This window comes from Paenibacillus jamilae, assembly GCF_050482105.1.
GTDB classification, from domain to species: domain Bacteria; phylum Bacillota; class Bacilli; order Paenibacillales; family Paenibacillaceae; genus Paenibacillus; species Paenibacillus jamilae_B.
On the sequence record NZ_JBCNHI010000018.1, the window covers coordinates 345,007 to 402,677 of the forward strand.

The following is a 57,671-nucleotide window of genomic DNA, read 5'->3' on the forward strand; positions in this document are numbered from 1 at the left end:
CATCAAACCTGACCGTTACGGCGGTCAGGTTTTTTTGATACGCTTGGATATGATATAGTCTTTGTAAGATAGTACCTGTGCAAGGTAGCTGTCGTATGAACGGAGGAGGAAGGACGTGTCGTTATCTTATTTGTGGAGCCGGTCGTTCTTGACGAGCCGGCCCTTTTTGTGGCTACTGTTCTGGTGTAATTTGGTTGGAACGGTATATGGGTACATATGGTATGGAGGACAGCTGGAATATACACTGAATTATCACCCAATGTGGCAGATTGTATTTGTGCCTGATAGTCCGACAGCCAGCCTATTTTTTACGATTTCTATCGTGTTTTTGCTATATCCTCCGCAGTTCAAGAGCTTGAAGGTCTTTCGCCAGATTATGGAGGCGTTAGCTGTTGTCACAAGTGTAAAGTACGGCATCTGGGCTTCAGCTATTATTTTGTGGGGAGTAGCGCAGGGGGGACACATGGTATGGCAGGATTGGATGCTGATAGCATCTCACACAGCAATGGCGGTCGAAGCGTTACTGTTTGTACGTTTTTTTAGCTGTAAATGGATTGCTTTATGTCTGGCTGCACTGTGGACCTTGTTAAATGATACGATGGATTACACCTTTGGAATATACCCTTATCTTCCCAGAACATTAACAGATGATGTACCGCAAGTACGTGTTTTTACCTACATGCTGACCCTTGTTAGTATTGTAGCGGCATGGTTTGCCATGCTGGCACGCAATCGAAAGGGATCGTCTTATCGTGATGTAGCTTGAGTCTTTTGAATGGAGAATTAGGGATGAATACAGTAATAAATCAAAAGGAATATATATTCCAAAAAGGAATCCGTGATGATCACAAAATAAAAACAAGTTTTAATTTTTTGGCAAAACAGAGTTTTGGGCTTGATTTTGAAGCCTGGTTTCAATTGGGAGAGTGGGAGAATAAGTATATCCCTTATATCCTTTTGGATGGAGATTGCGTAGTAGCCAATGTATCTGTAAGTCTGATGGATTTTGATGTATTAGGCGAGAAGAGAAAGTATATTCAGATCGGAACTGTAATGACGGAGGCTAACTACGGGAATCAAGGTTTGAGTCGGTTTTTAGTAGAGCAAGTACTAAAAGATTGGCATGGCAATTGTGATGGGATCTATCTGTTTGGAAATGATAGTGTAAAGGATTTTTATCCTAAATTCGGCTTCGCTTCGGTTCCTGAGTATCAATGTAGTCGGTGGGCACCGGCCATCAGCTTGGACATAAGGGTTGAGAAATTGAACACAGAAGAAATATCGGATTTACAGTTGTTAAAACTAAAGAGCGCTGATTTCAATCCGTATTCACTTTTTTCTGCGGAAAGCAATGAATGGTTGGTTTTATTTTATAGTACCTTATTTTTTAAAGACAAGTTTTGGCACATACCTCAATACGATACGATTGTAGTTGCAGATTTCGAAGGAGATACGATGAACTGTTACGATATTTTTGGAGCGGGTGATATTCCTTTAGATGATATTTTAGCGGCAGTGATGAAAGAAGAAACGAAAAAGGTTGTTTTTGGTTTTACTCCAAGAGAGCAGGATGACTGCGGAATTTCCATACTGGTGCAGGAGGATACTACACTGTTTTTTATGTCTGAGCATTCCAATATATGTAATGAGGAATATCTTATGTTTCCTGTTTTGACGAGAGCCTAGTCGGTTTCAAACGAATCTCCTAAAGCGGGTTCTAGTCCTGATCACCTTACCATACAGTAAGGTGAGGAGGGATGTCCCATGATTAGTTGTTGGGGGGTTCGTATTGCGTTACGTGTGGTTTCGAGTATTGTGCTATTAATGGTCTTGCTGCTGTCCGTCTGCGTCCCTCCAGGTGTGGCAGAAGCGCATGATCAGTCAAAACCCGTAGGTAATACAAAGGAAATTGAAAAAATGGATCATGCAGCTGCGATACTGTACCGCGACGTAATGGACGGGAATATTGAAAAAGCGCGTGCGGATGTAGCCGAGGTGAGCCGATGGTTCGGCACTGGGCAGGTGCAGGCGGCGCTATCTGTAGAGGCCATTCATGCTTTATCTGGCAGCATTCTTGAGGTGCAGCAAGCTACACAGTCCGTTCAAGCATCACCGGATGAGTGGGTGAAGGCAGCAGCCAATTTAAGGCTTGCGACAGATGCGCTTGCACATCCGCGTCAGCCTTTATGGCAGCAGTATTATAAGATTTTAAGAGAAGATGTCAGCAGCCTGAATAACCAGTTTGCTAAAGGGAACATGAAGGGATTCAAAGATAGCACCGCAGTTCTCGAAGACCACTATGAAACGATCCGTACAGCAGCATTGATTCATGGCAGAACAACCGAGGTCGTGCGGACTGATTCCTGGATTTCCTACGTCAAAGGATTGGGAGATCAGCAAAATGCAGATGCCTCAGCGATTAGAGGGGCACTGGATCAGGGTAATCCGACGTTTAATGCCTTGTTTGGACGTGAAAAAGACGCTACTGCACTGGCATCATTTATCCCGTATGAAAGTGAGCGCCGGGCTGAAATAGCTATTGGTATGATTGTTCTGCTGGCACTGATCTATGCAGGTTACCGTAAATATCGGGCTGGTTTTACTGGGTAATGGTGGAAGATTGAATTTACCTTCGCATCGTTGGCTAGAGCCATCTATATATGTCACCCCATAGCCCGGCTTACCGGGCTATTCCTCTTTGAACCCTTCGCCATGTACGTCATGCACATCCTGAATGATGATAAATGCCCGTGGGTCAACCGATTTAACAATTTGGTGCAGCCGCCGTATTTCCTGACGAGACACGACACAATAGGCAACATGCTTGGCCTGTTTGGAAAATGCACCCACAGCTGGAATTATGGTAACTCCACGATCCATGTCCCTGGTAATAATATCTGCAATGTCCATCGTATGATCGCTGATAATCATAAAGGCTCTGGCAGAGTACGCCCCTTCTTGTATAAAATCAATAATCTTGGATGCGATGAACACAGCGACTAATGTATATAGAATTTTTTCTTTTGGTATGTAAAGTAGCGAAGCGCCGATAATGACAATATCAATGACCAGCAGAATCCTTCCCATACTCCAGCCAAACTTCCGGTTTAAAATGCGAGCGATAATATCTGAGCCGCCAGTAGTGCCGCCAAAGCGGAACACAATACCTAACCCGGCCCCAAGCGTAACCCCCGCATATAATGAAGAAAGTATAAAATCGTGTTCAGTTTGAAACGTCCCCATCCATCCGAGATGAATCATTTTTTCAAACAACCATAGAAAGAATGTGAGTGATCCGATACCGACCCCCGTATATATAATCTGCTTGCCCCCAAGCATTTTCCACCCAATCAAAAATAATGGAATGTTCAGAAACAAAGTGGACATAGAAGGTGAAATCGAAAAAGCATAATTAAGCAGCAATGTGATTCCTGTAATACCGCCTTCCATCAGTTTACTGGGTATAATAAAATAAAGTAGACCAAATGCATAAATAGCGGTGCCGAATACGATGGGCAAAATCAATTTAAGCTGTTCCATAGACTTGGATATTTTCATATGATCCCTCACAGTAGCAGTTTAAGGAGGGGCGACTACATGCAATCTTTTGCTAAATCGCAGATCCTTATGTTCAGTATACCTTTTTATGGCAGCTTTAAAAGACAGATGACTGCAAATGGGTGTCGTTAGTCCACAATTAAAAAAAATTTGTTTTAAAATGTGCTTTACGATAACATATGAATAAACCTGCACATGGGGGGATTGCGTGTTTCATGGAAAAATCGTTAGATGAAATTCAACGTGAAGTAGACCAGTACATCTCTCAATTTAAGGAGGGGTACTTTAGCCCTTTGGCTATGTTGGCCCGGATGTCCGAGGAGGTCGGTGAACTGGCGAGGGAAGTGAATCACTCCTTTGGTGAGAAACCGAAAAAAACGGATGAGGCGGACAATTCCATTGAGCTGGAGCTGGGGGACATTTTGTTCATCACGGTTTGCTTTGCGAACTCACTAGGTATAAATTTGACCGAGGCACATGATAAGGTTATGCATAAATTTAACACGCGTGACGCGAATCGCTGGACCAAAAAGGACACCGATTAGGCGTTTTGTACATATGCTGTACCAAACCGGTTACCCGGAGGTGCAGTGTCATGAAGGCGGAGGAATACGTTCAGAAAGCTTATCAGTGCATTTTGCAGAATGATTTTGAGCAGGCGGTGGAATGGTTTGAAAAAGCGATTGCTGCCCAGCCTGATCATGCGGATCATTATTTCCGATGCTCGGTTACCTATGCTCGTAGTGGACGTTTGGAGCAGGCCCTGGCATATGCAGAGCATGCGGTTCGTCTTGCTCCACAGCAGGATGAATATGTTCTCCATCTGCACGCACAGGAAGCCAGGCAGTATACAGAAAAGGCCAGAAAAATGCTGGATGTCGACAAAGCTACACCACAGTTGCGTCAGGATGCGATTTTGCTGCTAGAACGAGCAATTTCTCTTGATCCATTATGTGGCGACGCATTTTTACTGCTCGCCTTAATTTATGACGAATTGAATGAACATAAGCTGGCTGTGCAGGCTGCTCGTGAGGCGGCAGCGCTGTTTCCACACAATGTGCAGCTTGCCAACCTCATGAAGAAATTATGCCAGCAGATGAATGAACAAATCTAGCACAAATGGATGCATAAGGAGTTGTAGGGATATGTCAGAACCAATAAAAGTGGCTGTCGTTGGAGCAGCAGGGCGTATGGGCCGTGAGGTTGTCAAATTGGTTCTTCAGGATGAGGAACTACAGCTTGTAGCCGCAGTGAACAGAACACACGCCGGCAGTGATGCCGGCCTTCTCGTCGGACTACCGGAAGCTGGTATCGCTATTATGGAGGATGTAGAGCAGGCTTTACTGGAAAGTCGGGCCGATGTCATGGTTGACTTTACGGGGCCGCGTTTTGCGTACGCACATACAACGCTTGCTATTAAGCATGGAGTTCGTCCGGTGATCGGTACAACAGGGTTTACCCCTGAACAGATTGACGAACTGGACAAGCAGTGTCGTGAGCAACAAATTGGTGGTCTGATTGCGCCCAACTTTTCGATCGGGGTCATTCTGATGATGCGGTTTGCAGCTCAGGCTGCAAAGTACTTCCCTCATCTGGAAATCATCGAATATCATGGTGACCAAAAATTGGACGCGCCATCAGGCACAGCCATTAAGACGGCAGAGCTGATCGCTGAGCAGCGCCAGGAGCTACGACAAGGCAATCCGGAAGAGGAAGAGACGCTAGAAGGATCACGTGGTGGTTACTATCAAGGATTCCGTATCCACAGTGTCCGTCTTCCCGGTGTGTTCGCACAGCAAGAAGTCGTATTTGGAGGATTTGGACAATCTCTGAAAATTCGTCAGGATTCCTATGAACGAGCTGGATATATGCCTGGTGTGAAAATCGGTATCCAGAAGGTAATGGATCAGCCGGGGCTTGTATATGGTTTTGAGCATTATATCGATTAAAAATATACGAATGAATTGATGAATGGAATTATAGAATGAGGCAGGAGGAATTTTGAATGTTAAAGATTGCATTTATAGCGCATGATCGCAAAAAGGATGAAATGGTTAATTTTATAACGGCATATGAGCATGTTTTTACAGATCACCAATTATATTCCACAGGTACAACGGGTCAGCGCATTATGGAGCAAACCAAGCTTCAAATTCACCGCTTCATGTCCGGGCCGCTGGGTGGAGATCAGCAAATTGGGGCCATGGTTGCGCAAAATGATATGGACTTGATTATATTTTTGCGTGATCCGCTCATGGCGCAGCCGCATGAGCCGGACATTAGCGCCTTGCTGCGTCTGTGTGATGTACAGGGAATTCCTTTGGCCACCAACGTTGCAACTGCTGAAATACTGGTTAAAGCGCTGGATCGAGGCGATTTTGCTTGGCGTGAGCTGGTACATAAATATAAACCGGGCATTGACCAGCAGGGTGATGTAAAATGACGCTGGACATCCTGATTTTCGGAGCCCATGCCGACGATGCAGAAATAGGAATGGGAGGCACGATTGCCAAGCATACAGCCGCTGGGTTAAAGGTGGGGGTGTGCGATTTGACACGGGCTGAAATGTCATCTAATGGTGATGTGGATACTCGTATGGCAGAAGCTGAACACGCTTCGAAAGTACTTGGGCTGGCTGTGCGGACGAATTTGGGTCTGCCTGACCGTGGATTATATGTAACTCCTGAACATGTAGCTGCAGTTACAGCAGAAATCAGGCGCCATGCACCAAAAGTTGTATTTGCTCCTTATTGGGAGGACCGGCATCCAGACCATGTCATGTGCAGCAAGTTAGTAGAGGAAGCTGTGTTTAACGCGAAGTTGAGACGTTTTATGCCAGAAAGTCCTGCGGTACAGGTAGAGCAATTATATTTTTATTTTATTAATGATATCGGCAGAACGGACTTAATCGTGGACATTACCGATCATTATGAAGTCAAGGAACAGTCGTTGTTGAGTTATGTTTCGCAATTCCAGGCAGCTCCTGGAAAGGATACGGTATCCACACCACTAAATCAGGGCTACGTAGAACGTGTAAAAGCTCGGGACTCATTGTTAGGTCAACGTAAACTGATTTCGTATGCAGAAGGTTTTGCGTCCAAAACACCATATCTGGTTAAGCTATTCACATAAGGATTTTATACCTACGCATGTTGCAGAATGCTGAAATACATGAACATACATGATCATGAATGGACGGAAGGAGGCAGCTTAGCTTGAATGACAAATTGAAAATTGGGATTACCTGTTATCCGTCGCTGGGTGGCTCCGGCGTTGTGGCTACGGAGCTGGGCAAGTTGCTGGCAGAAAAAGGGCATGAGGTCCATTTTATTGCCAATAGCATTCCGTTCAGATTGGGCGGAGCGTTTCAAAAAAATATTTTTTATCATGAAGTTGAGGTTAACGACTATTACGTGTTTAGATATCCGCCATATGATTTGTCGCTAGCGACAAAAATGGCCCAGGTGGCTCAAATGAAGAATTTGGATGTACTTCATGTCCATTACGCTGTCCCGCATGCAGTATGCGCTTATTTGGCGAAGGAAATGGTGGGCGACCATTTGAAAGTGGTGACCACCCTGCACGGTACCGACATTACAGTGTTGGCACAGGATGAATCGTTAAAGGATCTGATTCGACTGGCTATTAACAAAAGCGACGCTGTGACAGCGGTGTCCAAAGATTTGATTCGGGAGACAATTGATGCGTTGGAAATAACACGACCTATTGATTTGACCTACAACTTTGTAGATAAACGAGTATATTATCCACGAGATGCTGCTGCGCTTAGGAGAGATTTTGCCCAACCGCATGAAAAAATTATGATGCATATTTCTAATTTCCGTCCTGTCAAAAGGGTAGGAGATGTGCTAGATATATTCGACAGAGTGCAACAAAAGATACCTGCGAAGCTGCTGCTGGTGGGAGAAGGACCGGATCTTCCAAAAATTCGATGTAAAATTGAAAGTTTAGGCTTGCAGGACAAAGTCTTCTTTTTAGGAAAGCAGGACCAAATCGCAGAAGTGATTTCTATGGCGGATGTGTTGCTGCTTCCCTCGGAGAAAGAGAGCTTTGGGCTAGTAGCATTGGAAGCAATGGCCTGCGGAGTGCCAACAATCGGTTCTCAGGCAGGAGGGGTACCTGAACTCGTTGTGCATGGAAGTACAGGGTATCTTGCCGAAATTGGTAATACCGAGGCAATGGCAGAATATGCAGTAGAACTGTTGTCTGATGAAGCGATGGCAGAACGTTTCCGTGAAGCATGTCTAACGCGCGCACGTACTGTATTCTGTGATAAGCTGATTACCCGTCAATATGAAGAAATTTATTACCGTGTGTTGGGACGCGAGGTGCCGGATCTTAAACCGATCAGCGTTTAAGTGGGCGGACTCGCGTCCGTTTTTTTAATGAATAACTTGCAAAGGGGGAAACCCTGTGAATACCAATACTTGGAAACATGCTGACCCAGAGATGGCTCTTCACGGCAGAGAGGTCATACATACGCTAACCACAGCAGGCCACGAAGCTTATTGGGTCGGTGGCTGTGTGCGGGATGAACTGTTAGGACGAGCTATTCATGATATGGATCTGACCACCTCGGCTGAGCCTGAAGAGGTCTTAGCGCTATTCCCTCATGTTATTCCGACAGGAATCCAGCATGGGACGGTTACGGTCATGCAGGACGGTCATGCGTTCGAGGTGACCACTTTTCGTACGGAAAGCGGTTATACCGATCACCGCCGTCCGACGGAAGTATCCTTTGTGAAGGACATCCGTGAGGATCTGATGCGGCGCGATTTTACAATGAACGCAATCGCGATGGCTGAACATGGGGAGCGAGTGGACCCGTTTGGAGGGGAAGCAGATTTGCGAGCCTCTCTCGTTCGTTGTGTGGGACGAGCTGAGGAACGTTTTGAGGAGGATGGGCTGCGAATGCTGCGCTGCATCCGTTTTGCCTCTGTATTTCGGTTCCGAGTGGCCTACAATACTTGGAAAGGTATGACTCGTCGCAGAGAGGGACTTAGATACATAGCCATGGAACGGGTGCGAGTCGAGTTAGAAAAGATGCTAGCGGGACCTGATCCATTACGTGGGCTGGAGATGCTGGGCCGTAGTGGATTGCTGGGCTGTACGAAGGTTCCGGTTCCCTGGGAACAATGTGACGCACAGGCGCTTCAGGAGATCAGTCAACTACCAGCAGAGCTGCGGTGGGGTTTGCTCCTTATGTCTTGTAGTCTTAGCTCCGAGGCAGCGGACGAGCTGTTAAGAGCTTGGACCTTCTCCAACGCTGTACGGATGCGTTTGGTTCATTTGTTGGAATGGGAAACCGGGCTCATCAGCCAGGCTACTGCTATAGCTGACAACTCTGTTTCAAGGGATTCTGACCATATCAACGTTGAGGCGCTGCGTCGTGACTGGATTCGTTTGTTAATTAAGCTTGGAAAGGACACAGCTTCAGACTGGCTTGAGCTACACAAAATACTGCCATCTTCGTTCCGTGGATTACCGCCATGGGTAGAAGAGCATGTTAAGAAAATAGCTGAAATGGCAACCTCATGGACACAGCAGGCAGTAGTCGTTCGTATCAAAGATTTGAATATTACTGGAAATGAACTGGTTCAGGCAATGAATCGACCAGGTGGACCATGGCTAGGACAGATGATGGAACAGCTTTTACAAGCGGTCGCTTGCGGAGATATTCCCAATGAAACAGAAACATTGCTTCAGGAAGTGAAACGGGTGATGAGTAGTGAATAATCATGAAAGACTGTTAGGCATACTGGAGGAGGGTTCATCCGATTACGTATCTGGTGAGGAGATTAGCCGGCGCCTCTCGGTTAGCCGCACAGCGATATGGAAGCAAATCAACAAACTGCGTGAGTTGGGTTATAATATCGATGCCTCGTCGCGTCGGGGCTATCGGTTAGTATCCCGGCCCGATCGGCTGGAAACTTCCAAATTGGCAGATATGTTAACTACTCAATCGTTTGGCCAGCGCATCTTGGTACTGGATTCAACGGTATCCACTCAGCAGGATGCTATGCGTTTGGCAGAAGAGGGTGCGTCAGAGGGAACGGTCGTGCTTGCGGAGGAACAAACGGCAGGTCGGGGACGTCTGGGGCGAAAATGGTATTCCCCTCGTGGCAAAGGTATCTGGATGAGCATTGTATTACGCCCCACCCAGCCTCTGGCCTTTACCCCCCAACTAACGCTGCTTACAGGTGTGGCGGTGTGCAGGGCTATACGCCGACTGACGGGTGTAGAAGCAGGCATCAAATGGCCGAACGATTTGCTGATTCATGGTCGAAAAGTATCCGGCATTCTACTGGAATCGGCAACAGAGGATCAACGGGTTCGCTACTGCATTGCAGGGATTGGCATTGACGTTAACTTGAATGCAGAGGATTACCCGCAAGAGTTATCCCATGTAGGGACGTCTTTGAAAATAGAAGCAGGGCATGAAATTGACCGGACTGCGCTGATTGCTGCAGTTCTGGAAGAAATGGAGCAGTTAAGCAAGCTATATGCCGAGCAAGGGTTCCAGCCTATAGCCATGCTGTGGGAGGCGTTATCTGTGACAATGAACCGCAGCGTTCGGGCACATACAGGACAAGGGATAGCGGTAGAAGGTACAGCGGTAGGCTTGGACCCTTCAGGGGCTCTTGTAATTGAAACGGATCTTGGAGAGCGAATTCAGGTCATATCAGGGGATATACAATTGTAGAAGCGACCCTAGCTGTGTATATGACTGCAATCGTTCTATTCCCTGTGTAAAACTTCACGTGAAAAAGCTGATGTTTTTTGTTATACTGTGCAGGAGGCGGCATCGGACGGTCCGAGCTGCACTCCAAGGGCACATGCTCTACTTTAGCAAGTTTGTAAGACCATCATAACTTCATTTGAAGGTTACGTTGGATTCTGCTCTGAGCCGAACAGGACCGAGACAGAAGGGACGATCTCAAAATGAGTGTCTTTTTTGGCTGTTCGGACCTTTTGATGACGCAGACGTACAAGCGTTCATGAAAGGTTATTTTTTGTGCCAAAAAAAGATGGAAGGGAGCCATTCGCAATGGCAGGAAAACAAGCACTGAACATTGTAAAAATGAAAAAAATGAAGCAGGAGGGCATTCCGCTCAGTATGCTGACCGCCTATGATTATCCATCGGCTAAGATAGCTGAGGAAGCGGGAATTGACATCATTCTCGTGGGTGATTCGCTGGGTAACGTAGTTCTTGGTTACGATTCAACGATCCCTGTGACCTTGGATGATATGGTGTACCATACCCGGACAGTTGCAAGAGGCGCTGAGCATACATTTATCGTAGCGGACATGCCTTTTATGACATATCACAGCAGCATATCAGAAAGTCTTCAAGGCATCCGCCGTCTGATGCAGGAAGGACATGCGCATGCTGTTAAGTTGGAGGGCGGGGCTGAAATTGCCGATGTCGTAAAAGCGACTGTTCAGGCAGGTGTGCCTGTGCTGGGACATATCGGGCTTACTCCGCAATCAGTTAATCAGATTGGCGGCTATCGCATTCAAGGGAAGGACGAGGCAGACGCACGCCGGTTGATGGCAGATGCCAAGGCGTTAGAGCAGGCGGGTGCCTTTGGTATTGTTTTGGAATTGGTGACTGAGGAAGTGGCAACGGCGATTTCTAAGGAACTTTCCATTCCAACCATTGGAATCGGTGCAGGACGTGGATGTGATGGTCAGGTACTCGTATATCACGATCTAATTCAATATGCATCGCCTTATTACAGCAAACGCTTTGTTAAAACCTATGCCGATGTAGGCGGCTTGATCCGTAGCAGCATTGAGCAGTATGTGAGCGATGTGAAAGGGCGGGCGTTCCCGGCTCAAGAGCATGTATTCAGCGCGGATGATCGCGTTGTGGAATCCCTGGAGTCCTTGTACGGTCAGGCAAAAGGACAAGCACAGGAACAAGCCAAGGAAAAGGTGGAATCTCAGTCATGATCATCGTAAGAGAAGTGGCTCAACTGCGTAAGGTTATAGCCGAACGTCGACAGCTTGGGGCCAATGGAGCAAAAGCGGTACACGATTCTGCCTCTTTGCAGCAACATAAAGTCGGTTTTGTACCGACAATGGGATATCTGCACGAAGGGCACGCGAGCTTGATGCAAAAGGCGCGTGAAATGGCAGATACGGTGGTGCTTAGCATTTTCGTAAATCCGATTCAATTTGGACCTAACGAAGATTTGGACAGCTATCCTCGCGATGAGGCTCGTGATCTGGAGGTAGCGCGACGCGAAGGCGTGGACATAGTATTTTTGCCGACTGTGGCAGAAATGTATCCACAGCCAACCCAAACCAAAATTCGTGTATCCGCGTTAACAGATCGCTTGTGCGGTGCTTCTCGTCCTGGCCATTTTGATGGTGTAACTACAGTAGTAGCCAAGCTGTTTAACATGGTAGGTCCTGATTTGGCCTTTTTTGGAATGAAGGATGCGCAGCAGGTTGCTGTGCTTCAACAGATGGTGACCGATCTTAATATGAATGTGACCCTCATACCTTGTCCTATCGTCAGAGAGACCGATGGTTTGGCCCTTAGCTCCCGCAATGTGTATTTGAGTGCGGAACAGCGTGAGCAGGCGTTGGTGCTGTCCCAGTCGCTGCGCAAGGTGCAAGAAGTGAGCGAAGATGTTGTACAGAACACCGTTACGATTGAGCAGTTACATCAAATGGTGGAGTCGACCATCGCCTCATCTCCTTTGGCAGATATTGATTACATTGAAATATTAACATTTCCTGGTCTGGAGGCCCTTCGCCCTGAGCAGCGCCTGTGTGATGTGCAGGAAGACGTTATTGTTGCACTGGCTGTGAAATTTGGGAATACCCGACTGATTGACAATACAAGAATACAGAAAGTGGGGGTGCTTTCCCATGTTTAGAACCATGATGAAATCTAAAATTCACCGTGCGACGGTTACCGAAGCCAACCTGAATTATGTGGGGAGTATTACCATCGATGAAGATTTGATGGAGACATCAGATCTGCTGGAGAATGAAAAGGTTCAAATTGTAAACAATAACAATGGGGCTCGACTGGAAACCTATGTGATCCCCGGACCGCGTGGGAGCGGTGTGATTTGTCTTAACGGTGCGGCAGCCCGTTTGGTACAGCCTGGTGATACAGTCATAATTATCTCTTATGCTTCCATGTCCAATGAAGAGGCCAAAACATACAAGCCAACTGTGGTATTTGTTGACGAGCATAATAAACCAGCCCAAACGATGAACAAGGAAGTACACGCAACGATCATGTAATGAATGGGAAGGCGGATGAAACCCCTCTTTTAAGCGAAAAATGTGATTGTATTAATCCATCTTTCGTAAGGGCGGGATGCACATGTTCCAGCATGTATTCGCAGAAATGAACAGCATGTTAGATGATATCGTGAAGCATTACCCATCAGCCCAGGGCCCCCGCAGGCAGGAGCTGCTACAGCACTGGAGTCTGCTGCGGAGAATGAGTGACGGAATTATGGATGAGTGGCTGGCCTTTGAGGAAAAAATGGTTTGCCTGCGTGCGGCCGGCTTTTCCGTGGAAAGCGATATGTCTGATGCTGAGCTGCCTGAAAGGGAGCTGCCAGCTTTTAACCGGGGGCAGGGGTATTATCGATTACTTATGTACCCTGAGGCAATTCAGCAGTTTGAGCAGGTGCTACAGCAATTTCCGAACAGCTGGCAAAGTTGTATGTATATGGGGATGGCGTATTTTCAACTGGACGATCCAGCAAAGGCTATAGGTCATTTTCAGAAGGTGCTGCACCTGACTGAACAACCAGGGCTAAAGGCGGTCATTTATAATACGCTAGGCTGTTTGATGGCAATGCAGGCTGACGTAAAAGAGGCGCAAAAATATTTTGCTCTCGCGCACCAGTTTGACCCAACATTGCCCGAGCCACTGCACAATATGGAAGCCTGTCTGTCAGGTAACGAGAAGCTTCGATACGACAGCTCCATGTCGACCTGGATGTAGTTGTCAGACACCGCAGTAAGACGATGCATGCCCCTCCTTAGGCGGCGTGTGCATCGTCTTTTTTGGCTGTCTTAATTTCCAAACAGACAATCTTCTGCTATGCTATTATACAGAGTTATTATTTTTGTATGTGTCATAAGAAAGGATTAAGCTCGAATGAAATTTGCGGTATTGGATTTTGAAACGACAGGCACCCAGTCCGCGGATGACATCATTCAAATCGGACTTGCAATTATAGATCATGATAACAGCATTTCCCGTGTTTACGGCTCTTATGTAAACCCTGGCAGATCTATTCCACCTTTTATCACCGGATTGACCGGAATTACAGACGATGACGTTAAGGAAGCACCTGCACTCGAAGAAATGATGATGGAACTCGTGCCTATGCTGGACGATGTCGTGTTGGTCGGTCATAATGTGGCGTTTGATTTTAATTTTTTGCAAAATGCTTTGGATCGATGCGGTTACTTGCCCTTTAGCGGTAGAATTTTGGATACGATGGATTTTCTAAAAATTATGTTTCCATCGCTATCTTCTTATCAGTTGGGTTTTGTTTCCTCTGAGTTCGGGTTGGCGCATGACCGCCCTCATCAAGCAGACAGCGACGCGTTGGCTACGGCTGAGGTGTTTTTAAAGTGTCTGGGAGAGCTTCAAGCACTCCCTCTGATAACGATACAGCGGCTTAGCGATTTGTTCGCAGAGGAAGACAGTGACCTGGGTTGGTTTCTTGACGGCTTACGAGAAGAGAAAGAGCTAGATCCTATTCAGGATTTGGATAAACATCAGTTTTTCCGTCAGCTTGCGCTTAAAGTGGAAGATTGGACCGAGCTGGCTGCTCCGCGTAGAGAAGATGATCCGAATCCACTGTCAGGCGTTTCCTTTGAGGAATATATGGATGATGTGCGAGACAATTTGCGTTCATCCTTGAGCCAATATGAGGAGCGCGAGGCGCAAACACAAATGATTGAAGGTGTAAATCAAGCCCTGAGCCAAGATAAACATTTGTTGGTTGAGGCGGGTACAGGAACAGGGAAGTCCCTAGGCTACTTGCTTCCGTCACTATATCACAGTGTAAAATATGGGCAGAGGGTCACTGTAAGCACGCATACTATTAATCTGCAGGAGCAATTGCGAGAGCGTGATATTCCGATGTTGACAAAAGTGATTCCGTTCCCGTTCCGGGCTGCCATCTTTAAAGGTCGGGGGCATTATTTGTGTCTGCGTAAGTTTGAACATAAAATAAACAGAAGAGACTTCGCGACACCAAAGGAAGACTTAATTACAGCGGCTCAAATGATCGTCTGGCTGACGCTGACAGAAACCGGTGATGATGAGGAGTTGAATCTGAGCAACCGTGGAGGGGATTTTTGGGAAACGGTAGCTAGTGATTCCGAGTCCTGTCTTGGTCGTTCTTGCCCATGGTTCCGCAAGTGCTACTATCATCGTGCACGTCACGAAGCAGGAACTGCGGATGTGGTTATTACGAATCACTCCAAGCTGTTCACCGACGTCAAAGCAAGTCACCAGCTATTGCCCAGCTATGAACATCTGGTCATTGATGAGGCCCATCATCTAGAGGAAGTAGCCGGTAAGCACCTAGGCATGCATATGAAATATTTCACACTCGTGCACACGCTGACTCGGTTGTTCAAGGACAGTAAGAATGGACAATTGCCTTCGCTACGTCAGCAGTTGGCAAAGTCGGGGCATGAGAAGTCAACAGAATGGGCTTCGACCATTGACCAGCTGTATCCGCTCGTGTTAGAGGTTAAGGAAACTTGGGACCTGCTGAGCGATAAGCTGTTTGGCATGTTGCCGGAGCGAACGGATGCTACACCAGGTGAAACAGGGCAATTTTCTTCGCGTCTCAAGCCGTCAGCCAAGCCTGCCAAGTGGGATCAGGCGGCGGCATTGGAAAATCAGCTTTATATAACAATGAGCGAAATTTTGCGCAAGGGCGACAAGCTGATGCTGGATGTCAAGGAAGAGCATGACGATTATGCGGCGGATAGTCTCATTACAGATATCACGGGTCTCTTTAAGGATTTGGCGGGAATCAGGGAAAATTTACGTTTCTTTATACGACTCGATGATGAAACAACCGTATACTGGCTCGAAGCGAGTGGGCAATTCCGTAGTAAATCGTTGCAATTTTATGCGGTGCCCGTCGATGTGAGCCGCCAGTTAAAAGAAATGTTTTTTGACAAAAAAAGAAGTATTATTCTGACATCTGCTACTTTATCGGTAGATAAGTCGTTTCAGTACATGACCGAACAACTCGGCTTGCAGGAGGCTGCGGACCAAGGACGTTTAATGACTTCTCAGCTCCCGTCACCTTTTAATTACAGGGATCAGGTGTTGTTGGTCATTCCGCGGGATTTCCCGAGTGTGAAGGGCAGTGTCGGGGATGCACACTTTGTAGAGATGCTCGTTAGCTCTCTAGGAGCGACCGCTCAGGCGACACGGGGGAGAATGCTCGTTCTATTTACCTCCTATCGGATGCTCCGACAAGTATATGAGCCGCTCAAAGAGGCGCTGGCATCCAGTGATATTACCGTGTTAGGACAAGGTGTGGACAGTGGGAGTCGCAGCAAGCTAACTCGCCGTTTTCAGGAAGCCAAGGCTTCTGTATTGCTGGGAACCAGCAGCTTCTGGGAAGGTGTCGATATTCCAGGTAAGGCTTTGACTTGTCTGGCTATCGTCCGCTTGCCGTTTCAACCGCCCAATCACCCGTTACTGGAGGCAAAAAGTGAGCTGCTCCAGCAACAGAAGAAGAATCCATTTATGAAGCTGTCTGTACCGCAAGCAGTTATTCGCTTCAAACAGGGATTTGGGCGATTGGTACGTACAGCGAGCGACCACGGAGTTGTGATCGTCTACGATACGCGTGTGATCGAATCCTATTACGGAAAGCACTTTTTGTACTCGTTACCGGGACCCAAAATGGAGCATATGCCGTCGGAGCAAATGGTGCCCCGCATCGCTGAATGGCTCCAATCCGCCCCGTAGACGGAGGCACAACGGACGGACAATTAAAGTCCGTTACAATTAGGGGGAGCAAGTATGAAATCAGATAAAATTTCAGAGGCTGTCGTACGGAGGTTACCCGTATATTTACGTTATCTGAATGCACTGCACAAACGTGAAGTGGCTACGGTCTCTTCTCAAGAGTTGGGACAGAGATTAGATTTAAATCCGGCCCAAATTCGTAAGGATCTTGCCTATTTTGGAGATTTTGGTCGGAAGGGTATTGGTTATGATGTTTCTTATCTAATTGAGAAAATACGCCATATCCTGAAAATCGATCAGCAAATTAATGTAGTATTAGTCGGAGCGGGTAATCTGGGTCAAGCCCTATCGAACTATAACGCCTATTTAAAAGACAATATGAAGATTGTGGCGGTATTTGATGCATTTCCAGACAAGGTTGGGGCCAGAATCAACACCTTAGTCGTTCAGCCAATGGATGAACTGGAAGCGACTGTGAAAGAAAAAAATATTCGAATCGGGATTATTACTGTACCTGATTTTGAAGCACAGCATGTGGCTGACAGGCTCATTGAGAGTGGGATTGGAGCAATTCTGAATTTTGCACCTATCATTCTTAAGGCACCAGCTAATATTCGGATACATGCCACAGACTTTACAACTGATTTGCTTAGCCTCGCTTATTATCTGGAGGACGGAAAGGAAGAAGCGCAATATGACAGTGAACAAGTGGATAATTAAAAACGGTTCTTTTGCCGTGAATGGAGCCGAGGCAGGCGTAATCCATGGTTTTATGATTGTGGAGGATAGTCGTATTACTTACATTGGCGAGACTTTGCCTGCAGGTGAGGAAGAGACGGAAACGATCAACGGTACAGGGCTATTATTCTTACCTGGTCTGGTTAATACTCACGGTCATGCAGCGATGTCTCTGCTGAGAGGATATGGAGATGACCTGGCACTTCAAGTATGGCTTCAGGAAAAAATGTGGCCTATGGAAGCCAAATTTACATCCACGGATGTGTACTGGGGAACATCCTTGTCAGTGCTGGAAATGCTGAAAGGTGGAACCACAACTTTCCTGGACATGTACGATCATATGGATGAAGTGGCTCGTGTAGCTGAAGACTCGGGCATTCGTGCAAGTCTGATGCGTGGAGCCATTGGACTATGTTCGGAAGAGGAGCAGCGGATTAAGCTGGCTGAGGCCGTGACTTTTGCACGTAACTGGCATTGTAAAGCAGACGGACGTATCACAGCCATGATGTCTCCACATTCTCCATACACTTGTCCACCTGCGTTCATCGAGAAATTTGTCCAAGCTGCACATGATCTTGATTTACCTTTGCATACGCACATGTCCGAGACGATCGCCGAAGTTGAGCAAAACGTACGCGATTATGGTTTACGTCCAGTTGCACACTTAGATAAGCTTGGCTTTTTCTCCCGTCCTTCACTGGTTGCCCATGGCGTTCACCTAAACGACGAGGAAATTGCATTATTAGCAGAACGAGGTGTGGCGGTTTCACATAATCCGGGCAGCAACTTGAAGCTGGCAAGTGGTGTAGCGAGAGTACCTGAACTGCTGCGTGCAGGAGTTACCGTTTCTCTTGGAACAGATGGTCCTGCCAGCAATAATAACCTGGACATGTTCGAGGAAATGCGTCTGGCGGCCCTTATTCACAAGGGAGTATCTGGCGACCCTACGGCAGTACCTGCAAATGAAGCGTTGCGTCTGGCAACAGAGTATGGTGCAAAATCGATTGGTTTAAAAGAGGTAGGTGCGCTGGCAGCAGGCAACAAGGCTGACTTTATCGCGTTAGATCTGAATCAGGCCCATTTCTTGCCGCGTACAGATCTTATTTCCCATGCCGTTTACTCTGCAAGTGCCAAAGATGTGGTTCATGTATGGGTAGACGGTCGTCAGGTTGTGAAAAATGGCGAGTGCCTGACGATGGACGAGGAACGTATCAAACATGAGGCACAAGCTGCCTTTGAAGGGCTGCTGTCGCGCTAATTCAGGTGTCACATCCCCTTAGAGAGGAAGCACAGGTTTGAAAAATAAGAAAAAATGGATAGCGGTCGCCATTCTGGCCGTAATATTGATCCTGGTCAGCATTTTCTGGTATTATTCCTATGCTACTCAAGACCAGGTGGCTGAGGAAAATGCCGCTATCATTAAGGCCAAGCAATCAGGTGGTCTGGTTAGCACGACTCAGACATGGAAGTCTGTGTGGGATCAGATATATTGGGTGGTTCAAGGAAAAAACGCACAGAATGAAGATATAATGGTGTGGGTACCTTTTCAAAAAACGGAGGGACAGCCTAACGTACCTGCCGCAGATCCAAGCGGCGTTCATACCGAGCTGATGAAAAACGGAGTCGACGAGCAAAAAATGACAGCGATAATTCAGCAGCAACTTCCAAACACAAAAATTGTAAGACTCCAACCGAGTGTGTTTAATGGCGAATATGTCTGGCAGTTGTTTTACGATGATGGAAGCCATCATATCTATACCTTTTATCGTTTCTCTGATGGGGGATCGACGGGGATAAAGTATACTTTGCCTAATAACTGAGTTGGTATGAGGTTTGGTGAAAGTAGTGTGGGAGCGTTTTGTAGTCCATTTTCACAACATGTAATGCTGTAAAAGAATTTCTAGTTTTGAAGGATTGAAGACTAAAGGCGTAAATGCGAATTACATCGTATTTACGCCTTTTTGTTTGATTTGTATTTATAAAAAGACTTATGGAGTCTAACTTAAAAAACATATTACTTAAGCTGACGGTATTTTATATTTCCCTAAATATAGTTAAAGATGTAGTCTATTACATATATCATAATATTTTTTACCTTAAAATGGTTTAATTGTAGATGCAGACTAACGTAACCCATAATTTTGTGGCTATGTTATCATGACTACTTATATCAAAAAGGAGATTCATGAACATGGGAAAAATGGATGGGAAAGTTGCATTGGTAACGGGTGGAGGTCAAGGTATTGGACGAGCTATTTGTTTACGTCTAAGTCAAGATGGCTTTGCCGTTGCAGTTGTGGATTTAAATAAAGATACAGCTCAGAGTGTTGCTGGTGAGATTGCTGAGGCAGGAGGACGCTCATTGGCAATTAAAGTCGATGTCTCGAGCCGGGATCAGGTTTTTGCTGCTGTTCAGGAAACAGCTGAAAAACTTGGAGGCTTTGATGTCATAGTCAATAACGCGGGGATTGCTCCTGCCAAGCTATTGAAAGATGTTACACTGGCTGATTTTGACCAGCTGTTTCATATCAATGTAACCAGTGTTCTGTGGGGCATTCAGGCAGCAGCCACTAAATTTAAGGAACTGGGACACGGTGGCAAAATCATAAACGCCTCCTCACAGGCAGGTCATGTCGGGAATGCTAATCTGGGGATTTACTCCGCAACTAAATTTGCAGTGCGTGCACTAACGCAGACCGCTGCTCAGGAATATGCCCAATATGGTATTACAGCAAACGCCTATTGTCCCGGGATTGTACAAACCCCGATGTGGAGCGGAATTGATAAAGAAATCACAGCTGCCAAAGGGGAAGCAGCAGGTGATGCAACCAAGGAATTTGGTAGCAAAATTGCCCTCGGTCGTCTTTCCACACCTGAAGACGTTTCAGCCTTTGTATCCTTCCTAGCCGGCCCAGATTCCGACTATATGACTGGACAATCTCCTCTGATTGATGGCGGCATGATGTTCCTTTAAGAGCTTTAACACAGCATTAATAAATAAAGACGCAAATACGAATTAAATCGTATTTGCGTCTTTTTTATAACTGCGCCGTGATGCTTAGTTGTAAGCTAGCGAAGCACTTTTACCTAACTAATATTTCTCCTAAGACAAATTCATCTTTATGGCGGGCAATAGCGGGGTGAAAGGATTTGAACCTGGAGAAAAAGATTTTGCCTCATTACAACTCCTCCACACATTGCCTTCGATATTAGATTCACGTTATGATATACTATATTTCATAAGTGATAGACAAAAATGATAGAAAAATGAGTTGCTGATCGCTATAAGATCATGCAATTTGGTTGTTTGTTGACATTCGTCCCGTTTCTTCTGGGTTTTACATTTTGAGAGGAGGATGTTGTTTGAAATTGCGTGCAGTTCCTATTGTTGTGGCGACCGTTTTGGCAGCCTTGTTGTTATTTGGAGGATGGTTCATTTACCGTCAGGTTACAATGCAAAGTCCTCTGGAAAAACTGGTATCTCAATATCCAGGCGTGACGAGCGCTCAAATAGATATTAAACAGGATCAGGTCGTATTGAAACTAGATCTTAAACCGCAGGCAGATGTGGCTGGGTTAGTTGATGTGGTTAAGCAAAAAGGGCAATCCATTATTGGCAGTCGCACTATTAAGCTGGATATCGCTGATCATTCCAATTCCGCACTGGATCAATGGTGGTCTGATGCTATGTTTCCTGTAGCCGAAGCGATGGAAAATAAAAAGTATACTCAAATTTCATCTACAGTTGATCAGATGAAAAAGAAGAAGACAGGTATCAAGGCTGATACCGATATGGATTCGAACAATGTCTATATCCGACTCAGCGAAGGCAATGCGACGAAATTTATCGTTTTGCCACGTCAATCTCAGCAAATGGGGGTATGGCCTAATGCCTAGATGGATCAAGGAAATATTAATCGGTATTGTGCCGGTGACCATTATATTTCTCGTTTTTATTGGGGTGAATATTATACCTCTTCTGGTTGCGGGCGTGATGCTCAGCGGCTTGTTAATGCTTATGCACGCACGCGGAGGCTTGGCCGTAGGTGCAGGGCAAGAGCGCAAACGTAAAAAAAATGGACCGGACAAGCTGACTTTTGAGGAAATTGGTGGGCAAGAAAGCGCAAAACAGGAATTGCGTGAAGCCTTGGATTTTTTGAATCGACATGATGAAATTTCCAAGTTTGGCATCCGTCCATTAAAAGGCGTTTTGCTTACAGGCCCTCCGGGAACAGGTAAAACACTAATGGCAAAAGCAGCTGCACACTATACTAATTCTGTGTTTGTTGCAGCTTCAGGCAGTGAATTTGTTGAAATGTACGTGGGTGTTGGTGCAGGTCGTGTTCGCGAGTTGTTTCGGGAGGCTCGCACTCGTGCAGCCAAGGAAAAGAAAGAAAACGCAATTATCTTTATTGACGAGATTGATGTTATTGGTGGTAAGCGTGAGGGTGGACAGCAACGAGAATATGATCAAACTTTGAATCAGTTGCTGACAGAAATGGATGGCATTTATTCAGCAGATACTCCGCGGATATTGCTCATTGCAGCCACAAACCGTAAAGAAATGCTGGACAGCGCCTTAACACGTCCAGGGCGTTTTGACCGTCATATTCAAGTAGATTTGCCTGATAAGAAGGGCCGTCTTCATATCCTTAAAATTCATGCCAAAAACAAACCGATCCAGGAAGATGCAAATTTGGACAAAATCGCAGAGGAGTCTTACGGTTTTTCCGGTGCACAGTTGGAGAGCGTCATGAATGAAGCAGCCATCTATGCAATGAGACAGGATCAACAAATGATTGCGCAGAGTCATCTGTCCATGGCGATTGACAAGGTGATGATGGGTGAAAAAACAGACCGAGAATCAACATTGGAAGAGAAAAAGCGGGTAGCGATTCACGAACTGGGGCATGCTATTATGGCTGAAATCGTTCGTCCTGGTAGCGTAAGTCAAGTAGCGCTCAGCCCGCGCGGGAAAGCGCTCGGTTATGTACGTCACAATCCACAGCAAGAGCATTATTTGTATACCAAGCAGTATCTGGAAGAGCAGATTATGATCTCTCTCGCAGGGGCTACGGCAGAAGAAATGTACTACGGCGGTCGAAGTACTGGCTCTAGTAACGATTTTGAGCAGGCGCTAAACATCGTTCATACGATGATGACTTCCGGTTTGACTTCTCTTGGGATTATTAACATGGAAATGGTTACAAAAGAGGAACTCATGCGGGAAAATGGCGAGATAATGAATGACCTGCATAGTCGGACATTGGAGTTGTTGGAAAAGCATCGTCCTGTGTTCGACAATTCTCTTGACATCTTGATGAAGGAAGAAACCCTGTCCGGAGATCAATTTAGATGTCAATTTAGTGAAAATGCTTTATTACCAGCATAATTTTTTATGCTGGTTATTTTTTTTTACTTTTAGTCCGTGCTAAGATATTATTATCTATTGGGACATAAACATGTATTTTTCGACAAAGAAGGATACAATATATGAGAGTGACCAGGAAAGGGTGGAATTAAGAACCATGCAATTTAAAAAAATCGGCGTCATTGGCGGCGGCACCATGGGACAAGGTATTTCTGAAATGCTTGCGTCCAAAGGAATCGATGTGCTGCTAGTAGAGCAGACACCAGAGAAACTAGACTACGCTTATAATATGATTGAAACAAGTCTAGACAAACAACTGGAAAAGTGGGCAATTACCCAAGCAGAGAAAAAATTGATTTTATCTCGTATTGAAAAAGTATCTCATCTGGCAGAGCTTGCTAGCTGTGATATGGTCATTGAAACGATTACAGAGAATCTGGACGAGAAGAAAGTTGTTTTCCAAGAGCTGGATCATGTGTGTCCAAGCAACATCATTCTTGCAAGTAATACATCCACGCTGAGCCTGACCGAGCTTGCTAGCTCGACCAAGTATCCAGAGCGTGTTATTGGTATGCACTTTATTTATCCAGTATCCCGCATTGATCTTGTAGAAATTATCCGTGGTTTGAAAACTTCAGACGAAACATTTGAAAACACTAAAATGTTTGTGGAAGAAATCGTGGAGAAAAAAGGAGTCATGATTTATGAATCTCCTGGCTTTGTAACTAGCCGGATTATCTGCCTCCTGATTAACGAAGCAGCTCATGTACTTCAAGAGGGCGTAGCTTCCGCGGAAGATATTGATGATGCTATGCGCATCGGCTACAACTTCCAAAACGGTCCTTTGGAAATGGCTGACCGCTTTGGTCTGGATTCCGTTTTGGCGGCTCTGGAGCGGATGTTCCGTGAATTTGGCGAACTGAAATACCGTCCGTCCATCGTCCTGAAGAAAATGGTGCGTGCAGGTAATCTGGGCGTGAAATCAGGCGAAGGGTTCTTTAAGTATGACAAGGATGGTGACCGGATATGAAAATTCTCGTAATCAACGCAGGGAGTTCTTCCCTGAAATACCAATTATATGATATGACGGACGAGTCCGTTCTGGCAAAAGGATTGGTAGAGCGCATCGGTATGGACTCTTCGATTCTGACGCATAAACCAACCAATAAGGAAGAATTCACTGAAGTTAGTGAAATTTTGGAGCATACAACTGCCATCCGTAAAGTGCTGAATGCACTCACAGATGCAGAGCATGGGGTCATCTCCAGCATTAGCGAAATTCAGGCTGTGGGCCATCGTGTGGTTCATGGAGGCGAAATCTTCAAGCAGTCAGCGCTCGTAACTCCTGAAGCGAAGAGTGAAATTCGTCGCTTGTTCGACCTCGCTCCACTGCATAACCCGGCATCCATGATGGGGATTAAAGCGGCTGAATTGAATATGCCAGAAGTACCGCAAGTTGTGGTATTTGATACATCGTTCCATCAAACTATGCCAGAAAAAGCTTATATGTACGCGATACCGAGAGTGTTGTACAATAAGTACAAGGTTCGTCGTTATGGTGCACACGGCACTTCCCATGACTTCGTAAGTAAGGAAGCTGCCAAATTTGTCGGCCGTCCTTTGGAAGACCTGAAGATTATCACTTGCCATATCGGTAATGGTGGTAGTGTAACAGCAGTTCAAGGTGGTTTGTCTGTAGATACTTCCATGGGTATGACTCCATTGGAAGGACTTATGATGGGTACTCGTAGTGGTGATTTGGACCCAGCGATCGTGCCTTATGTCATGAACAAAGAAGAATTGACTGTCAATGAGGTCAATTCCATGCTGAACAAGCATAGTGGACTGCTAGCTATTTCTGGTATCAGCAGTGATATGCGTGAAATCACTGAAGGTATGGAAAAAGGCGAGCCTAATTCTACATTGGCGTTTGAAATGTATGAATACCGTCTGCGTAAATATATTGGTTCATATGCTGCCGCAATGGACGGGGTAGACGTAATTGTATTTACGGCAGGCGTAGGCGAGAACTCCATTGTTCTGCGTAAGAGAGTGCTGGAACAACTGACATTCCTCGGCATCGAGCTGGATGAATCATTGAACGCTATTCGTTCTGGTGAGGTTCGCCGGATTACAACTGCAAATTCGAAGGTAGAAGTACTGATTATCCCAACGAACGAAGAACTGGTAATTGCCCGTGACACGTTCCGTTTGGTTCAGTAGTTCGGTCTATAAGTGTAAACTTTATACATGTGGAACTATGGTTTGAGTTCGCATGTACCAAACAGCGAGAGCAAACAGCCTGACCCAAGGGGAAGGGCTGTTTGATTTTCGGTTTAAGGAGAGAGACGGTCATGACAAATAAAAGTACGATTGCCCAAGTGGGTCGCCATGTAGGGGAAACGGTTACAATTGGCGCATGGGTAAACAATAAGCGGTCTAGCGGTAAAATTCAGTTCCTGCAACTACGTGATGGTAGCGGGTATATTCAAGGGGTTATCGTAAAAAGCGAAGTGTCTGAGGATATTTGGAATGATGCCAAATCCTTGACCCAAGAAAGCTCCCTTTATGTAACTGGAATCGTGCGAGAGGAGCCGCGCAGTCAATCGGGCTATGAATTAACGGTTACAGGTATTGAAATCATTCATTTGACTGAAAACTACCCGATTACCCCTAAAGAGCACGGTGTAGATTTCCTGATGGATCATCGCCACTTGTGGCTGCGTTCCGCCAAGCAACGTGCGGTTCTGATCATACGTGCGGAAATTATCCGTGCTGTACAGGAATTTTTTAACGGTAACGGTTTTACGAAGGTAGACCCGCCTATTTTGACTCCATCTTCTGCAGAAGGCACAACAGAGTTGTTCCACATCAAATATTTTGACGAAGATGCTTATTTGACACAAAGCGGACAACTGTACATGGAAGCTGCGGCAATGGCGCTGGGTAAAGTTTATTCCTTTGGTCCAACCTTCCGTGCGGAAAAGTCCAAAACACGTCGTCACCTGATTGAGTTCTGGATGATCGAGCCTGAAATGGCTTTTGTGGATCACGAAGAATCCTTGCGCGTTCAGGAGCAGTTTGTAAGCCACATCGTGCAGTCTGTTCTGAAAAATTGTGCGAAGGAGCTTGAAGCTATCGGACGCGATGTTTCGAAGCTGGAGCAAATTCAAGGCGAGTTCCCACGGATTACGTACGATGAGGCGATTGCCTTCCTTCAAGGTGAAGGATTCGACATCCCTTGGGGAGAAGACTTTGGTGCTCCTCATGAAACGGCTATTGCCGAAAGATATAACAAGCCTGTGTTCATCACACATTGGCCGACTCACATTAAAGCATTCTATATGAAACCTGACCCATCCCGCCCAGAGGTTGTTCTGTGTGCCGATATGATTGCTCCTGAAGGTTATGGCGAAATTATCGGGGGTTCGCAACGGATTGATGATCCAGCATTGATGGAAGAACGTTTTAACGAGCATAACCTGGCACGTGAAGCCTATCAATGGTATATGGATCTGCGCACCTATGGTACCGTTCCGCATTCTGGCTTTGGTTTGGGATTGGAGCGTACAGTAGCATGGATTTGTGGACTCGATCATGTGCGTGAAACGATTCCATTCCCACGTATGCTGTATCGTTTGTACCCATAATCAATGACCGGATCATTCGACAGGACATCAGCGGCAGAATGGGCGGAGGGAGTAGCTTATGCTATGGAAACCGGAATGGTTCAAATTCCCTACGCCCTGCTCAAGCATTATCGGACGCTTCGGCTGACAGATGGTGAAATGCTGCTACTGATGCAGTTACTTGCCTTTAAACAAGCGGAACGTAATGAATTTCCAACATGGGAGCAATTACAGGCTCGTATCGGGTGCACTGCAAACGAAATCGCACTTTATTTCAGTAAGCTCATGAAAGATGGATTTTTGCGCATTGATTCCGTAGAAGATCGTAGTTCATCCGTCCAATTTGAACGTTACAACTTGGCGGGACTGTATCGCAAGCTGGCAGAATGTATGATCGCCGAGCGTTCGGAGCAGCACGATGAAGATGACATTTTGTTTGCCGGGAAGCCGGATTTACGGAATGGAATATCGGAATCTCCGCTTACAGAAGAACGAAATTTATTCACGATTTTTGAGAAAGAATTCGGCCGACCATTATCACCGATGGAATATGAGACGATCAGCAGTTGGGTGGATCAGGATCGGTACCCGGAGGAGCTCATTTTGCTGGCTTTGAAAGAAGCGGTGTTTGCTGGGAAGGTACATTTCCGGTATATAGATCGCATTTTGTTAGAGTGGAGCCGAAACCGGGTCCGTAATGCACAGGATGCGAAAGAATATGCCCAGCGATTCCGTGGTGGCGGTCGCAATTAAAATAGCCGACTAAGCCTTTTAGGTAGTAATTAACGACTATAGACTTTAATGTTAGAGGACACACTTTTCCGCTTGGAGGGTGTGTCCTTTAAATTTTTTTTTTGAAATATGCAGGGGGAGGAATTTTCCTGGCGTCTATAGTATTGGGAAGGGGGAGAGCGTCATTGATATAGAGAGAATCATTGAACGAATCCGGTCAGGTGATCGGCAGGCGTTCCGTGAGATCGTAGAGCTGTACAGCAAACATGTATTTCATGTGGCCTATTCGGTACTGCATGACAGCAAGGAAGCAGAGGATGCCGCGCAGGAGGCGTTCGTTCAAGTGTACAAGTCTCTCCCCCAGTACCGGAACGAAGGGTTTAAAACGTGGCTGAGCCGAATTGCGCTCCATAAAGCGCTGGATATCAAACGCAAACAAGATAGGCGGCCCGCAGAGCTTATTGACGTGGCACAATCTCTTGTGCAGTTTCCTTCCCCAGAAGAGGATGTACTGGCCCGTCTCATCCGTGAAGAGCAAACAGTGGAACTATCACAAAAAATCGCCCAGTTACCCGAGCAACATCGGGATATTATTCAAGCCTACTATATGCAGGGCAAAACCTACGACCAAATAGCACAAGAGACGCAGGTGGCTTTAAAAACGGTAGAGTCCAGACTATATCGGGCACGACTATGGATTCGAAATCACTGGAAGGAGGAGGAATGGCAATGACTGACCAACAGGATAAACCGTGGATGAAAGGGCAAACGAATGACTGGAATGCATACATTACAGGAACTTGTACGATAGAGGAATCTACTCGGCTGGAAAAGCTTTTATTGGAAGATGAGCAAGCGTTGATGTTATATCTTGTTGCACTAGAGCAATTAGAGCCGACATTGCAAGATTACTCTGCCTGGATGGATACGGAACGCTTCACAGATCAGGTAATGGCCGTTCTTCCCGATATAGAAGTGCCGGCTCAAGTTGCGTTCAAAAAACGCCGTTGGTTTGAAAAACCTGTGTTTCACTATGTTGTTGCGGCAAGCCTCACATTGATCTTGCTATCTAGTGGAGCCTTTGACAAAATGATGCCGCATTCAGGTGAAAAACAAGTACCTCCCCATGAACGCGTTTCTTACAGTGAAGAAGTCATGCAAGCCACGACGACCTGGCTCGATAAATTAAAGCCCTAAATAAATGAAAGGGTAAGATGAACAAGCTTGAAACCAACGTTCAGTTGGACATTTCATTAAGATTCCCTCAATAGAAAGGAAGTGTAGCAATGCCTTATACGGAACGAAGCAAGCTCTTGGCATTTCTATTGAACATCATTCCGGGTGTAGGACACTATTACTGGTCCAGAAAAGCCAATGCGTTTGTATATACCATTTTGTTTTTCGGATGTCTGGCAGGAGGAATATTTTTGTCAGTGATAGCAAGTAACGGAATGCCTTTTTTAGTGAGTATTTTTGTTGCTGCCCTTTTATGGGGACTTTGTATGCTGCATATCGTAATTAGTTTGTTACGTTATGATCCTCGTGCAGTCGCTGCTCCATACCCCCCTCATGCAGGAGCTAATCCATATGGCTTTTATCCCCCAAATGGTTCTTATGGACAGGCTGGTATAACAGGAGAGGTACCAGAGGGAACAACAGATGCAGGCACGAATGCACCGGGAACAATGGGATACGAACCGGGCTATAACCATTATCAAAAAGGATCGGACAATGAACGCTTTTTTACAATTTTGCTGTCATTCATTCCTGGATTAGGACACCTTCATTTGGGGCTGATGCAGCGTGGCTTGTCTTTTCTGTTATCCTTCTTTGGCTTTGGAGCGATCCTCGTCTTTATTACGAGCATTACGAACGAATCTGGATTTTTGGCGTTTGCCGGTGTGTTGCCGATTATTTGGTTGTACTGCATGTTTGATGCAGTGCAGCATGTACATCGCAAGCAAGCTGGGGACATTCTTCAGGATCGGACTTTGTTTGAAGAATTGGAGCATGGAAGAGTTGAGGGACGTCGTAGCAAAATGCTGGCTACCATTTTATCGGTATTTCCCGGTGCTGGGCATATGTATATTGGATTGCAAAAACGTGGACTTCAGCTCATGCTACTGTTTTTAGGATTTATTTATATACTGGACGTGCTGCATCTTTCACTCTTTTTGTTCCTCATTCCGGTGATCTGGTTTTACAGCTTTTTTGATGCATTGCAGCAGGTAAGCCGTTATGGACGGGAACAGTTAATCGACAAGCCTGTGATCGGTATGTTTGCTCAATATCACCGCTGGGTAGGCTTAGGACTACTTCTGCTGGGTGCATACTACATCCTGATTAACGTACTTGTTCCCACACTGGATCGTCTGTTTCCGGATGGACGAATTTACAACATAGTTGATATGTATCTAAGAACCATTATTGTCTCCTTCTTATTAATTGGCGGCGGTATTTGGATGATGGTTGGTAATTCCAAATCTAAGCGAACAAAGGAGAAACGATAACATGGATACCGAATTTTCAAAGAGCGAGGCTTCCTTTAAGGGAGCCCATCACTCTCCAAACGACGGGACAGGTGCAATAGGCTTATTGGGCGCTTCATCCCATAAAAATGGTACCTCTAAGAACTCCAACGCGCCAGCAGGGGTATGGAAAGTCGGAAGGCTGTCCATGGGGCTGTTCCTGGTGCTGTTGGGGGGCGTAACGTTTGCCTCCAAGTTTTGGGGAGCAGGCATACTGGATCAGGCGTTGACCTGGTGGCCGGTCGTTTTTGTTTTACTGGGACTGGAAATTTTAATGTATACCGCTTGGAAAGGGACACGCGAGCGCATTCGTTATGATGTGTTCAGCATGTTTATTACGGCGATATTGGTGTTTTGTTGTATCGGATTTGCCTTGGTCAGTTCATTGGGGATCACTCCGCAAGTCAGAGAAATAATGAGTTCAGTTCAGGAAACAAGGATTCTTCCAGACTGGCATGAAAAACTGCCTGCTGGAGTGACCAAGGTAATTGTGCAGGGGGAAGATCCTTATGCGGTCAAAATTGACGCAACCACCTCACCGGAGGTGCATGTGTTCGGCAGTTATGTATATACAGGTAGTGAAGATGATTTCAAAGGAGAGGAGCTCTATCAGACAAAACATATTGGAGATACTCTCTATGTGCTTCTTAGTCAGGTTCCCACACGTTTTATGCAAACCCACCATCAGCTTGATGTGACTGTTGCCGTGCCTGATGGAATAGCGGTTACTGTGCGTGACAGCCAGGGAAATGTGATTGAAAAATAGCGAGTGCTGCCAGCTCCTGCTTTACATTTTATATCTTACAGGCGATACTTGTTAGAGAAGCCTGAGCTTTCAGCTATGTCACTAGCTCAAAGATGTAGTTGCTTACCAGGCGCAACTTGATGATATGCATTCGAAAAGTGAATGTAATCGGAAAAGAGGGAAAAAATTGATTTCATTCAATCCTGACACACTTACAGAGCGTGAAAATTATAAATTATTGACTGGGAGTATTATCCCCAGACCGGTAGCGTTTGTAACGACTTTGAGCAGTGAAGGGGTGCTGAATGGTGCTCCGTTCAGTTATTTTTCCATCGTTGCCGCCGAACCGCCACTACTGTCTGTATCCGTGCAGCGTGTCAATGGAGTTTCCAAAGATACAGCACGTAATGCGATGGAGCATAATGCTTTTGTCGTACATATTACAGACGAAGACAACGTGGGGGCGGTGAATGTGACGGCTTCCCGTCTATCGCCGGAGGAGAGTGAGATTACACTGGCAGGTCTCACTCCGATCCAGAGTACAAAAATCGCAGTTCCTGGTGTGACTGAAGCGAAAATACGTATGGAATGTATTTTGGAGAAAGTGATACCGCTCGGGGGCAAGGAGGACACACCTGCCTGTGATCTATTAATTGGGCGTGTAGTGCAGTATCATTTGTCGGAGGAAGCGTACCAAAATACATATGTGATTGCCGAGAAGTTGTGTCCGGTGAGTCGGTTGGCTGGAAACAACTATGCAAAGCTGGGAGAGCAATTCACGCTGGAGCGTCCCCAATAGGGGGCGTTTTTTTACAACATGAAGCAAAAGGAACTTGCCATGTAATTACAATATTTCCCAAATATGTTTATAGGATTTAGGAGATCGCAGGCTTAGAATGAGTCTCTACTGGGTTGGAGTGCCCTGATGAAAGATCATTTGCCATTGTTCTTCATTTAATTTCCAAATGGAACTTCTAAGTGACTTATTTCCGGTATCGATCGATTTCGTACAGTATGTTGCATGTACAAGATCTGAAGATAACAACCTTATGTTAAAGTCAGTAATCATATATGGTATATTGCTCAGTGAAGATTTGCCATCTAAAAAACTAATTTGCATTGACTTCTCGTACTTTTTGCCCGACGAACCATATTCAAAATAGTCATCAGCTAATAGTCTTCCAAAATCCTCTTTTCTACCGTGCATTAACTGCTTTTCTAAATTTAATATTATATCTTCTAAATCTTTATTCACCTGATCACCTCACTAATATTTACTGTCGCTAGTAGGATAGGATACTTTTAAAAAAAAGAGAACGTACCGTGCTTTCGCTAGGCTCCGTTCTCGATATTTGACAACCCCTTTTGCAGCGCAGGAATACGCCTTTATAATATTTACAAGTTATTCATTTTGAAGTTTTCAGTAGCAGGGAGCGATAGGTCGTTTCAAACAGAAACTCAAACGCCTCCAGATGCTTTTTAGCTTCAAACACATCACGCCCCCATGCATAAATGCCGTGATTACGCAATAAAATTCCTGGAACCTGATCATTCAGCACGCCTGGCACCAGCTTGGCAATTGAGGCGATATCAGCATAATTTGGCAGCACGGGAATCTGGATGGCGGCATTTTCCTCCCAAATGTTAAAAGCCTTAATGAGCTCTATGCCTTGCACAGGTACAGAGCCCTGCTCACCGTAATATTCGGAAATCAGGTTGTTAAACACGGTATGCACATGAAAAACTGCTCCACAGCCTGTCAGTCGATAAATTTCGCAATGGATGAGCGTCTCTGCACTTGGCTTGAGATTTGTGGCTTCTGCCGCTTTTCCATATAGGTCTACGAACAAAAAATCCTCAGGAGTGCGTTTGGTCTTATCCTTACCACTAGCGGTGATTGCAAAATAAAACTGTTCAGGATGAAAGTCACCAATTCGGATCGACAAATTGCCGCTTGTACCTGGGAACCAGTTGCGAGAGGCGAATAGCTCCTTGACATCAGCGAGTTCCTCCAGAGCACGGCGTTTTTCCTCAAATGAAATGTCTGCCAAGCTAAAACTCATTACAGTACCCCCTGCTTCTGTTTTTGCTTTAAATCCTCGATAATATCGTCAAATGTCTCAAAGGGTACATGTGGTACCCCGAGCTCTTGACACTTTAATGTCAGGTGTGAGCGGGAGTACACAAAATCGGCAATTTTGGCACCTTCAAAATCGGTCAGGCTATCGCCAATCAAAATCCGTTCATATTGCTCGGGAGGGTATTGACGAATGACGGTTGTTTTGCACATGCCGCAGTCATTCTTACATGGTTCCTCACATGGATGCGGCCATGTAATCAGGATGTGAGGATTGGAAAAATCCGCTCCGTTGCAAAAGAAATGATCCTGCGGAATATTGAATGGCTTTAGCAATGGATTAATAAAAAAATCAATGCCGCCGCTAGTAACGAAAAATTCAATCTGCTGCTCTCGCACAAAGTCCAAAAAGCGTGCAAAGCCTTCACGTATACCCGCTTGTCCAAGTACATATGAAATAATGTCTTCCTTAAGCTCTGAAGGCATCAAAGCGAACATCGCACCTACGCCTTCACGAATGGACATATGTCCATTCACGATTTGATGCATGACAGGCTCATAGCCCACAGGCTGAAAATGCTTCATAATAGCAACAATATTATCGCTGTTTGTAATGGTCCCGTCAAAATCGCAAAAAATGACGGGCTTCTTGGCTATGCTCATCGTTCGCCTCCCCACGTGTCGAGCGCAGATTGCAGCTCGGGATGAGTCAGGGCGTATTGTGCCAGCGGGACATTTTGCTGCACTGCTTCAATCGCTTGCACAAAAGCACGCCCACCAGCTTCTGTACCCAGTGGATGTCCGTGAATACCGCCCCCAGCGTTAACCACTACATCGGTACCAAAGTCGCGTACGATGAGTGGCACCAGCCCCGGGTGAATCCCTGCGGAAGGGACAGGCATGCTGGCCTTCAGCGGTAGATCAGGAGTGATCAGTTCGTCGCGGATCGCCATGTTTTCCTCACGCGGCATCGTCACTGAGCCGTAGGGAGAAGGGAAGAGAACAAGGTCAGCGCCAGCCAGGCGCATAAGCTGACCGAGCAGGACCGACGCCGATATACCATAGTGAGGCGATGGGTAAGCAGCACCTGCTAGTGAAGGATGGGCTGCAATCGGTACTGAAACGGCGGGATCGCTGCTAAGCTCATGCAGCACATCATAACCGTAGGCCAGCACATTAAATAGTAACGCGTTCGCACCTGCGTCGATAGCCTTGAGAGCTTGCGCCCTGAGCTGTGAGGTTGGGCCAGTTAAATTAGCGGCATACAGCAGCTTTTTACCAGTTTCACGCTCAGCCGCTTCGGCAGTTCGAATGCAGGCTTCCACACGTTTTTCAATCGGCGTCAGCGTATTTTCAAACAAGATCTCGTCGTCTTTGATCAGGTCGACGCCGCCGAGAGCCTGACGCGTAAACTGTTCACGCAGTTCGTCCAAATTGAGCCCAATCACAGATTTGAAAATGCTCATGAGCAGAGGTCGGTCATACACGCCAAGCTGCTCGCGCAAGCCGCTGATACCGAATTTCGGTCCCGAAAAAGCAGAGAGGAATGCTTTCGAGAAACTCAGCTTTGTCAGCTTAATTCGGCCATCCATCGAAATTTTGCCGAAGACTGTAACCAGCAATGCAGGAATGTCGCGGCTGAAATTGACATCCGGATAAGCGATCGTCAAATCGGCGTACCGCTCACCCGGGCCTCCCTCATGAATATCTACAGATTGAACAGAGCCGAGATGTTTTTGCATCGCATCCCGCTTGGCCTGCGGGAGCTCAGTCCAGCTGCCCACCGTCATGCCGATGGCAATAGATTGGGCCTTTTGATTAAAATCAGCTCTGTCATCGTATATTCGGTAGGTCGCCAGGCAATAGCTCACTCAATTCCCTCCTTAAGTACAGCTCCCATTTCGCGCGATCGTTCAGCGCAACGCTGCACCGCCGCAATCACTGTTTCGTAGAAGTCACCTTTGTCCAGTGTTTTCAATGCAGCTACCGTGGAGCCATTAGGAGACATAATTTTGTGGCGAAGGGCTGAAGGCTCCTCCCCGGTTTGTTGTACCATGCGTGCTGCTCCAAGTGCGGTTTGTACCGTTAATTCGTGCGCTTGTTCAGGAGTCAAGCCGCCGCGGATTCCGCCAGCAATCATGGCCTCCATTAAGTAGTAGACATAAGCAGGACCACTTCCAGAAATGCCAGTCAATACATCCATTTTCTCTTCTTCTATAACCGTTACTGTACCTACGGATTCAAACATCGTAAGCACGTTTTTACGCTGAATTTCGCTGATCTCCTTGGAAAAGCTGATGCCTGTGGCTCCCAGCCCAATCGAGCTGGACGTATTGGGCATCGTCCGCGCGATGGGTTGCTTACGACCAAGCAACGTTTGCATGGTACGAATAGACAACCCAGCAATGACCGAAATGATCAGCTGTTCATCTGACAGGAGGGGACCGAGCTGTCCAAGTGCTCCGGCAGCATCTTTAGGCTTCATGGCAAGCACAATCACTGGAGAATGACGCAGCAATTCCGTTTTGGCGGCATCCTCAGTTTGGAACAATACTCCGTATTGCTGTTGGAGTTCTTCAAGGCGAGCCTGATTACTGCGATTGATGACAGTAATACCGCCACGTTTGACGACAGAACGATTCGTCATCCCACGAATAATAGCCTCAGCCATTGAACCTGCCCCGAAAAACGTAATTTGCTCGTTAATTAACACCTTTGTTTGTGATTCACACATGGATTCATTACCTCCAAAAATACGGATTGATTTATTATTTCCTGATTTGTCCAGTACCGTACACGCGATATTTGGTTGAAGTCAAGGCAGGCAACCCCATCGGGCCACGGGCATGTAATTTTTGCGTGCTGATTCCGATCTCGGCACCAAATCCAAACTCGAAGCCATCCGTGAAGCGGGTGGATGCATTGTGGTACACGGCTGCCGCGTCCACTTCTTGCAGAAAACGCTCGGCATGAGCTTTATTCTCGGTAACGATACATTCTGAATGCATCGTACCATAACGGGCAATATGCTCCAGTGCTTCGTCCAAATCGTTTACGACCTTGACATTCAAAATGTAATCATTATATTCGGTGCCATAATCCTCTTCCGTGGCAGAAACAGCCCAAGGAACCAGTTCTTGTGTCCGTGCACAACCGCGCAGCTCAACCCCGGCATTACGGAAACGTTCAGCTAATCCTGTTAAATATGCCTGTGCATAATCCGAGTGCACAAGCAATGTTTCCATCGAGTTGCACACAGACGGTCTTTGCACCTTAGCATTAAGTGTAATGGCTTCGGACATTTCTGCATTCGCAGTAGCGTCCAAGAATGTGTGGCATACGCCAGCCCCTGTTTCGATGACAGGCACGGTAGCATTCTGAACAACATTTTGAATGAGTGAACGCCCGCCGCGTGGAATAATCACATCCAGCAAGCCGTTCAAGGTGAGCATTTCGTTGACGGAGGCACGGTCTGAATCTTCAATTAGTTGAAGCGCCTCGCGTGGCACCGCTGTTACGTCTAGCGCCTGCTGGAGCACTTCAATAATCTTGCGGTTGGAGGAGAGAGCAGCCGAACCACCGCGCAGCACCACTGGATTACCTGTTTTCAAGCACAGACCCGCAGCATCCACGGTTACATTTGGACGTGCTTCATATATGATGCCGATGACACCCAGCGGTACACGTATTTTCTCAATTCGCAGACCGTTGGGGCGTTCAATTTGCTCAAGCGTGTCGCCAACCGGATCAGGTAGCGCCGCAATTTGGCGTAAGCCTTCGGCAATAGCTCCAATTCGTTCCTCGGTCAGCTTGAGGCGGTCGAGCAGCGATTCCGACGTTCCCAACTCCCGACCACGTTTTAAGTCCATATGATTCGCTGCAATCAGCTCTTCTGTATGGTTTACTAGAGCTTCAGCCATAGCAAGCAATGCTTCGTTTTTTTGTACTGTAGTCAATCGGTTCATAACCCCAGCACTTTTTTTCGCGAGACTTGCTTTGGATCGTACTTCGCTGAACTGGTTATCCTCTGTTATCGCAGTGTTTGTCGTTAAATCACTCATATTATGGCCTCCCTACATACATAATGTAATCCATTCATCCCTGTGGATCACCTCAAGCCGATGGATGGGACCAATTTTGCCCACAACCTCACCGCTGGGTAAACCTTGTACCATTTTAAGCTGTTCATCATCATAATTGACGATGCCGCGTCCTAATACCTTATTTTCCGGTCCCAGTACCTCAACGACATCTCCAGCATGAAAGCTGCCCTCGACACGTCGCACGCCAACCGGAAGCAGACTATGTCCTCCGTGTACTAGCGCTTCTTCGGCCCCTTGGTCTACATACACTGAGCCCAAAGGGGTGGACATAAATCCAAGCCATTGCTTTTTCATCGGCAGTGAGGAGAGGTGAGTATCAAAATAAGTGCCCGGTCCATGTCCTTCGACGGCTGCGTCCAAATCACCATTCGCGCTTACGCGGCCCACATATACAGGTACACCGCCGCGTGTAGCCACTTTTGCAGCCTCAATTTTGGATCGCATGCCGCCAGTTCCTACTGCTGATCCGGAACCTCCGGCTAATGCATAAATCTCCTCTGTAATTTCCTCGATACGTTCAAAACGTACGGCGTTTGGATGCTTGCGCGGGTCAGCCGTATATACGCCGTCGGTATCCGTAATGATAATTAAATGCTGGGCTTTGACCAGATTGGCAACTAGCGCAGACAGCATATCATTATCGCCGAATTTCAATTCGTCAATCGATACGGTGTCATTTTCGTTGAAAATCGGGATAACCTGCTGGCGCAGCAATTCTTCTACAGTCATTCCGGCATTGTTCATCCGTTTGCGACTCAAAAAGTCACTACGGGTTAGCAGAACCTGCGCGATCACGAGGTCAAAATTTTTAAAAGCCTGCTCATAGGCTTGCATAAGCAGAGCTTGGCCTACGGCAGCTGCCGCTTGTTTTTCATGCAGCAGTTTGGGCCGAAAAGGATACCCAATCTCCCGGAAACCGGCAGCTACAGCGCCTGAAGTAACCAGCAGCACTTCATGGCCTTTTGCGCGAAGCAAGCTGATTTCCCTAGCAAAATAAGCAATGGCTTCCCGATTCAGTCCACCTTCCACTCCAGTCAGAGAGCTGCTACCGATTTTAATGACGATACGTGTTGACAAGACGTCCACTTCCTTAATTTTACTCTTTTTAATGCAAAAAAACTTCCATCCTTTGCATGCAAAGGACGAAAGTTTGTGCTTCCGCGGTACCACCTTCATTGATGATTCATGATCATCCCACTTAAAACCTGTTAACGGCAGGGGCCGCCTGATTGCGCAGGACGCTCGGGGATAGGAGTTGGGAGAGAGTCCAGGTAAATTCTTGCAGCCTATCGGAATTTACTCTCTGAACAGGACCGAGCCTCTCTTAATAGTCCCTTCAACGCGCTAAATGATATTGGATACAGAATACCACGAAAAGACTAGGTTTGGCAAAGAAGTTGTAGCTGGAAATTACGGCTTAACCAAACAGGTTTAGCTTGCCAATTCGATCAGCCGCCTCGGTCAGTCGAGCTTCTGAGCTCAGAAGCCCAGCCCGCACATATCCTTCGCCGCCGCTACCGAAGCCAATCCCAGGAGCGACAGCCACTTTGGCTTCACGCAGGAGCAGATCGGCAAAAGAAGCCGAAGTATAGCCCTGTGGCACAGGTAACCAACTAAAGAACGAGCCGCTTGGACGCGTCGCCTTCCAGCCTATTTGCCCAAGTGCATCATAAAAAGCGTTACGGCGTGATTCATAGCGAGCAACCAGTTCGGTTACGCATTCCTGTGAGGACGTCAGGGCTGTCGCTGCTGCTGCCTGGATGCCGCCAAATAGACTTACATAAATATGGTCCTGCAGCAGATTAATCAGCGAGATGATTTTGGCATTACCAAGCGCGAAACCGACACGCCAGCCCGCCATATTGTATGTTTTGGACAAGGTATAGAACTCAATCCCCACGTCCTTAGCCCCTTCGGCCTGAAGGAAGCTTACTGGCCGTTCGCCATCGAACCCAATAGCGCCATAGGCAAAATCACTGGCAACCACAATACCGTTACGTAGCGCAAATTTAACCGTATCCTCGTAAAAGGAAAGTGGAGCAGTTGCCGAAGTGGGATTATTCGGATAGTTAAGGAACATTAATTTGGCGCGGCGACGATCTTCTTCGGCAATAGCCTCATAATCGGGTAGAAAACGGTTCTCTTCCTTTAAGGGAAGGAAGGACATTTCCGCTTTAGCTAAGGCTACGCCAGACCAGTAATCGGGGTAGCCGGGATCAGGAACAAGGCACACATCACCGGGATTGAGCAGAACTTGCGGTAGCTGAACCAAGCCTGTTTTTCCGCCAAACAGGATGGCGACCTCGCTTTCCGGGTCAAGCGTCACACCGTAATCCTCCTGATAGCGCTGGACAATGGCTTCTTTGAGAAAGCTATAGCCGCGAAAAGGTGAATATTTATGATACAGCGGATTATCCGCTGATTCCTGCAAAGCTTTTACAATATGAGATGGAGTGGGGGTGTCAGGGTTTCCCTGTCCGAGATTAATGACATCATGCCCTGCTGCAATTTCACGGTTTACATTTTGTACAAGTGTGGCAAAAAATTGAGTGGGTAACTGTTTCATGACGTCAGCGGAGGGAATAGAAAAATGAGTCATCCATGTACACGACCTTTTGGAATAGTTTAAGAAACAATCTATCACGATTTTACCGAGTTGTATAGGGGGAATTAAGCTTGCATGGTTGCGTAATCGAGACTAATCGGGCTATGATGGGAGAAAATACCGGACAACGGGACACGGAAAGTTCCGGCTCACAGAGAGGATGAAGGACTTTGACATATCAGGAAGCTCAGCCGTTCAGTGTTGCACTTATACAAGCTCATATAGAAATAGGGAATCCTACGGAAAACTACAGCCATATCCATTCTTTAATGGAACAAGCGGCACTAGCCGAAACGAAGCCGGATCTGATGGTTCTGCCGGAAATGTGGAATACAGGCTATGCTTTGGATCGCATTCATGAGCTGGCGGACGAGGAAGGGATGAAGACTCGGGCGTGGATAGCGGAATTTGCCGCTACTCATCAAGTGAATGTAGTAGCTGGATCGATCGCAGAGAAAAAAAGCAACGGTCATGTGTATAATACGATGCTCATTTTTGACCGTACAGGCAAAGAAGTGGCTTCGTACTCCAAAATTCACCTGTTCCGACTTATGGATGAAGAGAAATATTTACAGCCTGGCGAGGAAAAGGTTGTATTCGCACTGGATGGCGGGATTCAGGCTGGAGCGTCAATCTGTTACGATATCCGTTTTCCTGAACTGGCCCGCAGCTTGGCCCTGTCCGGTGCAAATTTGCTGATCGTACCTGCGGAATGGCCCCATCCTCGGCTTCATCACTGGCGCACGCTGCTGACCGCACGAGCTATCGAAAATCAAATGTACGTCATTGCTTGTAATCGGGTAGGTCGTAGCGGAGATACCGATTTCTTCGGGCATTCGCTCATCATTGATCCATGGGGAGAAATTATTGCCGAAGGCGGAGAGCAGGAGCAGATTGTCACAGGTTCAATTGAATCAGCCCTGGTTCAGGACGTACGTGGGCGTATTCCGGTGTTTGAAGATCGGCGTCCCCTGCTGTATGACCGATAGTCAGTGTAGAAAGGATAACTCATGCTTAAGGAACGTATTGAATTTTTGTGTAAAAAGACAAACCTATCTCGTAAAGAGTTAGTAGACGGTTTGGTTACACCTGCCCATTTTGCGAATATATTGGCTGATCGTTACCCGTTGGCTGAGGATCTGGCGGAGCAAATTGCTGAGCGTCTAGGTGTACAACCTTCCTACCTATTGCGCGCATCTGCAGAGGATGAAGAGACGCTGGCTATAGCGGATAAAATTTTCACAGAGCTGTCCAAACTGGCTAATCCTGCTACGGAAAGCTATGTGGATCAGTTGGAGGATCGCAATGATTCGCTTGTGGTGGAAATGACGACGTATTTGATGAAGGCTGTTTATTTCCAGCAGGTAAATGACCCAACAGCTTATGAATATTTGCATCAAACCTATTTGAATTTTTATTTGGAGAAGTTCGGCCGCTCGGATGAGGTGGAGCTGCCCGCACCGCTCAAAAAAGCAATTTTATTTTATAAGATTCAGTATTTCCGCTCTAAAAACCATTATTATGATGTACTAAATAGCGTTACGCAGCTCATCCGCCTAGTGGAAGAGGGGACGGAGAACTGGCTCAATGCGCAAAACATTCTGATGGAAGCCTGCATTCAGGTCAAGCAATTTGATCAGGCAAAGCAGGTGTTTGAGCAAACAATGCGCAGGGTATATGATGACCGGCTTTTTCACCGTTTGACAGGCCTGTATGTGGCTTACAGCGGATACTGTTTTGCTATGGGGTCTGTGCAGGAGGCACTGTTAACGTTGTCTATGGCGGAGGCCAATTTGGTCTATTTGGAAAATGCGGCAGATATGCTCACGACGATCCTGAACAATCGGATTATTATGCTGACGTCGATTGGCGAGCTGGATAAGGCCTTGGAGGAAGTGGTGCGTTTTGAAGCACTGGTAAGCCGGGAGCGCGAGGAAATGCAGCAAATGATGCTGCCTGTTACGCTGATATATCGTTGTGAGATCGCATTTGCCCGGAAAAACTGGGGGCTGCTCTCACAGCATCTGGATCAGCTGCGTAAAACAAACCTGACAACGGATCAGCAAATGGGGCTTGATTTTTATGAAAGCCAGCTTGCGCTTGCCCAGGGAAATCAGGATGCATTTTGGGTGCATGCTCAGCAATGCTTGCCTTATTTTGAAGCCATCCAGCATCCAACACGACTTGAGCAGCTATATGAAACGCTGGCTGTAGTGTCCGAGGATAGCCGTCGCTATAAAGAATCATCAGCGTATTATCGTAAACTGGTCTATCTTTTGCGTAAAAAATAGTCTGCGTGCACTCGTTTTTCACAAAACGATTAGACGATCGAGTTGAAAGAATGCCCCAAAGTGCACAAATTTTTGTGCAAACCGCGCTCAATTCCAAAACAAAACCGAAAAAATACAGATTAAAGCTGTTGTTTTTTCGGTTCTTTTGTATGCGCCAAAACGTATTGTGATGAAGGATACCTTCTTCTATACTGAATTCATAAGGTATAACAATTCAAAATATGAGGTGCAACCACATGATGAACTTTTTCGGTAAGAAGAAAAAACAGCAGGATGTGATAGAACATGCCGATCAACTGATGAATAAGGGCTTGTCCGGATTATTGATGAAAGGTCTGGTCCCTAAAGAGCATCGGGAACAGATCAACCAGAGCTTAAACTCGGCAAGACAAGCTCAAACAGCGGCTAACGGCGGATTAGCGATGGCAGCGACGGCAGTTGTCATTTCGGTAACAGATACTGGGAAGCTCGTAAATTTTGATCCAATTGTGGTGCTTGTACTAGATGTAACGGAAGTTAGTGGCAATCGATACCAAAAAACACTGGAAACACTCGTTTCCAAGCTGCAAATTCCACGGCCCGGAGATACAGTGGGGCTGGGTAGCAATCCGATAAATCCATCAGAACTCATTTATATGGGACTGGTGACAGCGTAAGTTGAATAGAGTCGGTACGCCTTTCTTACAAGCATATTTATTAAACAGATGATTGAAAAAGGGGTTTTGGAGGATGAAAGGATTTTTGAGTCTGATCGGGGTACTTCTAGTGTTTGGCGTAGGATTTTCGCCTTTTCTGGCTGAATACTTATGGGATGATCCATTTTTAATTATGGAAGCCCCGTGGTATCGGCCGTTAATTTACACAGGTTTTGCGCTTATATTTTTACCTGGCATTTTAGGTCTATTTTTTGGAGGCGGTAAAGTCAAGAAGGGTGTCCCTGGAGTGGGAATCATTACAAGTGTTCAACAAACAGGGACTTATGTAAACAATCAGCCACAGGTAAAGCTCGGGTTGACCGTAACCAAACAGGGAGAAGACAAATATGATACTGCTTTGACGACGATTATTCCTTTGACCTCCATGGCTCAATTTCAGCCAGGCTCGATTATTCCGTTGATCGTATCTGAAAAGGACAAAATGAAGGTAGGTCTTGACCTGAAGGGTCAGGTATCGCAAATGGATTTGCAAGCGTTAATGAATGAGCAGATGGTCAAGCAGGGCGTATCGCCTGAACTGATGGAAATTGCCAAAACCGGTGAGCAGGCCTATGCGAAGATACTGGATGTTACACCCATGGGGGAAGCGGGACCCGATAAAATTAAGCTTCAATTTACACTAGCGGTGACGAAAAGCAATGGCGAAACATTTAATGTAACCACGCAAAAGGATGTTTTTTCTTCCCAATTATCCAAACTGCAACAGGGAAATATTATAGAGGTGATATATTCACCTCAAGATCCTTCGAAACTGGTTATTAAGACACAAGTGAGTGAAGCTGACGTGCAGCAAGCATTTGGTTCTTCCCGATAAAAAAATTGTTCTGCCTGTTTCAGATACAGCCTATAGGTGTATTATAATAGTATCCCGACACCAGGAGGTTGATAACGATGGATAACCAAAGTAGATCCGAACTGGCGAATAGGGATGGCCTGTCACGGCCGAGAGGCTTAAATAGACAGGTTGTCGGAAATAACTATGAAATGGGCTATGATCAGGATAAAAGTCCACCGTATGTAGGGAGACCCTGATCACAACAAGGCGAGGACAGGCACTTTGGGATCACACAGCACATTGGAACTGAGGTAGGATATTCTTGGGACACCAAGACTAGAGACCGTAAGGAAAGAAGTGATGCGGGATGGATAAAGTGGAGTTTCCGAGCAAGCGTAGAGTTATCAGGCGAGGCTAACATGAAATTCAAAAAATATGAAATGTGGTTCGTTGAAGACAGATGGAAGTAACTCACAACAGTGTATCGAACCCGTGAACTAAATGCAGCATGAAAGTATAGGGGCAAAGCCCCAGGACCGTTTTTCTCTCTGGCTGGGCTGGGGAGGAAAGCGGTCCTTTCTATATTTAATGCTATTTTTGAGAAAGTTGCTTAACCGTTTCTCGGAAGGTATCAATAAAAGCTTCGGCAGCTTTAGATAAATAGCGTCCGTTCCGGTAAGCAATCGCCAAGGTACGGCTTGGGGTAGGTTCGGCTAATGGCAGCAAGGCTGGAACAAACTCGCTGCTGGCGGCGCGGGCGATAAAACGGGGGACAAGCGTCACTCCCATACCTGTCGCTACGAGCGATTGGAGTGTCTCCATATTAGTGCTTTCAAACACCACATTGGGTTCAAAGCCTGCTTGATGACACAGATCCATCGTCAGCTTGCGAAAGCCTTGTCCTTTTTTCAACACGACAAAAGGCTCGTCTTTAAGTTCTTCCATATGCACGGGTTGCGGCTGGTCACCGTTTTTACGCAGGGCTAGGGGATGACCTGGAGGAACGGCGAGATCAATCCATTCTTCACCGATGGGTACATAAGAAAGTGTAGGTTCTACTAATGGAAGAGAGAGCAGACTGAGATCTGTATCGCCACTGGCCGTTTTTTTCTCCAGATTCATGGATGAATCTTCGACTAACACGATTTCAATGTCTGGATGAGCTTTTTTGAATACAGGCAGCACATGAGGCAGCAAATGGGAACCCGTGATAGGCATACTGCCAACGACGACTTTTCCTTTTCGTAGCTGAGAAATATCGTCCATTTCCTGCCGGAGCTGCTCCACCGCATCGACTATTTTTTTTGCCTTTTCCACAAAACTTGCTCCCGCATGTGTTAGTTCCACCGTGCTGGTGTTGCGTTGAAATAACAGCACCCCGAGCTCTCTTTCCAATTTGGATAATTGCTGGCTCAAAGAGGGCTGAGCAATGTGCAGTTTTTCCGCTGCACGTGAGAAGTTTTTTTCTGCTGCAATTTGCAGGGTGTACTGAAGCTGTCTGAATTCCATCGTACTTTACGCTCCTTGTCTTATAAGCTTTTCCTATGACATCATAGACTGATTATACATTAATAAAATTAAATGCCCAGCCCTGATAAATCTCATGTGTCACAAGTTTTATATAGATGAAGCGTTTTTTTCACGAATAGAGTCTTTTAATATAGATAATGAATTCCGTTAACATTCTCCTGATTATACACAATTAATCTAAGTTCTGGCTGTACAAAAAAAGGTCTGGGAGGAAAATGAATGCTAAAATGTTGGGGGATACATACCAAAAAATCGGTGGCTGCACTTGTAGTGACGATGATGCTAACAGTAAGTGGCGGGACAGCAATGGCAGTCGAAAAGGACATGACAATTAAAAATGTAATTATTCTAATTCCAGACGGTATGGCCAATGACGCGACTGCGCTGGCTAGATGGTACAAAGGATCATCCTTAACGTTAGATAGCATGGCAAGCGGCATGGTGCGTACGCATTCTGCGGATGCGCCGATTGCCGATTCTGCTCCGGCAGGTACTGCTTTTGCTACAGGATATAAATCACATACTGGTTATGTAGGTGTTCTTCCAGATGAGGCGACAATGCCTGGACAACAACCGATCGCAGCAGGTGACGCCAAAAAGCCCGTAGCTTCCATTCTGGAGGCTTCCAAGCTGGCAGGAAAATCGACTGGAATTATTGCTACCTCAGAAATTATGCATGCGACGCCAGCTGATTTTACCGCTCATTATCCTGACCGTAAAAATTATGATGCACTAAGCATGCAGCAAGCCTACAATGGAGTTGACGTCGTGCTAGGTGGAGGAGGCAAGTTTTTGGAGCCAGCAGGACGTAAGGACGGTCAAGATTTAATTGCCCAAATTAAAGACCAGGGCTATGATTTTGTCACGACACCTAAGGGTTTGAAAAATTCGACCTCCACTAAGCTCTGGGGTAGCTTTTCTCCTGAAGCCCTCGCGTATGACCTGGATCGCGATGCATCCAAGGAGCCTAGTCTGGCAGAAATGACAACAAAAGCAATTCATGTGTTATCCAAAAATGAAAAAGGCTTTTTCTTAATGGTTGAAGGTAGTAAAGTGGATTGGGCCGCACACGCTAATGATCCAACGGGGATTATTAGTGACGTGCTTTCGTTTGATGATGCAGTGAAGGTTGCTCTCGATTATGCCAAGCAAAACCAAAATACTGTCGTCGTAGCAGTGACAGACCACGGAAACGGTGGATTGACGATTGGTAGCAGCGATACAACTAGCAATTATGACAAAACGCCTTTGGCTTCCTTTATAGATCCGCTGAAAAAAGCCAAGCTAACAGGTGAAGGTTTAGAAGCCAAGCTGAATGCAGATCGCAGTAATATTAAAGAAGTGCTGTCCACGTATTTTGGCATTACCGATTTGACTGACGAAGAAGTAAAAACAATTAAAGCTGCCAAAGAAGGCAGCATGAATTATGCCGTCGGACCGATCATTAGTAAACGCGCGAATATTGGCTGGACTACAGGTGGACACACAGGAGGCGATGTTGTGCTGTACACGTATGCGCCGAACGGAGACCGTCCATCTGGTGTAATCGACAATACGGATGTCAATAAATATATGACACGTGTACTTGGACTGGATTTGGATACAGTTAGCAAGCAGCTGTTTGTTCCTGCAAAAGCCGCTTTTGAAGCTAAAGGAGCCAAGTTTACTGCGGACTCAAAAGTCATCACGGTGACCAAAGGCAGTAACAAGCTGGAGCTTCCAGTATACAAAAATATTGCTACACTGAATGGCAAAAATTCCACACTTAACGGTGTAATCGTGTTTAACGGCGTTGATTATTTTGTACCCCAGCAGGCCATTGATTTGATTCAGTAATAAACAAAACTATTGACAAAAGCTGTTTCTTTCCTTTAGAAGGAGGCAGCTTTTTTTATGTGCAGATGAATATGTATTTTTAGAATTAAGAATGAAGTTAGTTTTCAGAAAATGGGATTTTTTGTGAAACTAGTCACGTTATATTCTCTCTGATGTTGCTAGAATAATACATATGCAATATAAGCCGCTGATGATCTAAAGTCCGGATGGACGAGGGAAGAAGGGATGAGTCACGGACGAATTATTACTGCGTCTGGCTGAAGGCAAGGACTGGACGCATACGGAAATGACAGAGCTGCTGACACGTTTGGATAGTGAGCCGACGCTACGAGCTCAACTGCGCCAACTGGCAGCCCGTACCAAATTGGAGCGTTATGGCAAAGGTGTTTTTTTACGAGGGTTAATTGAATTCTCAAGTATATGTCGTCAGGATTGCATGTACTGTGGGCTGCGTGCTTCAAATAAACAGGCAGACCGTTACCGTTTGCAGCCAGAAGAAATTCTCGCCTGCTGTGCGGAGGGGTATGAACTGGGCTATCGGACCTTTGTTTTGCAAAGCGGGGAAGATTACTGGTTTACGACTGCCCGGCTGACGAAGTTGATTCGGGAAATTAAAAGCCGTTTTGCAGATGTGGCGGTTACATTGTCCATCGGGGAACGAGATGACGAAACGTATGAGCAACTATACGAGGCGGGCGCAGACCGTTTTTTGCTGCGGCATGAGACGGCTTCCCCCAGCTTGTATGCCAAGCTGCATCCGACCATGACGATCGAAAGCAGGCGTAGCCGTCTATTGGCTTTGCAACGTATTGGCTTTCAGATCGGGGCTGGATGTATGGTGGGATTACCGGGACAAACGAACAGCGAATTGGCAGATGATTTGGTCTATTTGCATAGCCTGTCGCCAGATATGATTGGGATTGGCCCCTTCTTACCTCATAGCAACACGCCGCTTCGTGAGGCCAGCCAGGGGAGCATGGAAAAGGCACTTGATATCATTTCATTATCCCGGTTGGTCGTTCCAGATGCGCTTATTCCGGCATCCACGGCCATGGGAACGATTCACCCCCAAGGAAGGGAGAAGGCGCTTCAGGCGGGAGCGAATGTAGTGATGCCTAATTTGTCGCCACTGGCGGTGAGGCCGAAGTATGCGATTTATGAGAATAAAATATGCTTGGGCGATGAGTCTGCCCAATGTCGACATTGCTTGGAGCTACGAATCCGTGGAGCGGGATTTGAAGTCGATATGGGGCGTGGCGATAGTTTGAGAGTACAACGACAGCTTATGAGACAGGGGACAGTGTAAGAACGCGACGGAAACATTGCAGTAACCATAAATAAGGAGATGGGTATACGTGAGTGGAGTACGGGAGAAAGTATCGGCAGATTTTATTAATGAAGCAGAGATTATGGCCGCAGTGGAGCAGGGGAAACAAGAGGCGACAAATCGACAACGCATTTTGGAAATTTTAGAAAAGGGTAGAGCCTGCCGCGGACTGAGTGCAAGTGAAGCGGCGGCTCTATTGCATGTAGATGATCCTGAATTATTGGAAGAGATGTTCAAATCTTCGCGAGCAGTCAAAGAGCAGATTTATGGCAACCGGATCGTGTTGTTCGCTCCTTTATATGTAAGCAACCACTGTGTTAATAACTGCGAATATTGTGGTTATAAACATACCAATGATAGCTTTACACGTAGCCGCCTGACCCCGGAGGAATTGGTAGAGGAGGTCAGAGTGCTTCAAGAGCTGGGACACAAGCGACTCGTACTGGAAGCGGGGGAAGACCCCATTCATTGTCCCATTGACTATATCGTCGATTGTCTGCGTCAGATCTATGAGGTCAAGGTAGATAACGGCAGCATTCGGCGGATCAACGTGAATATTGCATCGACAACCGAGGAGGACTATCGGAAACTGGCAGAGGTGGGCATCGGTACGTATATTTTATTCCAGGAAACGTATCATCGGGAAAGCTATCGCAAATTTCATCTGCAGGGACCCAAACGGGATTATGATTGGCACACTACCGCAATGGACCGGGCCATGCGTGCGGGTATAGATGATGTGGGGATTGGTGTGTTGTACGGTCTATATGATTTCCGCTATGAAACTGTAGCGATGCTGAAACATGCCGAACACTTGGAAGAAGCTTTTGGCTGTGGGCCTCACACGGTCTCAGTTCCACGGTTGCGTCCGGCTGAAAATGTAGATCTGGAGCGATATCCGTACCTGGTCAACGATGAGGATTTTATGAAAATTGTATCCGTTCTTCGATTGGCTGTCCCTTATGCCGGTATGATCCTGTCTACACGCGAGGAGCCGGAATATAGAGACCGAGTCATTGGTTTAGGCGTATCACAGATTAGTGCAGGATCAGCTACAGGCGTAGGGGCCTACGCCAAACAAGAGACGGAAGATAAGCCTCAATTTGAGGTGGGAGACCATCGCTCACCGTCGGAAATTATTAAAAGCTTGTGTCGTGGCGGATATATGCCAAGCTATTGTACAGCTTGCTACCGTGAGGGAAGAACCGGAGATCGCTTCATGGAACTTGCCAAATCGGGACAAATTCACAATGTGTGCCAGCCCAATTCGCTGCTGACCTTCCAAGAATATTTGCTGGATTATGGGGATGAGGAGGCACGTGAACTGGGAGCTGCCGCTCTGCGAGAGAATTTGGAGCGTATACCACGCGAATCGACGCGCCGTTTGACGCTTGACAGACTTGAACGACTGGAAGCAGGCGAGCGCGATTTGTATTTCTAGCGCCATCCTTTCTTATCACAGTAATTCTTATTATAAATAGAATAGAAAATAATAAGCAGCCGCGTTGATTCCAACGCGGCTGCTTTGGTGTATATGAAGAAATGAAATACTTTGCTTCGGATTTTCAGGAGTGACTACCAGCTTCAATTGCTTGCTCCCAGGCCAGCATAGCGGATGGAAAGCATTCAATGGCACGGGGAAAGACCCCCTGGACATAAGCGATGAAAACACCATAGTTCACAATCGGCACCCCTGCGGCTTTCGTTTCAGACATCCGGTGAAGCATCGTACGCCGATTGAGCATACAGGCGCCGCAGTGAATAACCAAAGCATATTCACTCAAATCGTCAGGGAAGCTGGAGCCGGATGCATGCTCAATAATTAGGCGTTTGCCTATCGTTTGACGGAGCCATCGAGGGATTTTCACTCGACCAATATCGTCAGATTGGCATTGGTGAGTGCAGGCTTCGGCAATGAGTACACGGTCTCCATCCCGGAGGCGATCAATGGCTCTTGCCCCTCGCACCAGTTCGTCCAGATCGCCTTTATGACGGGCAAACAGAATGGAGAATGATGTAAGAGGTACATCCTTAGGCGTGTCGGCCGCGACTTTCATAAAGACCTGTGAATCGGTAATGACCAGGCGGGGCTTGCGTCCCAGTCGCTCTAATGTCAAGCGTAGTTCATGCTCTTTGGTCACTACAGCGATAGCATCGCTCTCTAGCGTATCACGAATGGTTTGCTGCTGTGGCAGAATCAACCGGCCCTTTGGCGCAGCTTCATCGATGGGAACCACCAGCACGACCAGATCACCAGGTGACAACAGGTCACCTACGATGCGGAAGCGATCTTCGTTGTGGGGGAGTGTATTCGTGATGGCCTTTTTCAGTTCAGTGTCCCCCCGAAGCATAGTGGCACTGAAAGGAATCATTGCGAGATTCAATTCGGCCTCCAGCGAAGCAACCATTGGATCTGGTTCAGCAAGGGCATCTATTTTATTTAGTATCCCAATGATAGGAATCTTTTTGATACGCAGCTTTTCGCGCAGCTCATGCTCGAATGGTCCGACGCCAACAGTGGCGTCGATGACCAGCAGAGCCAAGTCTGTACTATTAAGAATTTCTAGCGTTTTGTTGCGGCGCAGCTCCCCGATCTCACCCTCATCGTCCAGTCCGGCGGTATCTACCAGAACAATGGGACCCGCAGGAAGTAGCTCCATCGGCTTGAAAACGGGGTCCGTAGTCGTTCCTCCTATAGGGGATACCACAGCGGCGGGCTGGCCGGTCAAGGTGTTCAGAATGCTGGATTTGCCTGCATTTCGGCGACCAAGCAGAACGACATGTGGTCGGTTACTTCTCGGGGTATCATTCATTCCCATGGTGAGTTCCTTCTTCCTGCCCCGGAATTCCGGGCTTGGTTACGGTATAGGGATGGCACAATTGGTCAATCCGCGCACGGGTCAGCTGACCGCGATCCTCTGCAATATCCTCTGGTGTGCGACCCTGCGCAATGGCTGCTGATGCAATGGAAGCAGCCTCATCATAGCCAAGCTCTGCGACCAGCGCGGAAGCCATCACAGCCGAGCTGTGCAGATTAGCAGAACAGCGTTCCTTCTGTACGATCAGACCGCGCACACACCGTTCCTCGAACAGTTGAACAGCATGGGTGAGAATATGCAGCGATTCCAGCAGCGATTCAGCAATCAACGGTAGGAACGCGTTCAGCTCCAGTTGTCCAGAGGCTGCAGCCATCGTTATAGCCGCATCTTCGGCCATCACACGCATCGCTGTCAATCCGGCCATTTCAGCCATCACCGGATTGACCTTGCCAGGCATAATAGAGGAACCAGCTTGGACTGGAGGCAGCATGTATTCACCGATACCGCCAAAAGGACCAGAGGCCAGCAGTCGAAAATCGCCAGATATTTTGAGTAAATTTACGGCGGCGGATTTGAGTAGCCCTGATACCTCCACGAACACATCCATATTTTGAATGGGGTCCATGGGGTGGTCGCTGCGACATAATCCTAATCCCGTCTCGTCCGCTAGCTTTTCGACCATCCGATAGCTATAAGCCCGAGGCGCATTCATACCTGTACCAATAGCTGTTCCCCCAATAGGGATTTCTCGCAGTCTCTCTTCAGCCTTATAGAGGCGCCAGCGGTCACGTGCTATAGCTTTTGCATAGGCACCAAAGCCTTGCCCGGCCATCATGGGCAGGGCATCCATCAGCTGGGTGCGGCCTAGTTTAAGTAGATCGGCATATTCTATTTCTTTTTGTTGTAGTGCATCTTGGAGTGAGGACATCGTATCACATAAAGGACGCAGCAGGCGTATCGCCGCAATTCGCAGTGCCGTGGGATAGACATCATTCGTAGATTGGCAGCAGTTCACATCGTCCAGTGGATGTACAAGCTCATATTGTCCTGGCTGGCCTCCCAGCTGTACAATGGCCAAATTAGCAATGACCTCATTCACATTCATATGGGTACTGGTGCCTGCGCCGCCTTGCATGGCATCCACGGTAAACATATTTTGATGCCGTCCGGCGAGTAATTCGTCGCAGGCATTTACAATGGCAGAGACACGGTGGGCAGGCAACCGCATCTGCTCACCGTTCACTTGAGCGGCACTTTTTTTTACCAATACAAGAGCGTGGATCAGGTTTCTGTTAACGGGCCTGCCGCTGACTGCAAAATTGTTCATCGCACGTGCGGTGTGAATACCGTACAAGGCATCCACAGGAATTTCCATGTCTCCTAGTGCGTCCCGTTCGGTCCGCATAACTTTGACTAGCGGAGAAGATGGAGTCATGTCATAGACCCGTCGCCGGAATGCGTGTCATATGCAGCAGTTGGCGTGCACTAGCTGCTCGTTTTTCCTCAACCCGGGCATGAACCAGATCTGGCTCGACCAGCTTGAGGGCTTGAGTTGGACATTTTCCAATACAGGCCGGGCCACCGTCCACACCCTCGCACAAATCGCATTTGCTGGCGATCATGCGCTCTTTGGGTTGCAAACGACCCGACATATTGGTGTACAGTCCGTCTTGCACGACAGGTTGGCCGTTTCTATATTGAGGCACCATGGTAATCGCGCCGTAAGGGCAGGCGATCATACAGGTTTTACAGCCAATACAGCTTTCGCTGTTAATTAGAATGCAGCCGTCTGCGTTCGTAATGGAGCCGTTCGGGCAAGCATTAGCACATGGAGCATCCTCACAGTGACGACACTGAACAGGTGCGGTGACTCCAAAGGACTTGATTACCTGTAGACGAGGATGAAAATGAAACTCATCATCTGGCGAGATAAAAGGGTTCTCTGCTGAATGTGCGATAACACATGCAATTTCACAGGTACGACAGCCGATACACTGATCGGGATCAGCTAAAACAAAGCGATTCATACAACTCGACTCCTCTCTAACTAACGGCAAATTATAATTTTTAAGGATTATACTTATGTGTTGAACGTACTAATGAATAGGATAATCACTATGTCCTTTGGCAGACATACCATTGCTGCGACTCTGCTTGCCGGGTCCACGTTTATGAAAGGTCGTGTGCAGCAGGTGGTGTGATACATGACCTAGCGGCTCTCCCAGAAACTCATCGTATAGCTTAACGATAAAAGGGTTCTCATGCGATTTGCGTACTTGAGATGCAGCATCATGTCCATAGATGGATGATTTACGCGCACGATAAGCCTCAATTTTTTGTTTTTCCAACATGAGCTTGGGTTGTCCTCCTCCGCTGATACAGCCGGCCGGACAGCCCATGACCTCAATAAAGTGATAATCACATTCGCCTGCCTGCACACGATCCAGGAGCTGATAGGCATGCTGAAGTCCAGCGACGACCGCTACTTTGAGCCTCAGCTCACCGACCTGTACCTCGGCTACTCGAATGCCTTCCTCGCCACGGACAAAATCCAACTGGAGCTTGGGCAGTTTCTCATTCGTCAGCAGCTCATAGCCTGTGCGGATGGCAGCTTCCATAACCCCTCCAGTTACACCAAAAATAGTGCCCGCGCCTGAGTATTGTCCTAGCGGTGCATCAAATTCTTCATCAGGCAGGTTCATAAAATCAATGCCTTGTTGCTTGATCCAGTATGCAAGCTCACGGGTGGTCAGCACCTCATCCACATCACGATAACCGTCAGATTCCATTTCGGGACGATCGCACTCAAATTGTTTACAAGTACATGGCATGATCGCGACACTGTAAATATTCGCAGGCTCCACCTCATCCAGCTGTGCACCATAGGTTTTGACCAGTGCCCCCAACATTTGCATTGGCGATTTGCAACTGGATAGATGGTCTAGCAGATCGGGGTATTCAATTTCGGCAAAACGGACCCACGCTGGACAGCAGGATGTAAACATCGGTAACGGTCCACCCTCAGTTACGCGGCGAATAAGCTCAGTGCCTTCTTCCATGATGGTTACGTCAGCTCCAAAATTTGTATCATATACTCGATCGAAGCCGAGGCGACGAAGGGCAGCGGCCATTTTGCCGGGCGTTAGAGTACCAAACGGCATACCAAATTCCTCCGCGAGTGATACGCGAATAGCCGGGGCACATTGTACGATTCGAAGCTGTCCCGGCTTCTTCATCGTGTCAGCTACCTTTTTCAGGCTGTAGCTATAATAGGCAGCAAATAGTGGTTCGCCAATGTCGGCAGGCATATCGCGTTCACGTATACGTTCCTGTCGTTTGATAGCGGCTGCCTGTGGAGATGAATCTGCCCAATCTGATGCGTATACGCTGCATATTTGCACACATTGACCGCAAATAACACAGCGGTCTGCGTTCACGGTTTGAGGTTCTCCAGGCAGTCCCTCTATAGCATCTACCGGACACACACCCGCACAGCGTCTGCATCCAGTGCAGAGCGTTGGGTCAATATGAATGACAGGGTCTGTAGAATCAGACGTCCTCATACAAGGAGGCGAAGAGATCTTGTCTGTTGTTGACATGGTTTTCTACCTTTCTGCGGCTGATTTTGACCTTACAGGCGTGGGAAAAAGACTTCCCGTCGAGGCTCTGGAGGCGAGTCGGATATGCCTTTGGCCAGCCGTAGCACATGATTTGGACAGGCCTCTATACAGGCAGGCTGTCCGTTCTCTGTATCCGCGCACAGATCACATTTGCTTGCTGCAGTGCGGGGAAGCGCGGTTCGATTTGCACGGTTAGTCAGACCAGGTTGCGTAATAACGTGCCCGGCTCGATAGACTGGAGACACCTCGATAGCCCCGAAGGGACAGGCCAAAACACAGGAGGTGCAGCCGATACAACGTTCCTCATCAATCATGACTACGCCGTTCTCCTGACGAATGGCCTGCACCGGGCAGGCATGTGCACAGGGGGCATTTTCACAATGCCGGCATTGCACTGGCACATACGTATCCCCGGCGCGTACCACATACACCTTGGGTACTACAGGCATACTAACGGTTCCAACCGAAGCGCCTATGCCGCCCGCCTGACCGTGGACAGCAAAGCACGCCAATTCACAGGCTTTGCAGCCAATACACTGCCCGCCATCCGCAACGACGAAAGAGGAGGCGACCGCACTTGTTCTATTCGCTGAACCCATTCTGCTCGTCGAGCGGTTCAGCGTGTTTCGTGCGCCGCTCATCTTGTCACCTTGTCAGCTAGAATAGCTTCCTGGACGTTCATCTGTCTGCGAATCTTTTGGTACGATTCATGGACATCACGTTCAGCCTGCGCTTGGTCGGCAATCCGTTCCAACCGGATGGCACAGTATTTCAATTCCGGGGTTTTGGATACCGGATCGAGAAAATCGGCGGTCAACTCATTACATGCTCCAACCCACCAGTGATAGGTCATGTAGGTCGCACCTTGTTGTACACGGTCACTGATTTGTGCCCGAGCCATGATGCGTCCTCGACGGGAGGAGATGGCAACAATTTCGCCATCCAGAATATTCAGTTCTGCTCCGTCTTCTGGGCTAATCTGAATAAATCCAGGCTCATCAGACAACTGTCGTAATGCACGGCAATTGCCAGTCATAGTACGTACGGAATAATGACCTACCTCACGGACTGTAGATAAGACAAGCGGGAATTTTGCATCCGGCTGTTCTTGCGGCGGACGCCATTCGCAGGCGAATAATCGGCCTTTACCACTAGGTGTGGAAAATTGATTGCCCTTGTATAAATATGGTGTACCTGGATGATCGTCTGTAGGGCAGGGCCATTGTACGCCGCCTTGTTCCTCCATTTTCTGGTAGCTGGCACCAGCGAATAAGGGACTGAGGCTGCGCATTTCATCCCAAATTTCCTCTGTGTTCGCATAGGACATAGGGTAGCCCATGGCGGTAGCAACCTCGCTAATAATGGCCCAGTCTGGCTTTACATCACCTTGAGGTTCAACGGCCTTGCGGATGCGCTGAAAGCCACGGTCTGCCGAAGAATACACGCCGTCATGCTCGCCCCATGAAGTAGAAGGGAGGATGACATCCGCATGCAGTGCTGTTTTATTCATGAAAATATCCTGTACCACGACAAATTCCAGTTGATCCAGTGCCTCACGCAGCTCGGCGGCGTTCGGATCACTTTGTACAGGGTCTTCGCCGAAAATATAATAAGCCTTCAGCTTGTTCTCTTTCAGGATGAGATGCGGTACCTCCGTAAGTGGATATCCTTTTTTACGCGGCAGCTCAACACCCCATGCTTTTTCAAACTTTTTGCGAATTGCGGTATCGGTGACATCCTGGTAACCAGGATATACATTGGGTAAGGCACCCATGTCGCAGGAGCCCTGAACATTGTTTTGTCCACGTACAGGTCCAATACCTACATTCGGTTTACCCAGATTTCCGGTCAGCAGGGCAAGGGAAGCGAGTCCTTTTACTACATCAACGGCCTGTGAAAATTGACATACGCCCATTCCGTACAAAATTGTAGCAGTAGGGGCCTTGGCATATTCCCTCATAGCCGCCCGAATGTCAGCCGCCTTGACACCTGTAATGCCTTCCGCATACTCGGGCGTATATTTTTTAATGCTTTCTACGTATTCGGCAAAGCCTTCCGTGTTTGCTTCCACATATCGTTTGTCGTACAGCTCTTCATGCACAAGCACATGACCAAAAGCGTTCACCAATGCCATGTTCGAGCCGCCTTTTAGAGGTAGCCACATATCTGAGATGCGTCCCGTTTCAGTCATGCGTGGATCACATACAATAATTTTGGCACCTCTTTGCTTGGCAGCTACAATGCGTCTTGCGACGATAGGATGTGTCGCGGGCGCGTTGTAGCCAAATACGAAAAGGAGATCAGAGTGTTCAATTTCAGGAATTGAATTGGACATAGCCCCATCTCCAAGCGAGTAAGTCAAACCTGCCACAGAAGGGCCGTGGCATACCCGAGCGCAATGATCGATATTGTTGGTACCAATGACTGCCCGCATGAACTTTTGCATCACATAATTGGCTTCATTGCCCGGACCGCGTGCGGAGCCCGTTCCCATAATAGAGTCAGGTCCATACTTTTCCTTAATTGCTGACAGCCGTTCGGCAGTATATTGAATGGCTTCATTCCATTCCACTTCCTCCATGACTCCATTTTTACGAATCATGGGCTTGCGCAAGCGTGCAGTCAGAATCTGTGGATCATTCAGAAAATCCCACCCATAATGTCCTTTCAGACATAATGTTCCTTCATTTGTACGACCGTTAGCTGGCTCTGCGCCAATTACCTGTCCGTTGTCCACTAGCAAATGAAGCTGACAACCGCTTCCGCAGTAAGGACATACTGTTAACACCTTGTCTGCCATGTGTGTAGCACCTCTTTTTATATAAAATAGATGGAACTCGTAGCATAAAAAAAGCCAATACAAAAATGCCGCTTTACGCTGCATCCTGTACTGGCTTATCCGCGAGCGAGGCAATAATCTCCTTCCCGCTAATCCAACCGGTGTATGTGTTGTAGTTCAAGAGTAATGATAATATGTCCGTCTCCATGGACGGAGGGGCAGACCTCCCAAGTGTAAGTGAAGGGACTGCCAAGTGTTTTTTCGGCTTCCCTCATAAACTCCTTTTCCAGATAAGGACGAAGAACGTTCCAGTAATCACTGACCTTTTCCACAGCACCTTCATGAACGAGGATTTCGGACAAATTCGACAAAGTACCCTGGATCTCTACGGTCACTCGGAGTGGTGAATCCAGAGAAACCTTAACGTTGTCCGGTCCTTTTCCCCGATAATGTTTTACAATACATATGGCCAGCTTCCTGATGCGCTCACGGTATTCCAATTCGGTATTCAACATTTGGACACTCCGCTTCGAAACAAAATAGGCGTAATTGTCGCGCATGCCAGACAGCCTCTGCAGCTGATTTAAAACAGGAAGTAAATGTCCCGACCAAAATGGTCTGCCCAGCACGGCGTACCACTCTTCTATGGTAGAACAGGTTGACCTTGAAAGATGTGAAATTCATTACACCTAACCAAAATTTTACATGGATTAGATTGGAGGTAGGTGTGCTGGGAAGTTAGCGAGCGAGGGAGTTCCGAAAAAAAACCATCTAGCAAATACATTGACCGAGGAAAAGTATGGATGATATAATCAAAAAAGGAAAAAAATCATTGAGTATTATTGTGTATATTTTAATAGGCTTTGCTAAGCATTA

General features: G+C 47.0%; 56 protein-coding genes. 39 read left to right on the top strand and 17 right to left on the bottom strand.

Annotated features, from left to right (window positions below; all coding sequences use genetic code 11):
• Nucleotides 1–115 precede the first annotated feature (115 nt).
• The 3 genes from ABEW32_RS16780 to ABEW32_RS16790 all read left to right on the top strand — a co-directional run bounded on the left by ABEW32_RS16780 (nucleotide 116) and on the right by ABEW32_RS16790 (nucleotide 2,610).
• Nucleotides 116–766, top strand: coding sequence for a DUF1405 domain-containing protein (locus ABEW32_RS16780; RefSeq protein ID WP_430189521.1), 651 nt, complete (start codon nucleotides 116–118; stop codon nucleotides 764–766).
• A 23-nt stretch (nucleotides 767–789) separates the two neighbouring features.
• A complete protein-coding gene (locus tag ABEW32_RS16785) occupies nucleotides 790–1,686 on the top strand; it encodes a GNAT family N-acetyltransferase (RefSeq protein ID WP_430189524.1) in 897 nt (298 codons plus the stop codon).
• A gap of 78 nt (nucleotides 1,687–1,764) precedes the next feature.
• Nucleotides 1,765–2,610 (top strand): sporulation protein YpjB, encoded by an 846-nt coding sequence (locus ABEW32_RS16790; RefSeq protein WP_430189526.1) that lies wholly within the window; start codon nucleotides 1,765–1,767, stop codon nucleotides 2,608–2,610.
• Nucleotides 2,611–2,688: 78 nt separating this feature from the next.
• Here the strand turns inward: ABEW32_RS16790 and ABEW32_RS16795 are convergent, their stop codons facing one another.
• A complete protein-coding gene (locus ABEW32_RS16795; RefSeq protein WP_430189529.1) occupies nucleotides 2,689–3,558 on the bottom strand; it encodes a YitT family protein in 870 nt (289 codons plus the stop codon).
• Nucleotides 3,559–3,773: 215 nt separating this feature from the next.
• Here ABEW32_RS16795 and ABEW32_RS16800 point away from each other — a divergent pair, with 215 nt between their 5' ends.
• From ABEW32_RS16800 to ABEW32_RS16935, 28 genes are all read left to right on the top strand, one after another.
• Nucleotides 3,774–4,103, top strand: coding sequence for a nucleotide pyrophosphohydrolase (locus tag ABEW32_RS16800; RefSeq protein ID WP_007430805.1), 330 nt, complete (start codon nucleotides 3,774–3,776; stop codon nucleotides 4,101–4,103).
• A gap of 50 nt (nucleotides 4,104–4,153) precedes the next feature.
• Nucleotides 4,154–4,672, top strand: coding sequence for a tetratricopeptide repeat protein (locus ABEW32_RS16805; RefSeq protein ID WP_430189531.1), 519 nt, complete (start codon nucleotides 4,154–4,156; stop codon nucleotides 4,670–4,672).
• Between the two features lie 31 nt (nucleotides 4,673–4,703).
• A complete protein-coding gene (gene dapB / locus ABEW32_RS16810) occupies nucleotides 4,704–5,507 on the top strand; it encodes a 4-hydroxy-tetrahydrodipicolinate reductase (RefSeq protein ID WP_430189534.1) in 804 nt (267 codons plus the stop codon).
• A 56-nt stretch (nucleotides 5,508–5,563) separates the two neighbouring features.
• Nucleotides 5,564–6,001, top strand: coding sequence for a methylglyoxal synthase (gene mgsA / locus ABEW32_RS16815; RefSeq protein ID WP_013371648.1), 438 nt, complete (start codon nucleotides 5,564–5,566; stop codon nucleotides 5,999–6,001).
• Nucleotides 5,998–6,690: a bacillithiol biosynthesis deacetylase BshB1 gene (bshB1, locus tag ABEW32_RS16820; RefSeq protein ID WP_430189536.1), complete on the top strand. Its 693-nt coding sequence runs from the start codon at nucleotides 5,998–6,000 to the stop codon at nucleotides 6,688–6,690. Before mgsA ends, bshB1 begins: the two co-directional genes overlap by 4 nt.
• An 83-nt stretch (nucleotides 6,691–6,773) precedes the next feature.
• Complete coding sequence (gene bshA, locus ABEW32_RS16825) at nucleotides 6,774–7,937, top strand: N-acetyl-alpha-D-glucosaminyl L-malate synthase BshA (RefSeq protein ID WP_430189538.1); 1,164 nt, start codon at nucleotides 6,774–6,776, stop codon at nucleotides 7,935–7,937.
• Nucleotides 7,938–7,992: 55 nt separating this feature from the next.
• Entirely contained in the window at nucleotides 7,993–9,315 is a 1,323-nt protein-coding gene (locus ABEW32_RS16830; protein ID WP_430189541.1) for a CCA tRNA nucleotidyltransferase, read from the top strand.
• The gene (locus ABEW32_RS16835) at nucleotides 9,308–10,282 is read left to right on the top strand and encodes a biotin--[acetyl-CoA-carboxylase] ligase (RefSeq protein ID WP_430189543.1); all 975 of its coding nucleotides are present in this window, start codon (nucleotides 9,308–9,310) and stop codon (nucleotides 10,280–10,282) included. Before ABEW32_RS16830 ends, ABEW32_RS16835 begins: the two co-directional genes overlap by 8 nt.
• A gap of 345 nt (nucleotides 10,283–10,627) precedes the next feature.
• Entirely contained in the window at nucleotides 10,628–11,536 is a 909-nt protein-coding gene (gene panB / locus ABEW32_RS16840; protein ID WP_430189546.1) for a 3-methyl-2-oxobutanoate hydroxymethyltransferase, read from the top strand.
• The gene (gene panC / locus ABEW32_RS16845) at nucleotides 11,533–12,471 is read left to right on the top strand and encodes a pantoate--beta-alanine ligase (RefSeq protein ID WP_430189549.1); all 939 of its coding nucleotides are present in this window, start codon (nucleotides 11,533–11,535) and stop codon (nucleotides 12,469–12,471) included. Before panB ends, panC begins: the two co-directional genes overlap by 4 nt.
• Nucleotides 12,464–12,847: an aspartate 1-decarboxylase gene (gene panD / locus ABEW32_RS16850; RefSeq protein WP_013371641.1), complete on the top strand. Its 384-nt coding sequence runs from the start codon at nucleotides 12,464–12,466 to the stop codon at nucleotides 12,845–12,847. Before panC ends, panD begins: the two co-directional genes overlap by 8 nt.
• An 82-nt stretch (nucleotides 12,848–12,929) precedes the next feature.
• The gene (locus ABEW32_RS16855; protein ID WP_430189551.1) at nucleotides 12,930–13,562 is read left to right on the top strand and encodes a tetratricopeptide repeat protein; all 633 of its coding nucleotides are present in this window, start codon (nucleotides 12,930–12,932) and stop codon (nucleotides 13,560–13,562) included.
• A 156-nt stretch (nucleotides 13,563–13,718) separates the two neighbouring features.
• Nucleotides 13,719–16,574: an ATP-dependent DNA helicase DinG gene (gene dinG / locus ABEW32_RS16860; RefSeq protein ID WP_430189553.1), complete on the top strand. Its 2,856-nt coding sequence runs from the start codon at nucleotides 13,719–13,721 to the stop codon at nucleotides 16,572–16,574.
• 54 nt (nucleotides 16,575–16,628) lie between these two features.
• Entirely contained in the window at nucleotides 16,629–17,294 is a 666-nt protein-coding gene (locus tag ABEW32_RS16865; protein ID WP_430189555.1) for a redox-sensing transcriptional repressor Rex, read from the top strand.
• Nucleotides 17,269–18,570 carry an amidohydrolase gene (locus tag ABEW32_RS16870; protein WP_430189557.1) on the top strand — a complete coding sequence of 434 codons (1,302 nt, stop codon included), beginning with the start codon at nucleotides 17,269–17,271 and terminating at the stop codon, nucleotides 18,568–18,570. The genes ABEW32_RS16865 and ABEW32_RS16870 overlap by 26 nt, the downstream gene beginning before the upstream one ends.
• Nucleotides 18,571–18,607: 37 nt before the next feature.
• Nucleotides 18,608–19,132, top strand: a complete 525-nt coding sequence (locus ABEW32_RS16875) for a cell wall elongation regulator TseB-like domain-containing protein (protein ID WP_430189560.1) — start codon at nucleotides 18,608–18,610, stop codon at nucleotides 19,130–19,132.
• Nucleotides 19,133–19,503: 371 nt separating this feature from the next.
• Complete coding sequence (locus ABEW32_RS16880) at nucleotides 19,504–20,286, top strand: (S)-acetoin forming diacetyl reductase (protein WP_430189563.1); 783 nt, start codon at nucleotides 19,504–19,506, stop codon at nucleotides 20,284–20,286.
• Between the two features lie 389 nt (nucleotides 20,287–20,675).
• Nucleotides 20,676–21,209 carry a hypothetical protein gene (locus ABEW32_RS16885; protein ID WP_430189566.1) on the top strand — a complete coding sequence of 178 codons (534 nt, stop codon included), beginning with the start codon at nucleotides 20,676–20,678 and terminating at the stop codon, nucleotides 21,207–21,209.
• Complete coding sequence (locus ABEW32_RS16890; RefSeq protein ID WP_430189569.1) at nucleotides 21,202–22,704, top strand: AAA family ATPase; 1,503 nt, start codon at nucleotides 21,202–21,204, stop codon at nucleotides 22,702–22,704. Before ABEW32_RS16885 ends, ABEW32_RS16890 begins: the two co-directional genes overlap by 8 nt.
• 136 nt (nucleotides 22,705–22,840) lie before the next feature.
• A complete protein-coding gene (locus ABEW32_RS16895) occupies nucleotides 22,841–23,713 on the top strand; it encodes a 3-hydroxyacyl-CoA dehydrogenase family protein (RefSeq protein ID WP_430189572.1) in 873 nt (290 codons plus the stop codon).
• Nucleotides 23,710–24,906 (top strand): acetate/propionate family kinase, encoded by a 1,197-nt coding sequence (locus tag ABEW32_RS16900; RefSeq protein WP_430189575.1) that lies wholly within the window; start codon nucleotides 23,710–23,712, stop codon nucleotides 24,904–24,906. Before ABEW32_RS16895 ends, ABEW32_RS16900 begins: the two co-directional genes overlap by 4 nt.
• A 131-nt stretch (nucleotides 24,907–25,037) precedes the next feature.
• Complete coding sequence (asnS, locus tag ABEW32_RS16905; protein ID WP_016822173.1) at nucleotides 25,038–26,333, top strand: asparagine--tRNA ligase; 1,296 nt, start codon at nucleotides 25,038–25,040, stop codon at nucleotides 26,331–26,333.
• 3 nt (nucleotides 26,334–26,336) lie between these two features.
• Nucleotides 26,337–27,065 (top strand): DnaD domain protein, encoded by a 729-nt coding sequence (locus ABEW32_RS16910; RefSeq protein ID WP_430189578.1) that lies wholly within the window; start codon nucleotides 26,337–26,339, stop codon nucleotides 27,063–27,065.
• Between the two features lie 79 nt (nucleotides 27,066–27,144).
• On the top strand, nucleotides 27,145–27,777 hold the full coding sequence (locus ABEW32_RS16915) for an RNA polymerase sigma factor (RefSeq protein ID WP_430189581.1): 633 nt from the start codon (nucleotides 27,145–27,147) through the stop codon (nucleotides 27,775–27,777).
• Nucleotides 27,774–28,241: a hypothetical protein gene (locus ABEW32_RS16920; protein WP_430189583.1), complete on the top strand. Its 468-nt coding sequence runs from the start codon at nucleotides 27,774–27,776 to the stop codon at nucleotides 28,239–28,241. The genes ABEW32_RS16915 and ABEW32_RS16920 overlap by 4 nt, the downstream gene beginning before the upstream one ends.
• A gap of 89 nt (nucleotides 28,242–28,330) precedes the next feature.
• Nucleotides 28,331–29,554: a multi-tm2 domain protein gene (locus ABEW32_RS16925; RefSeq protein WP_430189586.1), complete on the top strand. Its 1,224-nt coding sequence runs from the start codon at nucleotides 28,331–28,333 to the stop codon at nucleotides 29,552–29,554.
• A gap of 1 nt (nucleotide 29,555) precedes the next feature.
• On the top strand, nucleotides 29,556–30,338 hold the full coding sequence (locus tag ABEW32_RS16930) for a hypothetical protein (protein WP_430189588.1): 783 nt from the start codon (nucleotides 29,556–29,558) through the stop codon (nucleotides 30,336–30,338).
• A 166-nt stretch (nucleotides 30,339–30,504) separates the two neighbouring features.
• On the top strand, nucleotides 30,505–31,116 hold the full coding sequence (locus tag ABEW32_RS16935) for a flavin reductase family protein (protein WP_430189591.1): 612 nt from the start codon (nucleotides 30,505–30,507) through the stop codon (nucleotides 31,114–31,116).
• A gap of 105 nt (nucleotides 31,117–31,221) precedes the next feature.
• Here ABEW32_RS16935 and ABEW32_RS16940 read toward each other — a convergent pair whose 3' ends face one another.
• From ABEW32_RS16940 to ABEW32_RS16975, 8 genes are all read right to left on the bottom strand, one after another.
• Nucleotides 31,222–31,572, bottom strand: coding sequence for a nuclear transport factor 2 family protein (locus ABEW32_RS16940; RefSeq protein ID WP_430189593.1), 351 nt, complete (start codon nucleotides 31,570–31,572; stop codon nucleotides 31,222–31,224).
• Between the two features lie 151 nt (nucleotides 31,573–31,723).
• Nucleotides 31,724–32,380 (bottom strand): methylthioribulose 1-phosphate dehydratase, encoded by a 657-nt coding sequence (locus ABEW32_RS16945; RefSeq protein WP_430189596.1) that lies wholly within the window; start codon nucleotides 32,378–32,380, stop codon nucleotides 31,724–31,726.
• A complete protein-coding gene (locus tag ABEW32_RS16950; RefSeq protein WP_430189599.1) occupies nucleotides 32,380–33,057 on the bottom strand; it encodes a 2-hydroxy-3-keto-5-methylthiopentenyl-1-phosphate phosphatase in 678 nt (225 codons plus the stop codon). The genes ABEW32_RS16945 and ABEW32_RS16950 overlap by 1 nt, the downstream gene beginning before the upstream one ends.
• Nucleotides 33,054–34,265, bottom strand: a complete 1,212-nt coding sequence (locus ABEW32_RS16955; protein ID WP_430189601.1) for a 2,3-diketo-5-methylthiopentyl-1-phosphate enolase — start codon at nucleotides 34,263–34,265, stop codon at nucleotides 33,054–33,056. Before ABEW32_RS16955 ends, ABEW32_RS16950 begins: the two co-directional genes overlap by 4 nt.
• Nucleotides 34,262–35,128: a pyrroline-5-carboxylate reductase gene (proC, locus tag ABEW32_RS16960; RefSeq protein WP_430189603.1), complete on the bottom strand. Its 867-nt coding sequence runs from the start codon at nucleotides 35,126–35,128 to the stop codon at nucleotides 34,262–34,264. The genes ABEW32_RS16955 and proC overlap by 4 nt, the downstream gene beginning before the upstream one ends.
• Before the next feature lie 34 nt (nucleotides 35,129–35,162).
• The gene (locus tag ABEW32_RS16965) at nucleotides 35,163–36,455 is read right to left on the bottom strand and encodes a glutamate-5-semialdehyde dehydrogenase (protein WP_430189604.1); all 1,293 of its coding nucleotides are present in this window, start codon (nucleotides 36,453–36,455) and stop codon (nucleotides 35,163–35,165) included.
• Nucleotides 36,456–36,467: 12 nt separating this feature from the next.
• The gene (gene proB, locus ABEW32_RS16970) at nucleotides 36,468–37,673 is read right to left on the bottom strand and encodes a glutamate 5-kinase (protein ID WP_430189606.1); all 1,206 of its coding nucleotides are present in this window, start codon (nucleotides 37,671–37,673) and stop codon (nucleotides 36,468–36,470) included.
• A gap of 241 nt (nucleotides 37,674–37,914) precedes the next feature.
• Nucleotides 37,915–39,096 (bottom strand): pyridoxal phosphate-dependent aminotransferase, encoded by a 1,182-nt coding sequence (locus ABEW32_RS16975; protein WP_430189608.1) that lies wholly within the window; start codon nucleotides 39,094–39,096, stop codon nucleotides 37,915–37,917.
• 176 nt (nucleotides 39,097–39,272) lie between these two features.
• Here ABEW32_RS16975 and ABEW32_RS16980 point away from each other — a divergent pair, with 176 nt between their 5' ends.
• The 5 genes from ABEW32_RS16980 (at nucleotide 39,273) to ABEW32_RS17000 (ending at nucleotide 43,141) form a co-directional block, all read left to right on the top strand.
• On the top strand, nucleotides 39,273–40,091 hold the full coding sequence (locus tag ABEW32_RS16980) for a carbon-nitrogen family hydrolase (RefSeq protein ID WP_430189611.1): 819 nt from the start codon (nucleotides 39,273–39,275) through the stop codon (nucleotides 40,089–40,091).
• Between the two features lie 21 nt (nucleotides 40,092–40,112).
• On the top strand, nucleotides 40,113–41,393 hold the full coding sequence (locus ABEW32_RS16985) for an XRE family transcriptional regulator (RefSeq protein WP_430189612.1): 1,281 nt from the start codon (nucleotides 40,113–40,115) through the stop codon (nucleotides 41,391–41,393).
• Nucleotides 41,394–41,629: 236 nt separating this feature from the next.
• The gene (locus tag ABEW32_RS16990; protein ID WP_430189615.1) at nucleotides 41,630–42,049 is read left to right on the top strand and encodes a hypothetical protein; all 420 of its coding nucleotides are present in this window, start codon (nucleotides 41,630–41,632) and stop codon (nucleotides 42,047–42,049) included.
• Between the two features lie 73 nt (nucleotides 42,050–42,122).
• Nucleotides 42,123–42,923 carry a hypothetical protein gene (locus tag ABEW32_RS16995; RefSeq protein ID WP_430189617.1) on the top strand — a complete coding sequence of 267 codons (801 nt, stop codon included), beginning with the start codon at nucleotides 42,123–42,125 and terminating at the stop codon, nucleotides 42,921–42,923.
• Between the two features lie 77 nt (nucleotides 42,924–43,000).
• Nucleotides 43,001–43,141, top strand: a complete 141-nt coding sequence (locus tag ABEW32_RS17000) for a hypothetical protein (protein WP_430189619.1) — start codon at nucleotides 43,001–43,003, stop codon at nucleotides 43,139–43,141.
• 334 nt (nucleotides 43,142–43,475) lie between these two features.
• On the opposite strand, the gene ABEW32_RS17005 is transcribed toward ABEW32_RS17000, so the two are convergent.
• Nucleotides 43,476–44,393 (bottom strand): LysR family transcriptional regulator, encoded by a 918-nt coding sequence (locus ABEW32_RS17005; RefSeq protein ID WP_430189621.1) that lies wholly within the window; start codon nucleotides 44,391–44,393, stop codon nucleotides 43,476–43,478.
• A gap of 240 nt (nucleotides 44,394–44,633) precedes the next feature.
• Here ABEW32_RS17005 and ABEW32_RS17010 point away from each other — a divergent pair, with 240 nt between their 5' ends.
• The 3 genes from ABEW32_RS17010 (at nucleotide 44,634) to hydG (ending at nucleotide 49,018) form a co-directional block, all read left to right on the top strand.
• Nucleotides 44,634–46,250 (top strand): alkaline phosphatase, encoded by a 1,617-nt coding sequence (locus tag ABEW32_RS17010; RefSeq protein ID WP_430189623.1) that lies wholly within the window; start codon nucleotides 44,634–44,636, stop codon nucleotides 46,248–46,250.
• A 253-nt stretch (nucleotides 46,251–46,503) separates the two neighbouring features.
• Nucleotides 46,504–47,556 carry a [FeFe] hydrogenase H-cluster radical SAM maturase HydE gene (gene hydE, locus ABEW32_RS17015; protein ID WP_430190421.1) on the top strand — a complete coding sequence of 351 codons (1,053 nt, stop codon included), beginning with the start codon at nucleotides 46,504–46,506 and terminating at the stop codon, nucleotides 47,554–47,556.
• 49 nt (nucleotides 47,557–47,605) lie between these two features.
• Nucleotides 47,606–49,018 (top strand): [FeFe] hydrogenase H-cluster radical SAM maturase HydG, encoded by a 1,413-nt coding sequence (gene hydG / locus ABEW32_RS17020; RefSeq protein WP_430189625.1) that lies wholly within the window; start codon nucleotides 47,606–47,608, stop codon nucleotides 49,016–49,018.
• Nucleotides 49,019–49,142: 124 nt separating this feature from the next.
• Here the strand turns inward: hydG and hydF are convergent, their stop codons facing one another.
• The 7 genes from hydF to ABEW32_RS17055 form a co-directional block, all read right to left on the bottom strand.
• On the bottom strand, nucleotides 49,143–50,396 hold the full coding sequence (gene hydF / locus ABEW32_RS17025) for a [FeFe] hydrogenase H-cluster maturation GTPase HydF (protein ID WP_430189628.1): 1,254 nt from the start codon (nucleotides 50,394–50,396) through the stop codon (nucleotides 49,143–49,145).
• Nucleotides 50,383–51,831: an aspartate ammonia-lyase gene (locus ABEW32_RS17030; protein WP_430189630.1), complete on the bottom strand. Its 1,449-nt coding sequence runs from the start codon at nucleotides 51,829–51,831 to the stop codon at nucleotides 50,383–50,385. The genes hydF and ABEW32_RS17030 overlap by 14 nt, the downstream gene beginning before the upstream one ends.
• Before the next feature lies 1 nt (nucleotide 51,832).
• On the bottom strand, nucleotides 51,833–52,423 hold the full coding sequence (locus ABEW32_RS17035; RefSeq protein WP_430189633.1) for a 4Fe-4S dicluster domain-containing protein: 591 nt from the start codon (nucleotides 52,421–52,423) through the stop codon (nucleotides 51,833–51,835).
• A gap of 69 nt (nucleotides 52,424–52,492) precedes the next feature.
• Nucleotides 52,493–53,959 (bottom strand): [FeFe] hydrogenase, group A, encoded by a 1,467-nt coding sequence (locus ABEW32_RS17040; RefSeq protein WP_430189636.1) that lies wholly within the window; start codon nucleotides 53,957–53,959, stop codon nucleotides 52,493–52,495.
• A 68-nt stretch (nucleotides 53,960–54,027) separates the two neighbouring features.
• Complete coding sequence (locus tag ABEW32_RS17045) at nucleotides 54,028–54,657, bottom strand: 4Fe-4S dicluster domain-containing protein (protein ID WP_430189639.1); 630 nt, start codon at nucleotides 54,655–54,657, stop codon at nucleotides 54,028–54,030.
• Nucleotides 54,654–56,816, bottom strand: a complete 2,163-nt coding sequence (fdhF, locus tag ABEW32_RS17050) for a formate dehydrogenase subunit alpha (RefSeq protein ID WP_430189642.1) — start codon at nucleotides 56,814–56,816, stop codon at nucleotides 54,654–54,656. Before fdhF ends, ABEW32_RS17045 begins: the two co-directional genes overlap by 4 nt.
• 128 nt (nucleotides 56,817–56,944) lie before the next feature.
• Nucleotides 56,945–57,310: a DUF2294 domain-containing protein gene (locus ABEW32_RS17055; protein WP_430189643.1), complete on the bottom strand. Its 366-nt coding sequence runs from the start codon at nucleotides 57,308–57,310 to the stop codon at nucleotides 56,945–56,947.
• Nucleotides 57,311–57,671: the final 361 nt, after the last annotated feature.

Coding starts and splice junctions, on each gene's coding strand:
- ABEW32_RS16785 (WP_430189524.1), top strand. CDS start 790: ATGAATACAGTAATAAATCAAAAGGAATATATATTCCAAAAAGGAATC.
- ABEW32_RS16790 (WP_430189526.1), top strand. CDS start 1,765: ATGATTAGTTGTTGGGGGGTTCGTATTGCGTTACGTGTGGTTTCGAGT.
- ABEW32_RS16795 (WP_430189529.1), bottom strand. CDS start 3,558: ATGAAAATATCCAAGTCTATGGAACAGCTTAAATTGATTTTGCCCATC.
- ABEW32_RS16800 (WP_007430805.1), top strand. CDS start 3,774: ATGGAAAAATCGTTAGATGAAATTCAACGTGAAGTAGACCAGTACATC.
- ABEW32_RS16805 (WP_430189531.1), top strand. CDS start 4,154: ATGAAGGCGGAGGAATACGTTCAGAAAGCTTATCAGTGCATTTTGCAG.
- dapB (WP_430189534.1), top strand. CDS start 4,704: ATGTCAGAACCAATAAAAGTGGCTGTCGTTGGAGCAGCAGGGCGTATG.
- mgsA (WP_013371648.1), top strand. CDS start 5,564: ATGTTAAAGATTGCATTTATAGCGCATGATCGCAAAAAGGATGAAATG.
- bshB1 (WP_430189536.1), top strand. CDS start 5,998: ATGACGCTGGACATCCTGATTTTCGGAGCCCATGCCGACGATGCAGAA.
- panB (WP_430189546.1), top strand. CDS start 10,628: ATGGCAGGAAAACAAGCACTGAACATTGTAAAAATGAAAAAAATGAAG.
- panC (WP_430189549.1), top strand. CDS start 11,533: ATGATCATCGTAAGAGAAGTGGCTCAACTGCGTAAGGTTATAGCCGAA.
- panD (WP_013371641.1), top strand. CDS start 12,464: ATGTTTAGAACCATGATGAAATCTAAAATTCACCGTGCGACGGTTACC.
- ABEW32_RS16855 (WP_430189551.1), top strand. CDS start 12,930: ATGTTCCAGCATGTATTCGCAGAAATGAACAGCATGTTAGATGATATC.
- dinG (WP_430189553.1), top strand. CDS start 13,719: ATGAAATTTGCGGTATTGGATTTTGAAACGACAGGCACCCAGTCCGCG.
- ABEW32_RS16865 (WP_430189555.1), top strand. CDS start 16,629: ATGAAATCAGATAAAATTTCAGAGGCTGTCGTACGGAGGTTACCCGTA.
- ABEW32_RS16870 (WP_430189557.1), top strand. CDS start 17,269: ATGACAGTGAACAAGTGGATAATTAAAAACGGTTCTTTTGCCGTGAAT.
- ABEW32_RS16880 (WP_430189563.1), top strand. CDS start 19,504: ATGGGAAAAATGGATGGGAAAGTTGCATTGGTAACGGGTGGAGGTCAA.
- ABEW32_RS16890 (WP_430189569.1), top strand. CDS start 21,202: ATGCCTAGATGGATCAAGGAAATATTAATCGGTATTGTGCCGGTGACC.
- ABEW32_RS16895 (WP_430189572.1), top strand. CDS start 22,841: ATGCAATTTAAAAAAATCGGCGTCATTGGCGGCGGCACCATGGGACAA.
- ABEW32_RS16900 (WP_430189575.1), top strand. CDS start 23,710: ATGAAAATTCTCGTAATCAACGCAGGGAGTTCTTCCCTGAAATACCAA.
- asnS (WP_016822173.1), top strand. CDS start 25,038: ATGACAAATAAAAGTACGATTGCCCAAGTGGGTCGCCATGTAGGGGAA.
- ABEW32_RS16910 (WP_430189578.1), top strand. CDS start 26,337: ATGACCGGATCATTCGACAGGACATCAGCGGCAGAATGGGCGGAGGGA.
- ABEW32_RS16920 (WP_430189583.1), top strand. CDS start 27,774: ATGACTGACCAACAGGATAAACCGTGGATGAAAGGGCAAACGAATGAC.
- ABEW32_RS16925 (WP_430189586.1), top strand. CDS start 28,331: ATGCCTTATACGGAACGAAGCAAGCTCTTGGCATTTCTATTGAACATC.
- ABEW32_RS16930 (WP_430189588.1), top strand. CDS start 29,556: ATGGATACCGAATTTTCAAAGAGCGAGGCTTCCTTTAAGGGAGCCCAT.
- ABEW32_RS16945 (WP_430189596.1), bottom strand. CDS start 32,380: ATGAGTTTTAGCTTGGCAGACATTTCATTTGAGGAAAAACGCCGTGCT.
- ABEW32_RS16950 (WP_430189599.1), bottom strand. CDS start 33,057: ATGAGCATAGCCAAGAAGCCCGTCATTTTTTGCGATTTTGACGGGACC.
- proC (WP_430189603.1), bottom strand. CDS start 35,128: ATGTGTGAATCACAAACAAAGGTGTTAATTAACGAGCAAATTACGTTT.
- ABEW32_RS16965 (WP_430189604.1), bottom strand. CDS start 36,455: ATGAGTGATTTAACGACAAACACTGCGATAACAGAGGATAACCAGTTC.
- proB (WP_430189606.1), bottom strand. CDS start 37,673: ATGAAGGTGGTACCGCGGAAGCACAAACTTTCGTCCTTTGCATGCAAA.
- ABEW32_RS16975 (WP_430189608.1), bottom strand. CDS start 39,096: ATGACTCATTTTTCTATTCCCTCCGCTGACGTCATGAAACAGTTACCC.
- ABEW32_RS16985 (WP_430189612.1), top strand. CDS start 40,113: ATGCTTAAGGAACGTATTGAATTTTTGTGTAAAAAGACAAACCTATCT.
- ABEW32_RS16990 (WP_430189615.1), top strand. CDS start 41,630: ATGATGAACTTTTTCGGTAAGAAGAAAAAACAGCAGGATGTGATAGAA.
- ABEW32_RS16995 (WP_430189617.1), top strand. CDS start 42,123: ATGAAAGGATTTTTGAGTCTGATCGGGGTACTTCTAGTGTTTGGCGTA.
- ABEW32_RS17000 (WP_430189619.1), top strand. CDS start 43,001: ATGGATAACCAAAGTAGATCCGAACTGGCGAATAGGGATGGCCTGTCA.
- ABEW32_RS17005 (WP_430189621.1), bottom strand. CDS start 44,393: ATGGAATTCAGACAGCTTCAGTACACCCTGCAAATTGCAGCAGAAAAA.
- ABEW32_RS17010 (WP_430189623.1), top strand. CDS start 44,634: ATGCTAAAATGTTGGGGGATACATACCAAAAAATCGGTGGCTGCACTT.
- hydF (WP_430189628.1), bottom strand. CDS start 50,396: ATGGGAATGAATGATACCCCGAGAAGTAACCGACCACATGTCGTTCTG.
- ABEW32_RS17030 (WP_430189630.1), bottom strand. CDS start 51,831: ATGACTCCATCTTCTCCGCTAGTCAAAGTTATGCGGACCGAACGGGAC.
- ABEW32_RS17035 (WP_430189633.1), bottom strand. CDS start 52,423: ATGAATCGCTTTGTTTTAGCTGATCCCGATCAGTGTATCGGCTGTCGT.
- ABEW32_RS17040 (WP_430189636.1), bottom strand. CDS start 53,959: ATGAGGACGTCTGATTCTACAGACCCTGTCATTCATATTGACCCAACG.
- ABEW32_RS17045 (WP_430189639.1), bottom strand. CDS start 54,657: ATGAGCGGCGCACGAAACACGCTGAACCGCTCGACGAGCAGAATGGGT.
- fdhF (WP_430189642.1), bottom strand. CDS start 56,816: ATGGCAGACAAGGTGTTAACAGTATGTCCTTACTGCGGAAGCGGTTGT.
- ABEW32_RS17055 (WP_430189643.1), bottom strand. CDS start 57,310: ATGTTGAATACCGAATTGGAATACCGTGAGCGCATCAGGAAGCTGGCC.